The sequence below is a fragment of the Pseudoduganella sp. genome, assembly GCF_041914865.1.
In the GTDB taxonomy this organism is placed as follows: Bacteria; Pseudomonadota; Gammaproteobacteria; order Burkholderiales; family Burkholderiaceae_D; genus Rugamonas.
In genome coordinates, this window is the sequence record NZ_JAYSCO010000003.1 from 54778 (window position 1) to 111637 (window position 56860).

The 56860-nt window shown below is 64.9% G+C and carries 49 protein-coding genes and 1 tRNA gene (2 of these 50 running past the window's edge); 33 read left to right on the plus strand and 17 right to left on the minus strand.

Annotation, left to right across the window (positions count from 1 at the left end; genetic code table 11):
- The 15 genes from ACE3TQ_RS02230 to ACE3TQ_RS02300 form a co-directional block, all read left to right on the plus strand.
- Nucleotides 1–732, plus strand: the end of a protein-coding gene (locus ACE3TQ_RS02230; protein ID WP_374580287.1) for a type II and III secretion system protein family protein. 834 nt of this gene lie to the left of the window's left edge; only the last 732 of its 1566 coding nucleotides appear in the window; its start codon lies off the left edge, out of view; the stop codon is at nt 730–732.
- 9 nt (nt 733–741) lie between these two features.
- Nucleotides 742–1014, plus strand: a complete 273-nt coding sequence (locus ACE3TQ_RS02235; RefSeq protein WP_374580288.1) for a hypothetical protein — start codon at nt 742–744, stop codon at nt 1012–1014.
- Nucleotides 1015–1024: 10 nt separating this feature from the next.
- Nucleotides 1025–2689 (plus strand): pilus assembly protein TadG-related protein, encoded by a 1665-nt coding sequence (locus ACE3TQ_RS02240; protein WP_374580289.1) that lies wholly within the window; start codon nt 1025–1027, stop codon nt 2687–2689.
- A gap of 5 nt (nt 2690–2694) precedes the next feature.
- Nucleotides 2695–3156, plus strand: coding sequence for a TadE/TadG family type IV pilus assembly protein (locus ACE3TQ_RS02245; protein WP_374580290.1), 462 nt, complete (start codon nt 2695–2697; stop codon nt 3154–3156).
- A gap of 8 nt (nt 3157–3164) precedes the next feature.
- Nucleotides 3165–3677 carry a TadE/TadG family type IV pilus assembly protein gene (locus tag ACE3TQ_RS02250; RefSeq protein WP_374580291.1) on the plus strand — a complete coding sequence of 171 codons (513 nt, stop codon included), beginning with the start codon at nt 3165–3167 and terminating at the stop codon, nt 3675–3677.
- A gap of 8 nt (nt 3678–3685) precedes the next feature.
- Nucleotides 3686–4846, plus strand: coding sequence for a CpaE family protein (locus tag ACE3TQ_RS02255; RefSeq protein ID WP_374580292.1), 1161 nt, complete (start codon nt 3686–3688; stop codon nt 4844–4846).
- Nucleotides 4847–4878: 32 nt separating this feature from the next.
- Entirely contained in the window at nt 4879–6252 is a 1374-nt protein-coding gene (locus tag ACE3TQ_RS02260; protein ID WP_374580293.1) for a CpaF family protein, read from the plus strand.
- A 3-nt stretch (nt 6253–6255) separates the two neighbouring features.
- Nucleotides 6256–7233 carry a type II secretion system F family protein gene (locus tag ACE3TQ_RS02265; protein ID WP_374580294.1) on the plus strand — a complete coding sequence of 326 codons (978 nt, stop codon included), beginning with the start codon at nt 6256–6258 and terminating at the stop codon, nt 7231–7233.
- Between the two features lie 12 nt (nt 7234–7245).
- Nucleotides 7246–8199, plus strand: coding sequence for a type II secretion system F family protein (locus ACE3TQ_RS02270; RefSeq protein ID WP_374580296.1), 954 nt, complete (start codon nt 7246–7248; stop codon nt 8197–8199).
- Between the two features lie 13 nt (nt 8200–8212).
- Nucleotides 8213–9577, plus strand: coding sequence for a LytR C-terminal domain-containing protein (locus ACE3TQ_RS02275; protein WP_374580297.1), 1365 nt, complete (start codon nt 8213–8215; stop codon nt 9575–9577).
- Nucleotides 9578–9647: 70 nt separating this feature from the next.
- Entirely contained in the window at nt 9648–11639 is a 1992-nt protein-coding gene (locus tag ACE3TQ_RS02280) for a hypothetical protein (protein WP_374580298.1), read from the plus strand.
- Between the two features lie 205 nt (nt 11640–11844).
- Nucleotides 11845–13932: a hypothetical protein gene (locus ACE3TQ_RS02285; RefSeq protein ID WP_374580299.1), complete on the plus strand. Its 2088-nt coding sequence runs from the start codon at nt 11845–11847 to the stop codon at nt 13930–13932.
- A gap of 38 nt (nt 13933–13970) precedes the next feature.
- On the plus strand, nt 13971–15107 hold the full coding sequence (locus ACE3TQ_RS02290) for a PQQ-dependent sugar dehydrogenase (RefSeq protein ID WP_374580300.1): 1137 nt from the start codon (nt 13971–13973) through the stop codon (nt 15105–15107).
- Between the two features lie 92 nt (nt 15108–15199).
- The gene (locus ACE3TQ_RS02295; RefSeq protein WP_374580302.1) at nt 15200–15628 is read left to right on the plus strand and encodes a hypothetical protein; all 429 of its coding nucleotides are present in this window, start codon (nt 15200–15202) and stop codon (nt 15626–15628) included.
- Between the two features lie 996 nt (nt 15629–16624).
- The gene (locus ACE3TQ_RS02300) at nt 16625–17221 is read left to right on the plus strand and encodes a hypothetical protein (protein ID WP_374580303.1); all 597 of its coding nucleotides are present in this window, start codon (nt 16625–16627) and stop codon (nt 17219–17221) included.
- Nucleotides 17222–17425: 204 nt separating this feature from the next.
- Here ACE3TQ_RS02300 and ACE3TQ_RS02305 read toward each other — a convergent pair whose 3' ends face one another.
- The gene (locus tag ACE3TQ_RS02305) at nt 17426–18847 is read right to left on the minus strand and encodes a PLP-dependent aminotransferase family protein (protein ID WP_374580304.1); all 1422 of its coding nucleotides are present in this window, start codon (nt 18845–18847) and stop codon (nt 17426–17428) included.
- Nucleotides 18848–18952: 105 nt separating this feature from the next.
- On the opposite strand from ACE3TQ_RS02305, the gene ACE3TQ_RS02310 reads away from it, so the two are divergent.
- The 6 genes from ACE3TQ_RS02310 to ACE3TQ_RS02335 all read left to right on the plus strand — a co-directional run bounded on the left by ACE3TQ_RS02310 (nt 18953) and on the right by ACE3TQ_RS02335 (nt 24554).
- Entirely contained in the window at nt 18953–19930 is a 978-nt protein-coding gene (locus tag ACE3TQ_RS02310; protein ID WP_374580305.1) for a threonine dehydratase, read from the plus strand.
- Nucleotides 19931–20094: 164 nt separating this feature from the next.
- Entirely contained in the window at nt 20095–20952 is an 858-nt protein-coding gene (locus ACE3TQ_RS02315) for a DMT family transporter (protein ID WP_374580307.1), read from the plus strand.
- A gap of 67 nt (nt 20953–21019) precedes the next feature.
- Nucleotides 21020–21481 (plus strand): RidA family protein, encoded by a 462-nt coding sequence (locus tag ACE3TQ_RS02320; protein WP_374580308.1) that lies wholly within the window; start codon nt 21020–21022, stop codon nt 21479–21481.
- Nucleotides 21482–21497: 16 nt separating this feature from the next.
- Complete coding sequence (locus tag ACE3TQ_RS02325; protein ID WP_374580309.1) at nt 21498–22691, plus strand: PLP-dependent aminotransferase family protein; 1194 nt, start codon at nt 21498–21500, stop codon at nt 22689–22691.
- 106 nt (nt 22692–22797) lie between these two features.
- Nucleotides 22798–24090, plus strand: a complete 1293-nt coding sequence (locus ACE3TQ_RS02330) for an esterase/lipase family protein (RefSeq protein ID WP_374580310.1) — start codon at nt 22798–22800, stop codon at nt 24088–24090.
- A gap of 2 nt (nt 24091–24092) precedes the next feature.
- Complete coding sequence (locus tag ACE3TQ_RS02335) at nt 24093–24554, plus strand: hypothetical protein (RefSeq protein WP_374580311.1); 462 nt, start codon at nt 24093–24095, stop codon at nt 24552–24554.
- A 9-nt stretch (nt 24555–24563) separates the two neighbouring features.
- Here ACE3TQ_RS02335 and ACE3TQ_RS02340 read toward each other — a convergent pair whose 3' ends face one another.
- Together ACE3TQ_RS02340 and ACE3TQ_RS02345 are read right to left on the minus strand one after the other, a co-directional pair.
- Nucleotides 24564–25373, minus strand: coding sequence for a substrate-binding periplasmic protein (locus ACE3TQ_RS02340; RefSeq protein ID WP_374580312.1), 810 nt, complete (start codon nt 25371–25373; stop codon nt 24564–24566).
- Between the two features lie 57 nt (nt 25374–25430).
- A complete protein-coding gene (locus tag ACE3TQ_RS02345) occupies nt 25431–26234 on the minus strand; it encodes an SPFH domain-containing protein (RefSeq protein ID WP_374580313.1) in 804 nt (267 codons plus the stop codon).
- A gap of 269 nt (nt 26235–26503) precedes the next feature.
- Here ACE3TQ_RS02345 and ACE3TQ_RS02350 point away from each other — a divergent pair, with 269 nt between their 5' ends.
- Nucleotides 26504–27865, plus strand: coding sequence for a diguanylate cyclase domain-containing protein (locus tag ACE3TQ_RS02350; RefSeq protein ID WP_374580314.1), 1362 nt, complete (start codon nt 26504–26506; stop codon nt 27863–27865).
- Between the two features lie 196 nt (nt 27866–28061).
- Here the strand turns inward: ACE3TQ_RS02350 and ACE3TQ_RS02355 are convergent, their stop codons facing one another.
- On the minus strand, nt 28062–28514 hold the full coding sequence (locus tag ACE3TQ_RS02355) for a DUF3224 domain-containing protein (protein WP_374580315.1): 453 nt from the start codon (nt 28512–28514) through the stop codon (nt 28062–28064).
- A 30-nt stretch (nt 28515–28544) separates the two neighbouring features.
- On the opposite strand from ACE3TQ_RS02355, the gene ACE3TQ_RS02360 reads away from it, so the two are divergent.
- Nucleotides 28545–29408 (plus strand): DUF6597 domain-containing transcriptional factor, encoded by an 864-nt coding sequence (locus ACE3TQ_RS02360; RefSeq protein ID WP_374580316.1) that lies wholly within the window; start codon nt 28545–28547, stop codon nt 29406–29408.
- Here the strand turns inward: ACE3TQ_RS02360 and ACE3TQ_RS02365 are convergent.
- From ACE3TQ_RS02365 to ACE3TQ_RS02375, 3 genes are read right to left on the minus strand one after another with little or no spacing between them, the layout of a single operon-like run.
- Nucleotides 29341–29943 carry an RDD family protein gene (locus ACE3TQ_RS02365; RefSeq protein ID WP_374580317.1) on the minus strand — a complete coding sequence of 201 codons (603 nt, stop codon included), beginning with the start codon at nt 29941–29943 and terminating at the stop codon, nt 29341–29343. The genes ACE3TQ_RS02360 and ACE3TQ_RS02365 overlap by 68 nt on opposite strands.
- A 5-nt stretch (nt 29944–29948) precedes the next feature.
- The gene (gene thiL, locus ACE3TQ_RS02370) at nt 29949–30932 is read right to left on the minus strand and encodes a thiamine-phosphate kinase (protein WP_374580318.1); all 984 of its coding nucleotides are present in this window, start codon (nt 30930–30932) and stop codon (nt 29949–29951) included.
- Nucleotides 30933–30966: 34 nt separating this feature from the next.
- Nucleotides 30967–31137 (minus strand): hypothetical protein, encoded by a 171-nt coding sequence (locus ACE3TQ_RS02375; RefSeq protein WP_374580319.1) that lies wholly within the window; start codon nt 31135–31137, stop codon nt 30967–30969.
- A gap of 320 nt (nt 31138–31457) precedes the next feature.
- On the opposite strand from ACE3TQ_RS02375, the gene ACE3TQ_RS02380 reads away from it, so the two are divergent.
- The 6 genes from ACE3TQ_RS02380 (at nt 31458) to ACE3TQ_RS02405 (ending at nt 40189) form a co-directional block, all read left to right on the plus strand.
- A complete protein-coding gene (locus ACE3TQ_RS02380) occupies nt 31458–33773 on the plus strand; it encodes an NADP-dependent malic enzyme (RefSeq protein WP_374580320.1) in 2316 nt (771 codons plus the stop codon).
- A gap of 13 nt (nt 33774–33786) precedes the next feature.
- Nucleotides 33787–34239: a DUF2214 family protein gene (locus tag ACE3TQ_RS02385; RefSeq protein ID WP_374580321.1), complete on the plus strand. Its 453-nt coding sequence runs from the start codon at nt 33787–33789 to the stop codon at nt 34237–34239.
- Nucleotides 34240–34354: 115 nt separating this feature from the next.
- Nucleotides 34355–35398, plus strand: a complete 1044-nt coding sequence (gmd, locus tag ACE3TQ_RS02390; RefSeq protein WP_374580322.1) for a GDP-mannose 4,6-dehydratase — start codon at nt 34355–34357, stop codon at nt 35396–35398.
- Entirely contained in the window at nt 35398–36336 is a 939-nt protein-coding gene (locus ACE3TQ_RS02395) for an NAD-dependent epimerase/dehydratase family protein (protein WP_374580323.1), read from the plus strand. Before gmd ends, ACE3TQ_RS02395 begins: the two co-directional genes overlap by 1 nt.
- 24 nt (nt 36337–36360) lie before the next feature.
- Nucleotides 36361–37473, plus strand: coding sequence for a glycosyltransferase family 4 protein (locus tag ACE3TQ_RS02400; protein ID WP_374580324.1), 1113 nt, complete (start codon nt 36361–36363; stop codon nt 37471–37473).
- A 58-nt stretch (nt 37474–37531) separates the two neighbouring features.
- Entirely contained in the window at nt 37532–40189 is a 2658-nt protein-coding gene (locus tag ACE3TQ_RS02405; RefSeq protein WP_374580325.1) for an AAA family ATPase, read from the plus strand.
- A gap of 68 nt (nt 40190–40257) precedes the next feature.
- Here ACE3TQ_RS02405 and ACE3TQ_RS02410 read toward each other — a convergent pair.
- Nucleotides 40258–40342 (minus strand) — tRNA-Leu (locus ACE3TQ_RS02410).
- Nucleotides 40343–40772: 430 nt separating this feature from the next.
- Between ACE3TQ_RS02410 and ACE3TQ_RS02415 the strand changes: the two genes are divergently transcribed.
- A complete protein-coding gene (locus ACE3TQ_RS02415; RefSeq protein WP_374580327.1) occupies nt 40773–41156 on the plus strand; it encodes a hypothetical protein in 384 nt (127 codons plus the stop codon).
- A 48-nt stretch (nt 41157–41204) separates the two neighbouring features.
- Here the strand turns inward: ACE3TQ_RS02415 and ACE3TQ_RS02420 are convergent, their stop codons facing one another.
- Nucleotides 41205–43118: an AAA family ATPase gene (locus ACE3TQ_RS02420; RefSeq protein WP_374580329.1), complete on the minus strand. Its 1914-nt coding sequence runs from the start codon at nt 43116–43118 to the stop codon at nt 41205–41207.
- Nucleotides 43119–43399: 281 nt separating this feature from the next.
- On the opposite strand from ACE3TQ_RS02420, the gene ACE3TQ_RS02425 reads away from it, so the two are divergent.
- Nucleotides 43400–44017 (plus strand): hypothetical protein, encoded by a 618-nt coding sequence (locus tag ACE3TQ_RS02425; RefSeq protein WP_374580330.1) that lies wholly within the window; start codon nt 43400–43402, stop codon nt 44015–44017.
- 6 nt (nt 44018–44023) lie between these two features.
- Here ACE3TQ_RS02425 and ACE3TQ_RS02430 read toward each other — a convergent pair whose 3' ends face one another.
- A complete protein-coding gene (locus ACE3TQ_RS02430) occupies nt 44024–44701 on the minus strand; it encodes a substrate-binding periplasmic protein (protein ID WP_374580331.1) in 678 nt (225 codons plus the stop codon).
- A gap of 170 nt (nt 44702–44871) precedes the next feature.
- Nucleotides 44872–45816, minus strand: coding sequence for a MerR family transcriptional regulator (locus tag ACE3TQ_RS02435; protein ID WP_374580332.1), 945 nt, complete (start codon nt 45814–45816; stop codon nt 44872–44874).
- A 123-nt stretch (nt 45817–45939) separates the two neighbouring features.
- Between ACE3TQ_RS02435 and ACE3TQ_RS02440 the strand changes: the two genes are divergently transcribed.
- Entirely contained in the window at nt 45940–46740 is an 801-nt protein-coding gene (locus ACE3TQ_RS02440) for an EAL domain-containing protein (RefSeq protein WP_374580333.1), read from the plus strand.
- Nucleotides 46728–48371 carry a methyl-accepting chemotaxis protein gene (locus ACE3TQ_RS02445; protein ID WP_374580334.1) on the plus strand — a complete coding sequence of 548 codons (1644 nt, stop codon included), beginning with the start codon at nt 46728–46730 and terminating at the stop codon, nt 48369–48371. The genes ACE3TQ_RS02440 and ACE3TQ_RS02445 overlap by 13 nt, the downstream gene beginning before the upstream one ends.
- Before the next feature lie 45 nt (nt 48372–48416).
- On the opposite strand, the gene ACE3TQ_RS02450 is transcribed toward ACE3TQ_RS02445, so the two are convergent.
- From ACE3TQ_RS02450 to ACE3TQ_RS02475, 6 genes are all read right to left on the minus strand, one after another.
- Nucleotides 48417–50141 (minus strand): ArnT family glycosyltransferase, encoded by a 1725-nt coding sequence (locus ACE3TQ_RS02450; protein ID WP_374580335.1) that lies wholly within the window; start codon nt 50139–50141, stop codon nt 48417–48419.
- A 90-nt stretch (nt 50142–50231) separates the two neighbouring features.
- On the minus strand, nt 50232–50501 hold the full coding sequence (locus ACE3TQ_RS02455; RefSeq protein WP_374580336.1) for a type B 50S ribosomal protein L31: 270 nt from the start codon (nt 50499–50501) through the stop codon (nt 50232–50234).
- A gap of 207 nt (nt 50502–50708) precedes the next feature.
- Nucleotides 50709–51971 (minus strand): transcription termination factor Rho, encoded by a 1263-nt coding sequence (rho, locus tag ACE3TQ_RS02460; RefSeq protein ID WP_374580337.1) that lies wholly within the window; start codon nt 51969–51971, stop codon nt 50709–50711.
- Nucleotides 51972–52108: 137 nt separating this feature from the next.
- Nucleotides 52109–52435, minus strand: coding sequence for a thioredoxin TrxA (gene trxA / locus ACE3TQ_RS02465; protein ID WP_028101994.1), 327 nt, complete (start codon nt 52433–52435; stop codon nt 52109–52111).
- A gap of 207 nt (nt 52436–52642) precedes the next feature.
- The gene (locus ACE3TQ_RS02470) at nt 52643–53053 is read right to left on the minus strand and encodes a response regulator (RefSeq protein ID WP_374580338.1); all 411 of its coding nucleotides are present in this window, start codon (nt 53051–53053) and stop codon (nt 52643–52645) included.
- Nucleotides 53046–56860: the 3' portion of a PAS domain S-box protein gene (locus tag ACE3TQ_RS02475; protein ID WP_374580339.1), read on the minus strand. 865 nt of this gene lie beyond the right edge of the window; the window shows 3815 of its 4680 coding nt (coding positions 866–4680); its start codon lies beyond the right edge, outside the window; the stop codon is at nt 53046–53048. The genes ACE3TQ_RS02470 and ACE3TQ_RS02475 overlap by 8 nt, the downstream gene beginning before the upstream one ends.

A 56860-nucleotide genomic window follows, 5' to 3' on the forward strand; every position in this document is an offset into this window, starting at 1 on the left:
GGCCTGCTGGACGCCTTCAACCGGCGCAACGGCAACTTCCTCACCATCGACGCGCAAAAGCGCGACGGCCTGGTGAAGATGCTGGCCGAGCCGAACGTGATGGCCATCAGCGGCCAGGAAGCCTCGTTCCTGGCCGGCGGCCGCATCTACATCCCGGTCTCCTCGACCCCGGAAGGCGGCTTCACCCGCGTCACGCTGGAAGAGAAGGAGTTCGGCGTGGCCGTCAAGTTCACCCCGACCGTGCTGGCCGACGGCCGCATCAACCTGAAGGTGGCGCCGGAAGTGTCGGAGCTGAACAAAGAGGGCGTGGGCATTTCCGCCAGCGGCGTGAACGGCGTCGCCATCCTGCCCTCCTTCACCACCCGCCGCGCCTCCACCGTGGTGCAGCTGTACGACGGCCAGAGCTTCGCCATCGGTGGCCTGATCAAGAACAGCACCACCACCAATATCAAGGCGCTGCCGGTGCTGGGCGAGGTGCCGGTGCTGGGCGCCCTGTTCCGCTCCAACGACTTCCAGAACGACCGCTCGGAGCTGGTGTTCGTGATCACGCCGCGCCTGGTCAAGCCGCTGCCGCCCGACTTCGCCGAGCGCCTGCCGACCGCCCAGGTCACCGACCCAAGCCGCGTCTCGCGCATCATGAACGGCAAGCTGGAAGGCCCGCCGCCGCAAGAGAATAAACCGCAGAACCAGCCCGCCAAGCCAGCCGGCAGCGGCGGCTTTGACCTGAACTAGGAGCCCACCATGAACCCATCCTTCCTGCGCGCCGCTGGCACCGCCCTGCTGCCCCTGACGCTGGCCGCCTGCGCCGCCCCCGCGCCGCACGCCGACCAGGTGCTGGGCCGCTCGTTGACCGACATGAAAAATGCCCAGGTCATCAACCCCGGCGCCGACCGCAATATGGCCACCGCCAGCGGCATGCCCGCCGCCACCGCCAAGCTGGGCTACGACCAGTACCTGAAGTCGTTCAAGGCGCCCGAGAAGACCAGCGGCTTCACCATCGGTCTGGGTAAATAGGAGGCCAGCCATGTTCAAGCCCGTCCTGAATCGCATCGATCGCACGTATCGCAAGCAGCAACGCGGCGCCATCGCGGTGATGACGGGCTTGCTCATGCTGCTGGTGCTGGTCCCGGTGGCCGGCCTGGTGCTCGACCTGGGCCACCTGTACATCGTCAAATCCGAGCTGCAGAACCTGGCCGACGCCTCGGCGCTGGCGGCGGCCAAGGACCTGGACAACAGCACGGCCGGCGTCAACAAGGCGGTGGCCACCGGCAAGGCGCTGGCCCTGAAGAACCGCTACGACTTCGGCAGCACCATGACGCTGCAGGACGCCAACTTCCGCTTCGGCCCCACGCCCGACGGCCCCTGGTATTCGGTGGCCGACACGCAAACCAATCCGGCCGGGCGCAGTTTCGTCGAAGTCGACACGCGCAGCGGCGGCAGCGGCACCAGCATCAACACCTACCTGATGCGCGTGGCCGGCCGCAACACCACCGAGACCTACGGCTCCGCCGTCGCCGGCCGCTACACCAACACCGTGACGCCGATCGGCATCTGCGCCGTCGATCCGACCACCCGCAGCGCCAGCTACAACTACGGCACCTTCACCGAACTGGTGGAATACGGTTTCCGCCGCGGCGTTACTTACAACGTCTTCGAACTGGGTTCGCTGGGCGGCGCAACGTCCGACCCTTACCAGATCAACCCGATCAACTCGCCGCCCGGCGCCTGCAACGCCGGCAACAGCTCGGCCAACATCACGGCACCCTTCATGTGTGTCGGCAACAGCGCCGTGCTGCCAACCGGCGTCGGCCAGGTGTATACCAATACCGGCATGACATCCTCGCTCGACAAGGCCCTCAACTCGCGCTTCAACGACTACAGCGGCGGCTCGCAGTGCGACCCCTCGTCCGCGCCGCCCGATGTCAACGTCAAGGAATACCCGTGCAAGGCGGGCGGCACCGACTGCGTCAACAACAACAGCAACAACATCGCCACCACGCCGCCAATCAACTGGATGGAGACTGGCCTGAACAACCTGCCCAGCCAGATGGGGATATCCACCGTCACCAGCGGCACCTTGTCCACCCCGCGCTACGCCATGCCGGCGGAAGCTTCGGCTGCCAGTTCCGCCACCAAGATCTGGCCCACCGTATCGGCAGCGGCTGGCGTGGCACGACTGCCCAGCGGTTCGGCGCCATTCGCCAACTATGGCCCGCTGTGGTCCTACGGCCGTCCGGTACAAAGCAATGGCAGCACCCTCATTACCCCGGCCCAGGCCAACGGCACCATCGGGACCAATGTAGTGGGCACCGACAAGCTGATGTACGGCCAGGTCGGCGCCGGCGTGACGGACTACCTGACCGAAGCAAACTACCCGACCAGCGTCGGTACCGGCTTCAGCGCCAGCGACCCGCCCTCGCCCTACAACCAGACCGGCAACAGCAACTACTTCGTCGCCCCGACCGGCCGCACCGGCGTGGCCGACCGCCGCATCCTGAACATCGTGCTGATCGACTGCCGCACGCCGCCGGTTGGCAGCGGCGCCTGCGGCGTGATGAACGTGGTGGGCATCGGCAAATTCTTCATGCAGAAGAAGGCCGACTTCAGCGGCTCGCCGAAGAAGCTGTTCGTGGAATTCACCGGCCTGGTGGAGCCGGTGCCCTCGTCCGAAGTCAAACTGTACAAGTGAACGCCATGGTCCCACGTCCAACAAGCAGGCAGTCCGGCGTCGCGCTGATCGAGTTTGCGCTGGTGGCTGTCGTCCTGGTCGTGCTGCTGGCCGGGATCTTTGAACTCGGCCGCGCCTTCTGGTACTACGACGCGCTGAGCAAGGCCACGCGCGACGGCGCGCGCGCCATGAGCGTAGCCAAGGCCGCCACCATCAATTCGGTCGGCGTGCCCGCCGCCAAGACCCTGGTGGCCAACGCCGCCATCGCCGCCGGCATGAACACTTTCAATTCCAGCTACGTCACCGTGACCTGCCTGGACACCAGCTACAACGACACCACCTGCGCCGACGGCATGACCACGCTGGGCGGCGTGCGGGTGGAGATCACCGGCTACGCGGTCAGCATCGGCCAGACCGTGCCGCTGATCGGCAACGCCGTGCGTGTCATCAACCTGACCCCGCGCACCACCATGCGCCACATGCTGTGAGGCCAGCCATGAAACGCCCGACCATCCCGCCCACCCTGCCGCGCCAGCGCGGCGCCACCATTGTCGAATTCGCGCTGGTCAGCATGCTGTTCTTCACCCTGGTGCTCGGCATCGTTGAACTGGGCCGCATGATGTACCTGTATAACACCATGCAGGAAGTGACGCGCCGCGGCGCGCGCGAAGCGGTGATCCGCTGGGTCGACCAGAGCGCCGCCATCAAGAGCGCGGCCCTGTTCGGCGGCAGCAGCGTGCCCGCCGCGCCCGAAGTCGGCACCAGCAACATTACCATCAAGTACCTGAACGCCGCCGGCAATGAAGTCATCAACACGCCGCTCGATGCCGGCGACAATATGTCGGCCTGCAACGACGCGCTGCGCGTCAACGACTGCATCTACAGCGTCAGCGTCTCGCTGGACAACGTCACCTTCGTCCCCGTGGTCAGCCTGTTCGGCATGCTGAACATCGCCATGCCGTCCACCAAGGTTGTCATGTATGCCGAGAGCCTCGGCTTTACCAACTGAGCGCCATCATGAAGATCACCGCCATCTCCAGCAACGACAAGCAACTGTTCGAGATCGCCCGCATCCTGCGCGAGCGCAGCCAGGCCGACCAGGTCGACGTGCTGCCCGGCCTGCTGGACAAGCTGCCGCGCTTTGACGGCGGCGCGCCGGACCTGCTGCTGGTGGCGCAGCCGCTGCTGAGCGGCGAGGACCTGGACCGGCTGGAAACGCTCGGCGTGCAGCACCCCGACATGGCCATCATCCTGGCCTGCCAGCAGCAGACGCCCGACTTCCTGCTGCAGGCCATGCGCGCCGGCGTGCGCGAAGTGATGCCGATGCCGATCGAAAGCAGCGCCCTGCAGTCGGCCGTGCGCCGCATCGACGAGAAGCGCAGCTTCAGCACCCGCGCGCTGGGCAAGGTGCTGGCCTTCATCTCCTGCAAGGGCGGCAGCGGCGCCACCTTCCTGGCCGCCAACCTGGGCTACGCCCTGGCCGCCGCCGAGGGCAAGAAAGTGGCCCTGTTCGACTTCAACCTGCAGTTCGGCGACGCCTCGCTGTTCGTCTCCGACCAGCGCCCGGCCGCCAGCGTGGCCAGCGTGGCGCAGCAGATCCACCGCCTGGACGCCTCGCTGCTGTTCTCCAGCATGGTGCAGGTGACGCCCAACTTCCACGTGCTGGCCGCGCCGGACGACCCGACCCAGGCCAACGACGTGCACCCGGAGCATGTGGACGCCCTGCTGCGCCTGGCGCGCCAGCACTACGACTTCATCCTGCTCGACATCGGCCGCAGCCTGGACGCCGTCTCGGTGCGCGCGCTGGACCAGGCCGACATGATCTTCCCCATCCTGCAGGCCACGCTGCCCTACATCCGCGACGGCAAGCGCCTGCTGCAGGTATTCCGTTCGCTCGACTATCGCAAGGACAAAATCCACCTGATCGTCAACCGCCATTCGAACAACGGCGACATCCGCCTGCGCGACTGCGAGCAAGCCTACGGCATGGACATGTTCCGCACCATCCCCAACCACTATGAAGCAGCTGCCGCCTCGGTCAACCAGGGCGTGCCGATCCTGCAGCTGCAGCGCACCAGCCCGATTTCCAAGGCCTTGCAGGACCTGGCGCGTACCCTGGCCGGCGACAGCAGCACCGAGTCGCGCGGCTGGCTTTCCCGCATCCTGCAGCGCGCCTAGCCCCGCGCCGCCCTTAGCCCATGGAGCCGACCATGCAGATCCCAGCCCAAACCCTCCGCAACCGCCTGGGCGCCACGCCGCCCATCAACGGCAATGTCGCCAGCCTGCGCAACGCCGAAGCGATCGACAACCGCGCCTACCAGCAGCTGAAGCACCGCATCCACCAGACCCTGCTCGACCGGGTCGACCTGGAGAGCATGCAGCGCCTGACCCAGGACCAGATCCGCGACGAGTTGAAGATCCTGGTCGAGCGCCTGCTGGAAGAGAACATGGTGGTGATCAACGACAGCGAGCGCCGCACGCTGACGCGCGACATCCAGTACGAGGTGCTGGGCTTCGGGCCGCTGGAGCCGCTGCTGGCCGACCCCAATGTCTCCGACATCCTGGTCAACGGCGCCCGCCAGGTGTACGTCGAGCGCAAGGGCTGCCTGGAGCTGACCGCCGTCACCTTCAACGACGACGCGCACCTGATGAAGATCATCGACAAGATCGTCTCGCGCGTGGGCCGCCGCATCGACGAATCGAGCCCGATGGTGGACGCCCGCCTGCCGGACGGTTCGCGCGTCAACGCCATCATCCCGCCGCTGGCGATCGACGGCCCGGTGCTCTCGATCCGCCGCTTCTCGGCCGACCCGCTCGGCATGGCGGAGCTGATCAGCTTCAATTCGATGACCGAGGCCATGGCCACCATCCTGCAGGCGCTGGGCAAGAGCAAGGTCAACATCCTGATCTCGGGCGGCACCGGCTCCGGCAAGACCACCATGCTGAACGCCATTTCGGGCTACATCAGCCACAGCGAACGCATCGTCACTATCGAAGACGCGGCCGAACTGCAGCTGCAGCAGCCGCACATCGTGCGCCTGGAAACGCGCCCGCCGAATATCGAGGGCAAGGGCGAAGTCACGCAGCGCGCGCTGGTGCGCAACGCCCTGCGCATGCGCCCCGACCGCATCATCCTGGGCGAGGTGCGCGGCGCCGAAGCGCTGGACATGCTGCAGGCCATGAACACCGGCCATGAAGGCTCGATGGCAACCATCCACGCCAACACCCCGCGCGACGCCCTGACCCGGCTGGAAAACATGATCAGCATGGGCGCCGCCGGCCTGCCAGTGAAGGCCATGCGCCAGCAGATCTCCTCCGCCATCGGCGTGGTGGTGCAGGTGGCGCGCCTGACCGACGGCAAGCGCAAGCTGATGTCGATCCAGGAGATCACCGGCATGGAAGGCGAGATGATCACCATGCAGGAGATCTTCTGCTTCAAGCAGACCAGCGTCGGCCCCGACGGCTCGGTGCAGGGCTATTTCAGCGCCACCGGGGTGCGGCCGCGCTTCGGCGAGCGCCTGCGCACGTTCGGCGTGACGCTGGCCGACGACATGTTCGACCCTACCGTGCAAAAGAGGATGTAAGCCATGGACTACCTCTATTACGCTACCGGCATCCTGGTGTTCCTGGCCGTGGTGCTGCTGATCGAAGGCATGTACCTGACCTGGAATTCGGCCAAGGGCCCGGAAGCCGAACGCATCGCGCGCCGCCTGCGCATGATGTCGGCCGGCGGCCATGTCAGCGGCGAAAGCCAGTCCATGATCAAGAAGCGCCTGCTCAGCGAATCGCCGCTGTTCCAGCGCCTGCTGCTGCAGATGCCGCGCGTGAGCCAGGTCGACCGCCTGCTGGAGCAGTCCGGCGTGACCTGGACCGTGTCGGACCTGATCGTGCTGTCGCTGATCAGCCCCGTGCTGGTGGGCGGACTGACGCTCTACCTGCGCCTGCCGGTGCCGGCCGTGCTGGCCCTGATGGCATTCTCCATCAGCCTGCCCCTGCTGTGGGTGCTGAATGCCAAGAGCAAGCGCCTGGAGAAAGTGGACCACCAGCTGCCCGATGCGCTTGACCTGATCGGACGCGCGCTGCGCGCCGGCCACGCCTTCCCGACCGCCATGAAGATGGTGGGCGATGAAATGAACGACCCGATCGCGGCCGAGTTCCGCGCCACCTTCGACGAGGTCAATTTCGGCATCTCGATGCACGATGCGCTGATGAACCTGGCCACGCGCGTGCCCAGCACCGACTTGCGCTATTTCGTGATTGCGGTGCTGATCCAGCGCGAGACCGGCGGCAACCTGGCCGAGCTGCTGGACAACATCAGCCGCATCGTGCGCGAGCGCATGAAACTGCTGGGCCAGATCCGGGTCCTGTCGGCGGAAGGCAAGATGTCGGCCTGGGTCCTGGGCCTGCTGCCCTTCGCCGCCGCCTTCATGATCCAGGTCACCAATCCCGGCTTCCTGTCGGTGCTGTACACCGACCCGGCCGGCCGCAAGATGGTGGCCAGCGCCATCGTCATGATGATCCTGGGCGTGTTCGCCATGCGCAAGATCATCCGCATCCGCGTCTAAGGAGAGCGCGCCATGTCCATCATCCAAATCGCCTTCCTGGCCCTGGTCTTCCTGCTGGTGTTCGGCAGCGCCTACCTGGTCATGTCGCGCTTCAGCGCCGACCCGGTGCAGGGCCGCCTGCAGCAGGTCACCGAGCGGCCGGCCGCCACCCGCCGCCGCGAACGCATCAACCCCAACCTGCTGGCGCGCATCGCCGCCTGGCTGGCGCCTGTCGCCAAGCTGTCCGGCGCCGAAAACGAGGAATGGGAGAAATCCGCGCTGCGTACGCGCTTCATGAATGCCGGCCTGCGCCACTCCTCGATGGGGGTGCTGTACTTCGCCGCCAAGACCACGCTGGCCATCATGCTGCCGCTGGCCCTGTATGGCTCGCTGGTGCTGATGAACTCCCGCGTGACCGGCAACAACCTGATGTTCTACCTGCTGCTGTCTGCCGCCGCCGGCTACTACCTGCCCAACTACCTGCTGCGCTGGGCGATCAGCCGCCGCCAGCTGGAGATCTTCGAATCGTTCCCCGACGCGCTGGACCTGATGACCGTGTGCGTGGAAGCCGGCCTGGCCATGGACGCCGCGCTGCTGCGCGTGGCCGACGAAATCGGCATCAAGAGCCCGATCCTGGCCGATGAACTGAACCTGGTCACGCTGGAGCTGCGCGCCGGCCTGGCCAAGGAGCGCGCCCTGCGCAACCTGGCGCTGCGCACCGGGGTCGAGGATGTGGATGCGCTGGTGGCCATGCTGATCCAGGCCGAGCGCTTCGGCACCAGCATCGCCGACTCGCTGCGCGTGCAGTCCGACCAGCTGCGCACGCGCCGCCGCCAGCGCGCCGAGGAAGCGGCCGCCAAGATTTCGCTGAAACTGCTGTTCCCCCTGATTTTCTTCATCTTCCCATCGCTGCTGGTGGTGTTGATGGGGCCTGCCTTCATTTCCATCTATCGCGTGCTGCTGCCAACCATGGCCGGCAACGGCTAAGAAAGGACTCGCCATGATCAAGCTCAAGCCAATCGCCCTGGCCGTCGTGGGTTGCGGCCTTCTGCAAGGATGCAATGCGCCGAATGCGCAGCGCCCGCTGGCCGTGTCGCCGGTGGTGCGCGGCGACCTGCCGGGCAACCAGGCTGCCAGCTGGAACCGGCTGGCCCGCTTCCACCACGAGCGCGGTCAACTGGCCCTGGCACTCGGCGCCTACGCGCAATCGCTGGCCCTGGACGTGCACCAGCTCGAAGCACGCAACGCGGTGGCGGTGATCGAGGCGCAGCAAGGCAACCTGGAATCCGCCCGCCGCGCCTTGGTGGCCCTGGTCAACGACTATCCGGCCGAAGCGCAGCCGCACACCAACCTGGGCTACGTCCAGCACCTGATGGGCGACCATGCCGGCGCCGCGCAAACCCTGCGCCGCGCCATGGCGCTGGGCGCCGGCCCGAAAGCCTTCCAGAACCTGCAACTGGCCGAAGCATCCCTGCGCGGCAGCCCGCTGCCAGCCGCCGACCAGCCACAGCTCGCCGCCGCCCCGGCGCCCGCGCAGCCCCCCGCGCCAGCGCCCGCCCCCACCGCTGTTCCAAGCGCCGAGCCAAGCGCTGAGCCATCAGCTACCGCGCCGGCCATCGCCGCAGCCGCTCTACCAGCGCGCGCGCCAAGCGTGATCGCGCCCGCCCCGATGCCGGCGCCAGCCAAGGCGGCTGCACCCAACGTCATGGCGGCAGCACCCGCTGCCGCCCTTGCCCCGGCCGCGCAAACCGCCGCCCCGGCCGCCGTCGCGCCAGCAATGGCCACGGCCGCGCCGGCGGCGGATGCGCGGACCATTGCGGCGCCACTGACCGTCCTGCCCACCTCCGCCCGCGAAATCGGCAGCCACATGGAGCTGGTCAAAGTCGCCAGCAACATCTACGAACTGAAAACCCGCGTCGCCAGCGACCCGGTGCCGGCACCGGCAGCGAAAGTCCCGCCGTCCCCCGCGCTGGCCGCCGCCGCACCGAAGCCGGCCGAACAAGCCGTCCCGCAGGCCACCAAACTGGCCATGGCCCGCCTGGAAGTCGCCAACGGCAACGGCGTCACCGGCATGGCGCGGCGTTTCCGCCACCTGCTGGGCGCCATGGGCATCCCGGTCGACCGCCTGAGCAACGACAAGCCGTACAAGCAGGTGTCGACCACCATCCAGTACAGCCCTGGCTTCGAAAAGCAGGCCGCCAGCCTGCAGAAGGCGCTGCAAGGCAAAGCGCAACTGGCCAGCAGGCAGCTTACCGGTAGCGACGTGCGCCTGGTGCTGGGCAAGGACGCCAGCCAAAGCCTGGCCGCCGCCACCGAAGCCGCCGGCCTGTCGCTGGTCGCCGTGCACGACGACGACAGCAACTGATCCAAGCCATACCCGAGTCAAACTCTAAAAGGGGTCGCACATGTTGACGCAAATGAGGTTGAGCAGCGTAATGAACTTCCTGTTGGCCTGCCTGCTGGCGGGCTTGATGGCGGCCTGCGGAGGCGGCGGCAGCGTCAATGACGGCTGCGTCAACGTCGACCCGTCGCGCCCCGGCACCCTGCCTGGCTGCGGCACCAGCACCAACCCGGGAACCGGCACATCCACCAATGCAACGATCACCCTCAGCCTGGTCGACAGCGCCGGCGCACCGCTGCTCAACCTGATGCCCGACATGCCGGGCGTGGTGAAAGTGGTGCTGAAGGACGCCCGCTCCACCGCCGTGGCGGACGCCGTCGTCTCGTTCACCACCACCGACAACACCGCCGTCCTCTCCCCCTCCAGCGGCACCGCGCTGACCGACGCCAACGGCGCCGCCAGCATCAAGCTGGCGCCGGGCACCCAGGCCGGCGCCTTCACGCTGACCGCAAGCGCCACCGTGGCGGGCGTTGCCGTCAAGGCCACCAAGTCCTATACCGTCAGCTTCCCGGCCCTGACCCTGAGCGACATGGTCATTACGCCAGCAACGCTGTCGGCCGGCGGCAACGCCAGCGTGACGCTGTCCGTCAAGAGCGGCACCACCAACTACACCCAGCCGGTTTCGGTCGCCTTCACCTCGGCCTGCGTAGCGAGCGGCAAGGCCACGATCGGCTCCCCGGTCGTCACGCAGAATGGCACCGCCGTCGCCAGCTACACCGACAAGGGCTGCGGCACCACCGATACCGTGACGGCCACCGTGGTAGTGCCCAATGCCACACTGACCAAGTCCGGCACCATCAATGTGCTGCCCGCCATTGCCGGCTCGATCAAGTTCCTCAGCGTCGACACCACCAATATCGCCCTCAAAGGCACCGGCGGCCTCGGCCGCCCCGAACATGCCACGCTGACTTACCAGGTGTTCGACAAGAACGGCATCCCGGTGGCGGGCAAGCTGGTCACCTTCCAGTTCGCCGATAACGGCGGTACCACCACCACTGGCGGCCTCGCCCTCAACCCGGTATCGGCCACCACCGCCGCCGATGGCACGGTCACCACCTCCGTCGCCGGCGGCACGGTGCCTACCTCGATCCGCGTCGTCGCCACCGTCGATGGATCGTCGCCGGCGCTCACCACCGTATCCAGCCACCTCGTGGTATCGAGCGGGGTTCCGGACATTGCGCACCTCACGATGGGCATCACCATCGGCAACTGCGAAGGCTGGGACTACAACCAGGAATGCGGCGTCATCGAAGTGCTGGCGGGCGACCACTTCAGCAACCTGGTCCCCGACGGCACCGTCGTCAACTTCAGCACCGAAGGCGGCGTGATCGAAGACTCCTGCAAGACTGTCAAAGGCCGCTGCCAGGTCAGCCTGTTCGCCGCCAATCCACGCCCAGCGAACGGCCAGCTCACGGTACTGGCCTATATGACCGGCGAAGAATCGTTCACCGATTCGAACGGCAACAACGTCTACGACCCTGGCGAACCGTTCACCGACCTGCGCCCGGACGCCTTCCGCGACGACAATGAAGACGGGGTCTGGTCGCCGGGCGAACCCTGCATCTCCAGCGTGCCCAACTCCACTTGCAGCGCCAGCGGCGACGGCGTCTACAACGGCGTGCTGCGCGTGCCCCAGGTGAAAAGCGCACAGGTGCAGTACATCTCCAAGCAGTTCGTGGCCCAGTTCTCCACCAGCAAAGCCAACATCACCTTTGGACCGGGCGCCATCACCTGTTCCAACGGCGGCACCACCGACGTCCAGGTCACCGTCGCCGACCTGAATGGCAACTGGATGCCGTTCAACACCGTGATCTCGTTCAGCACCCTGTTCGGCACCGTATCGACCACCGTCATCCCGGCGTCGGCCAAGGTCCCCAACGTGGTGCTGGGAGTGGGCGACCCTGTCAACCTGAAGACCTACACCGCCACGATCGCCTGCCCAACCCCGGCGGGAACCGGGCAGTTCATCGTCAAGGTCACCACGCCGCTCGGCGAAGAAACCATCGCCAAAAAGCAGATTAACTAAGCCCTCCCCAGCCCGAGCTGCAGGTGGCACCGGATCTCCGGCGCCTGCAGCTCGGCGCCTCGCCCCGCCCCTCCCCTGCAGCCCCTTATAATTGTTGCCTTGTGATAAAGTTTGCAACGGCACCAAGCGTTTGTGCTGGCCCTCGACGTCAGCGTCTGGCTTGACGGCCGAATTTTGATACGACGAATACATTGAGGAAGATGGAATGAAACTGGACGAGCACGCGCCGCGACTCGGATCGCAGGATACGGGAATAGCTGCAGGAGCAGCACCGTCGGCCGACATCCCAACTGAAATCGTTCTCGGCATCCTCGACCGGTATCAGGTGACTCTCGATACTCAAAGTTTTCCGGCAGCCCTATATGCCGAGTCGCTGATCTATATGCTCTACTGGTTCCATCGCTTGCGTGACCCGATTCGCAAGAATGACATCGAAAACTACATTGCCAGCTATCTGAACATCGAACCGCGATCGGGGGTGATCGCTGCACTGCTATCCGATCAAGAACTCAAGATGCGAGCGAAGGTCCGAATTGAACAAGGCACCCTTGTTCGCAGGACCGTCGACGTACTTGTGATGCGCGAAAGGCCGAGCGGCAAGGAATTTCTGGTCCTGGACCGCGCCTTTTTCCCCGCAGGTATAGCACTGCCAGGCGGTTTGCTCCAGGAAGAGGACGAGCTTAACGAAGCCGGAATTCCAGGCGACATTTTTGCTGCGCTACGGATTACCGCATCCAAGGTGCTGCGAGCTGCCGCCATCCGGTATGGCATCTCGGAACGGAACGGACGGAAATACTACTTTTCCGCGACCGAGGCAGGCAAGGAAGCCCGAGTCTACATGGACAGGACCATATCGCACGGGTTCCGCGATCACCTCAGACACATTACCGCCCCGTCGGACCCGCGCCACATCGTCGATACCATCGGCTTCCTCGTCGAGATATCGGATACGGACGGGGTTCAGGGCCGATGGGTCGCAGAAAGCCTGGTCACCACCCCCGACACGAGAACAGGCACATTCGCTTTCAGACATCACAAGCAGATTGTCGCCGCGCTCCTCGCAAAGAACTTCACGAAGACCGAAGGCGTTTCTCATCATGAATGGATTCGTAAAACGGTAGCGAGTCCGTTGGACGTGTATCGCGATATCCGGGCGCGCTTCAGCCAGAATAATGACAAGCCGGACACGCCGGTCATAGAACTATTGCCGGTCGTCGACTATGTCCGCAGCCAGTTGAATTCCCCAATGGTCGAGGAAAGTTGCCGCAACAATCCTGCACTGGGAATCATGCGCGACCAAGTGCTGCACAAACTCCATCATGTCACGATCGAGAATGGACCGATGTGTCCGTACGCGCCAACCTTGCGCATACTGTTCGAAGCTGTCGGCTTCTTCGACGTGGTATGGCGTGCCAAAAAGAACTTGAGCACCCACTTTCAGAAGAATTACTGGTACCGCTACGAAAGCCTGATGAGCCGAATCCCAGAAGCCATCATCATTCCGACATTCGATAACATCTCTGCCACAGACCTCATGAAGGTCAGGGGCACCGCCATCTATTTCGTGGGAGTGTCGACCGAACCCGTGTACGTGGATGAGTTCTGGCAATCGCCGCTTGAGTTTCTCATCCATGACCTGAACCATGCATGGAAGATGCTCGATATGGATGACAGATTCTTGCAATCACATCCGGACATGAGCAGGGACAAACTCATGGAGGCGTCCAGTCGTTTCATCCGCGACTATCTGCCGACGATCGCAGTTCAAAAATCCGATACGGAGCTGAAGAAGGAAATCAAGAAACTCAAGAAAATCCTCCTGTTCGAAGTCGGCCACGAAGATGGGCGACCGCTACTGCCAGGCATCATCGCCGAGACGCTTTTGGAAGCTGAGGGATACGAATTTCCAGACAATGTGGTTCGCTACGACGCCGGCGAAAGCCAGGCGTATCTGGAGAGACGCATCATAGGTGGAATTACTGCGCTTTCCTATGTTCGCCACAAATTGCAACACGGTTTCTTCGACCAGACCGACTCGCAGAATATCCAGATCGTCAGCCCAAAATTCCGGACGGTAGAATGGATCGTGGCAGCGGCTGTTGAATTGCTGGGGGAGATGCATGCTGTGATTCCTCCTGAAGTTCAGGCAGAGGGCCTGACTGAGTACCTGATGCGGCAAGCCTGCTCAAGGGGCCCAACAATCCTTCATGCGCCTGAAAACCTCGATCCGGTGATTGAGAACTACGGCGATGGCACAATACTCGACAGCAGCACAGAAGTCGCAATGCCCTGACAACCTGGCATCAAGCCGCGAATGGAGATCTGGAAAACATGAACTTGAGCATGCTCGGCCTTAACACCACTATCTCGCTTACCCTCCTCGCGTTCGCCGCTGATCCGGCGGCGGCGAACGCGCCGGCCAGTGCATCCGCGACAGGCAACCTGCCTTTTGAGGTCAAACCGGTCGGCACATTCAAGAGCCCTTGGGCCATGGCATTCCTACCCAACGGCAACCTGCTGGTGACCCAAAAAGAGGGAGAGTTGATTCTGCTCGATCCCGCAACCGGTGCCAAGCGCACAGTGTCCGGCACACCTGCCGTCAGCAGCAAGGGCCAGGGCGCGCTGATGGACATCGTGCCAGCACCCAATTTCGCTGCCAGCAAGCTACTCTACTTCAGCTACTCCGAGGCGGGTCCCGGTGCTAGCAGCCGGGTCGTACTCGCCACCGCGATACTGGATCAGGCAAGCGGCTCGCTCAAGGAGACGAAGACGATTTTCCGTGGCCAGGATGCACCGACGGGCGGACACTATTCGGGCCGTATCGCCTTTTCGCCGGATGGAAAGTATCTCTTCTTCACCAGTGGCGACCGCCAGCTTCTCGATCCGGCGCAGGACCCCAAGTCGACGCTCGGCAAGGTGCTGCGCCTGAACCTCGACGGCACGCCGGCCGACGGCAATCCGCTCGCGGCCAAGGGCTTCCATGCAGCGGTCTGGTCGTATGGCCACCGCAACCTGTTGGGCATCGCGTTCGACAAGCAAGGGCGCTTGTGGGAAATGGAGATGGGGCCGCGCCATGGCGACGAGATCAACCTGATCAAGCCAGGCCTTAACTATGGCTGGCCGAAGGCGTCGAATGGCAGCCACTATGACGGCCGGGACATTCCCGACCATGCGCCAGGCGACGGTTTCGAGGCCCCGAAAGTGTTCTGGACTCCAGCCATTTCACCAGGCGGCCTCGCCTACTACGATGCGGACCTGTTCCCGAAGTGGAAGAACTCCCTCTTCATCACCGGTCTATCAGGCAAGTCGCTGGACCGCATCGCCCTCAACGGCGAGAATGCGACCAAGGCGGACCACTGGGACATGGGCGAACGAATCCGTGCCGTGCGCACCGGGCCGGATGGTGCGCTATGGGTACTGGAAGACGGCCCTGGCGGCCGGCTGCTCATGCTTACACCGAAGCGGTAGGCCAGAGGGGCGGATTGCTGCAATAGTCGAAGCTGGAGGCCGAGTACGGCCAACAGCAGCCATCGAATTTGCTCTTAAATGAAGAGGTATAGATGCACCGGGATATCCACGACTATCTGGCAACACTGAATTGGAGCGAAGGCGAGCCTCCCCCCGTTGTCGATTTTCACTTGTATTTTTCGGGGAACGGTCAAGAAGAGTGTATTGCTCCCAACCAGTGGGGAGATGGCAGACCTTGCATTTCCGAGCTTTACTCAAGGTTCAAAGAAATATCCGCCAAGCCAGGTGTTGAAAGAATACTGGTAGGGTTACACTCCGACTGGAATGACCCTGCTTATCTGGACGAATTTCCCCCTGCAGAGAACGTTCACATTCTGGCTTCTGCAACTCAGTCCGAAATCGAGGATTGGATAAATGGTATGTGTGCTGATGGGGTGGTCAAGGGATGGCCGTATGGGAAACCAAAAAATGCGCCGGAGCCATCTAAGGGGAACGCGGTGTTCTCGGTGTGTTGGGATTGAGATGCAACGCCAGAGTTTCGGCAAGCGGCCAGTAGCAGTCGGTCAATCAGTGTTTGAAAAGGGGTAGTCATGAGTTGGGACATAACGGTCCAACGATTCGGTAAGGAATACGCGTCCATCGCCGAAATTCCAGACAATGAGCAGTGTGTGCCCCTTGGAAGCAGCGAGGAAGTTTGTGCCGCGATAAACCGGTTTTTCCCAAATGTCGATTGGTCTGACAGTGCATAGGGCATCTTCGAATCTGACTACGGTTCTGTGGAATTCAACATGGGAACGGACGATCACAGCAATGGATTCATGATGCACGTGCGCGCCTCTAACCAAGTTGTTCCCTTAATTGTGGCCATGTGCATGTCGGAACGCTGGCAGGCTATTGATTGCAGCGAAGGGGTATTTCTGGAAAGGACCTCGGGTCCGGTCGTAGGACTTGAACGCTGGACGGCATATCGTAACCAAGTAGTAGGTGAGTGACGCATAGATGCCGATTTCGGCCAAGATAGGAAGGCCAGCAAAGGCACTCCGGCTTTATGAAGGGGCGAAAGTGACGTCATGTCAGATGTAGAGTCTTTCCAGTTTTTTGTGTCTCCCACTGTGGATGAGTGCATGGCTTCGCGCTTCCTCGAATAGTTGATGGGGATGCTGATTGAGTCAGTTGATATACCGACGGAGCGAGCAAGCGCAGTCGCTCAGGTTTCAAGCTATTCCGAGGGATTCGAGCAAGGATTTCTAATCTCCTGGCGACGCGATGGTGTCCGACAGATCGATCAAAACCAAATGGTCGGACAGCTATCGAGCCACCTGAAAATATCTGTGCTCGTGGAGCCATCAAGTGAATCCGTGGCGGTTGTACACTCCCAACGGACCGTAGGAAGTGAACGTCCGATACCTTTCCGATCGTATCGAAGTTGAAACAATAGAGTAAAAATTCGGCTGCCGGCCACGAACGGACCTTCATCAATGCCATTACGCTCACATACTTGAAAGGTTGAATAAGACATGCCTGTTACTCCTGATCCAAAATGGTTAGAAGCACTAAAGCTCCCCCTCCGAGTGATGATCGGTCTCACTCTCGGAGCTGCGGGGTTGTTATGGCTGGATAACCAAAAGATTATTGACCTAGCTGTCTTTGGCAGTTTCACCAAACCCGCCGCTGTTGTACTTTGCGTTTTCGCCGGTGCTCTCAGTATTTCTGGTGTCGGTGCATTCATTTACGATTTGTTCGGTGCAGCACGTAAAGCGAAGGCTCTAAAGATAAAGCGCGAACTGCGCAATATGGAAGATGCAGAACGAAAAGAAAGGAGTATGGCAGCCGCTGTAGAACGGTTAGATTACTTGTCCGCTGAAGAGCTTCATTTGTTAGCCGGCTGCTTGCGTCAAAGGAGCCAATCATTCACTACTTGGGTGCATAGCTCTAGTGCAGCAACCTTAAAGGCTAAGGGCTTAATAACTACGCCAGGCGGGACACACCACCAAGACCATTACCCTTTCGTAGTGGTGGATTTCGCTTGGAAAGAACTCCTAAAACGTGAAGCTGAATTCATTGAGCGAGATGATAAAAACATGCAGCAACATAGTAAGAGCGGACGTCATTGATGGCGCACGGGAAAAATACTCAAAAGAGTAGCTTTATTATCGATGAGACTTTCTTAGTTAGCTTATCCGTCTCGCCCACAAAGAGCGGCAAGCGTCGGCTTAGGGGCGATAGCGGCTGCTACCGTGCAACGCCCCCAAAGCCACATTAATTTCACCTCGCCTTGGCACGGTGCTTTACGCAACGCTCGTCGGGCAAGGAAGTCCTTATCCCAGTTCACGCTGAAGGAAGCGCCAGATTTCGGGGGCCTGCAGTGCGGCGATGTTTAATCGCATGTAGCTGGACGGCAGTTGGCTGGGCGAGAAGAGGCTGCCCGGCGCCAGCAGCAAGCCGTGTGCCATGGCCTTCTCGGTCAACACATTGGTATCGCGTCCCGCATCCACCCAAACGAACATGCCCGCCGGCGGTGCGCTGGCGATGCGCATGCCGGTTTTCTCCAGCTGCCTCACGGTGCGTGAGCGCAGGCTGTCGAGCCGGGCGCGCATGCGCTCGGTGTGTTTGCGGTAGCTGCCTTCCGACAGCACCTTGTGCACGACACGCTCACCGATATCGCTGGTGGTCAGCGTCTGCAGCATCTTGCGGTCGGCCAGGCGCAGGGCCATTTCTTCCGATGTGGCGATGAAGCCGACGCGCAGGTTGGCGGCCATGGTCTTGGAGAAGCCGCCCAGGTAGATCACCCGTTTCAACTGGTCGAGTGCCGCCATGCGCGTGGCGGGCTGCACGCTGCTGCCGGGGTGCAGGTCGCAGTAGATGTCGTCTTCCACGATGGTGATGCCGTGCTCCTCGGCGATGCGCAGGATCTGGAAGGCCTTGGCGGCGGACAGCGAGGTGGAGCTGGGGTTGTGCAGCACGGAGTTGATGACGTATAGCTTGGGCTTGTGGATGGCCGCCAGCTCGGCCAGTTGGGCGATATCCGGCCCGTCCGCCAGCCGCGGGATGCCGATCACGCGCGCGCCCAGTGCGGCGAAGGATCCGAACATGAGGAACCAGGCCGGGTCATCGACGAACACCGTATCGCCCGGGCGGGTGAACTCGCGCGCCACCATGTCCAGTGCCTGTGTCACGCCGGCAGTGGTGACAATCTGCTCCGGCGTGGCACCAATTTCCAATTCGGCTAGCTTGGTCTGCAAGTGCTGGCGCAGCGGCAGGTAGCCCTGCGGCACGCCGTAATTCAGCAGGATGCTGCTGTGCTGGCGGCTGATGGCGCGCAAGGCATTGCCGATCGCGACGCCGTCCAGCCAGTCGGCCGGCAGCACACCTGTACCGGGCATGTACTGGTGCGGGGCGGCGCGGAACATGTTCCGTACCAGCCACACCACGTCCAGCGAATGCGTGTTGTCGGGCGGCGCCGGGGTTGCGACGGGCTGTGGCGCCTGCAGCGGCGCGCGGTCACGGATGAAAAAGCCGGCGCCACGCCGCGATTCAAGGTAACCGCGCGCCACCAGCTTGTCGTAGGCGCCGACCACGGTGAAGGGCGACACGCCGTGGTTGCTGGCGAACTGGCGGATGGAGGGCATGCGCGTGCCGGCGCGCAGCACGCGGTCGTCGATGCGGGCGGCGACGCTGCGCACGATCTGGTCGCTGAGCGACTCGCCGCCTTCGCGGGATAACAGGATTGTATTGGTCATATCACCATCACAGTGCGTGAAATTACTCGCGCAAGTGTATTGGTACTGTACTGGTTACTTATTCTACGATACACCCATCCCCTACCAATTACCAGTGAGACCGCTATGAGCCTGCTGCCATCCCGTTCCGACCTCGACGCCGCTGCCACCATCGTCTACGGCGCCATGCCGCCGACGCCGCAGTTTTCCTGGCCGCTTCTGAACGAGGCGCTTGGCACGGAGGCGTGGGTCAAGCACGAGAACCACACGCCGACCGGTGCTTTCAAGGTGCGCGGCGGCCTGGTGTACCTGGATGGGCTGGCGCGGCGCGAGCCGGATGTTGGCGGCATCATTTCCGCCACGCGCGGCAACCACGGGCAGTCGCTGGCCTTCGCCGCGCGCCGCCATGGGGTGCAGGCGACCATCGTGGTCCCGCATGGCAATAGCGCGGAGAAGAATGCGGCTATGCGCGGGCTGGGCGCGCAGCTGATCGAATATGGCGATGATTTCCAGGCGAGCCGCGAGTACGCGCTGTCGCTGGCACGCAAGCAGGGCTTGCATATGGTTCCCTCCTGCCACCCTGACCTGGTGGCGGGCGTGGCGAGTTATTGGATGGAGCTGTTCCATGCGCAGCCTGGGCTGGATACTGTGTTCGTGCCGATCGGCCAAGGCTCGGGCTTCTGTGCGGCGGTGGCGGCGCGCGAGGCGCTGGGCTTGCGTACCCGCGTGATCGGGGTGGTGTCGTCGCATGCCACGGCGTATCTGGATTCGTTCCGCAGCGGGGAGCTGCAGGAGGCGCCGGTTACCACCGACCTGGCCGATGGGATGGCTTGCCGGACGCCGGATGCGGGGTCGCTCGAGGTGGTGCGGCGCTTTGCGGATGATGTGGTGTCAGTCAGCGATGAGGAGGTGGCGCGGGCCATTCGCCTTTATTACCGGGCCACGCATAACCTGGCGGAGGGCGCGGGGGCGGCGGCGCTGGCGGCGGCCATGCGGCTCAAGCATGATCCGCGCGTGGCCGGGCGCAAGGTGGGATTGCCGCTGACCGGGGCGAATGTGGATGCGGAGAAGATCATGCGCGTGTTGTCGGAGGTGCTGCCATGACGCCTTATTCACATGATGGGCCGGGGTGGCTGGGCGAGGGGGAACCCGGGAAAGCGGGGTACGACCCAAGGGTCGGACCCCGGCATGCGGCGGCCGCGGGCCAGGGTCAGACCCTTGGGTCTGACCCTGCCTTACCGGGTTTAGCACCAAACGAATCGCACGGTATGCTGCTCGGCTTCGTGGGCGTCGCCATTTTCAGCCTGACCCTGCCCTTCACCCGCCTGGCCGTGGCGGGGCTGGACCCGCTGTTCGTCGCCATGGGCCGCGCCGTCGCCGCCGCCCTGCTGGCCCTGTGCTGGCTGCGCTGGAAACGCGCGCCGCTGCCGACCCACGCCCAGCTGCGAACACTGCTGGCTGTCAGCATCGGCTGCGTGATCGGTTTCCCGCTGCTCACCTCCATCGCCATGCGTACCCTGCCCGCCTCGCACGGCGCGGTGCTGGTCGGCATACTGCCGCTGGCGACTGCCCTGTTCTCCGCCCTGCGCGGCCACGAACGTCCCTCGGCCGGCTTCTGGGCCATGGCCGCCCTGGGCAGCAGCCTGGTGGTCGGCTTCGCCCTGCGCCAGGGGAATGGCGGCCTGCATGGCGCCGACCTGGCCGTCTTCGCCGCCGTGCTGCTGGCCGCCATGGGCTATGCCGAAGGCGGACGCCTGTCGCAGACCATGGGCGGCGAGCAGGTGATCGGCTGGGCCCTGGTGCTATCGCTGCCGCTGGCAGCTCCCGCCACCGCCTGGCTGCTGTGGCGCGACTGGGCGCAGGTTGCTGCCGCACCAGCCAGCAGCTGGCTGGGCTTCAGCTATGTCTCGGTGTTTTCCATGTTCATCGGGTTCTTCTTCTGGTACCGCGGCATGGCGCTGGGCGGCGTGGCGCGGGTCGGCCAGGTGCAGTTGCTGCAGCCCGGAATGACGCTGCTGGGCGCCGCCGTGGTCCTGAACGAAACTTTGCAAATTGAGCATATTCTGTTCACTTTTGCCGTTATAGCCGTCGTCGGCGCAGGAAAACGCATGAAAGTGGGCCGTTGACCGTGACGAATTTGGCAAGGCGCAGAGTACAATACCGTATTCACAGAACCATTTTCTTGGAAATCACATGTCTGTCTACGAAAAACTGAAGTCGCTCGATATCACCCTGACCGCCCCGGCAGCGCCGGTCGCCGCCTACGTCATGCACGTACAGAGCGGCAACCAGGTCTTCCTGTCCGGCCACATCGCCAAGAAGGCCGATGGCAGCCCATGGGTAGGCCAGCTCGGCAAAAATATCTCGACCGAAGAAGGCAAGCAGGCAGCACGCTCCATCGCCATCGCCATGCTGGGCACCCTGCAGGAAGCCTGCGGCGGCGACCTGACCCGCGTCAAGCGCATCGTCAAGGTCATGAGCCTGGTGAATTCCACCCCCGATTACACCGAACAGCACCTGGTCACCAACGGCTGCTCCGAGCTGCTGGGCGAAGTGTTCGGCGACGCCGGCAAGCACGCGCGCTCCGCCTTTGGCGTGGCGCAGATTCCGCTGGGCGCCTGCGTGGAAATTGAAATGATCGCCGAAATCGCTTAAACACAGAGACATCACTATGAAAATCGAGAACCCAAACCCACTGCAGTGGAACTTCTCCGAGCGTGCCAAGGGCATGCAGGCTTCCTTCATCCGCGAGATCCTGAAGGTCACCCAGCAGCCGGAAATCACCTCCTTCGCCGGCGGCCTGCCATCGCCAGCCACCTTCCCGGTGGAGATCATGCAGAAGGCCTTCGACAAAGTGTTGTCGACCAATGGCAAAGTCGCCCTGCAATACGGCCCGACCGACGGCTACATGCCGCTGCGCCAGTGGATCGCTGATTCGCTGTCCGAGAACGGCGCCAAGATCCTGCCGGAGCAGGTGCTGATGGTCTCCGGCTCGCAGCAGGCGCTGGACCTGATCGGCAAGGTGCTGATCGACGAAGGCAGCAAGGTGCTGGTCGAGACCCCGTCCTACCTGGGCGCGCTGCAGGCGTTCTCGGTGTACCGCCCTGAGTTCCACTCCGTCGCCACCGACGAACACGGCCTGGTGCCGTCCTCGCTGGACGCCATCGCCGAAGGCGCGCGCCTGCTGTACGCGCTGCCGAACTTCCAGAACCCAACCGGCCGCTCGCTGTCCGTGGAGCGCCGCCAGGAGCTGGTGGAAACCTGCGCCCGCCTGAACCTGCCGCTGATCGAAGACGATCCATACGGTTCGCTGTCCTACACCGGCCAGCCAAGCCCGAAAATGGTCGCCATGAATCCGGAAGGCGTGATCTACATGGGCTCCTTCTCCAAGGTGCTGACCCCTGGCATCCGCCTGGGCTACGTGGTGGCCCCGCTGCCGATGGTGCGCCGCCTCGAGCTGGCCAAGCAAGCGGCCGACCTGCACACCGCCCAGCTGACCCAGATGGTGGTGCACGAAGTGGTGAAGGACGGCTTCCTGAACGAGCATATCCCGACCATCCGCAAGCTGTACGGCGACCAGTGCAAAGCCATGCTGGATGCGATGGACCAGCACTTCCCGAAAGAAGCCACCTGGACCCGTCCGGACGGCGGCATGTTCATCTGGGTTGACCTGCCAAAGCACATCAACGCCATGGAACTGCTGGACGAAGCGATCAAGAACAAGATCGCCTTCGTGCCGGGCGCGCCGTTCTACGCCAACGAACCAGCCACCAACACCCTGCGCCTGTCCTTCGTGACCGTGCCGCCGGAGCGCATCCGCGCCGGCATCGAAGTGCTGGGCAAGCTGATCAAAGCCCGCATGTAATAAAAGTCCCGTCCGGCCGCAGCGTGGCTCGGTGCGGCATGCGATTGGCTCCAAAAGCACGGTTGCCGCGCAACCGTGCGCCTCCTTCCCGTGATGAAATGCGTTCATGAAAACGCTCGCCACCATCGCCCTGGCCACCCTGCTGGCCGCATCCCCTGTGCATGCCGCGAACAACGATCCCGTTGTGCTGGTGCACGGCTTCCTTGGCTTCGGCACCGATTCGTTTGCCGCCACCGGCTTTAAATACTGGGGCGGCTTCAATGACGTGGCGGCGCATATGCGCAGCGGCGGGCGGCCGGTGTTCACCGCCGCCGTAGGACCGGTCAGTTCGAACTGGGACCGCGCCGTGGAGCTGTACTACCAGATCAAGGGGGGCTGTGCCGACTACGGCGCGCGCCATGCGGCCGAGCATGCGGCGGCGGGCCATATCCAGAAGCCGGCCGGCAAGTGCTGGGCTGCCGATCCGGCCAACAACCCGAACAACTATCCGCTTGCGCTGTACCCGCAGTGGGACGCGCAGCACCCGGTGCATTTCGTCTCGCACAGCCAGGGCGGCCAGACCATCCGCACCCTGGTGCAGTTGCTGGAGAACGGCCCGCCCAGCGGCGCCGGCAGCGAAGGCGACGGCGCCTTGTACGCCGGCGGCAAGACCGGCTGGGTCAAGAGCGCCAGCACCATCTCCTCGCCGCACAACGGCACCACGCTGCGCGACGTGGTGGTGGATTTCGTGCCCATGGTTTCCGAGCTGGCGGGCAGCATCGTCGGGCTGGCGGGCCTGGGCGGCTCCAGCGGCAACGGCTTCAAGTTCCGGCTGGAGCAGTACGGCCTGGCGCAAGCTCCCGGCGAGTCGATTGGCGACTACATGGGACGCACGCGCGGCGCGCCGTTCTGGCAGCTCTCCAACCGCGATGCGGCGCAGTGGGACCTGGGGCCGGACGGCGCCGCCCAACTGAATGCCTGGGTGAAGACCTCGCCCAACGTGTACTACTTCTCCATCGGTTCGCGCGCCACCGAGCAAGGCAGCTGGTGCTGCAACAACACGGACCGCGTCGTCGCGCCGTTCCAGAACAGCGCCTACCAGTACGCGCGCAACGACATGATCTTCTTCCTGAAGAATGCGGCCGGCGAATGGGTGGTGCCATCGATCCTGCAGCGCGGCATGGGCTCCTATCGCTCCGCGGAGTGGTACGCGAACGACGGCGTGGTCAACACCAACAGCATGCGCGCGCCGGCGGGCCAGGCGCAGCACCAGTTCAACGGCACGCCCGTGAAAGGCAGCTGGAACTACTTGGGCTACTACGATCACCATGACCATTTCGACGTGATCGGCTGGGATGTCCCGCCATCCGTGGTTTATCCAATCTACGACAGGCTGCTTGGCATATTCTCGGAGCTCTGACCATGCGCCTTGTGCTCGCAATCGCGGCACTGGCCGCGTTCCTGGTCGCCATGTTCGGCTCGGCGCAGGCGCCTGCGGCAATGCCCGCGCCTGCCGCCGCCGCGCCGGCGCCCGGCAGCAGCGCACGCACGCCGGCAGATGCAGCGCTTGCCGCGCATCCGGCGCCGTCCCGCGCCACGCCCGCACTGCCGGTCGCCGATGCGCTGCACGCCGTGGAATCTTCCGTGCGGGCGGCGCGCCAGCGCGGCGCGGGCGAGAACGAAATCCACCAGCTGCGGGCCAGCCGCCTGACCGCGGCGCAGCTGGAATCGCTGATTGCCATGGAAGCGGCTGAAGCAAGCTGGCAACGGCGCGTCACCGAGCTGCGCGACCGATGCGGCACGCGCGAGGCATGCGGCGCAAGCCTGGCGCCCGAGGAGCGGGCGCGCTGGCGCAGCTACGCGGAAGCGGCATTGCGGCAATAGCGCAGCCGTTCACGGCGCCAGCATTTTCACCGCCTCGTCGGGATCGACGTAACGTTCGATGAAGCGCTGCAGTGTGCCATCGGCGCGGATGGCCTTCAGCAACTCGCCCCAGCGCTTCGCCTCGTCGGCGCTGAAGCGCTTTTTGCTCAGCATGAGCGTGGCCGGACCGCGCGGACGCGTGGCGCTCCAGTCTTCGATGCGCACGGCGTCCGCCATGATCTCGTCCTTCAGGTAGCTGGCGTAAGCCATTTTCGGCGCCAGGATGGCCTGGAACCGCCCCGCCTTGAACATGGCATACAGACGGTCGCCGTCATCCACGTCTTCCACCCGCCCGATATTGCGCAGCTGGCCAACAAATTCCTCATACGCCGGCCCGGCCGCATAGCCGCGCCCAAAGCCCAGGCGCAGCTCCGGCGCGGCGATGAAGTCAGCCATCGAGCGCACGCCTGGCGCCACATCCTTGCGCAGGACAACCATGTTCTTCAGCCAGATGTAGGGCTCGGCCCAGGAAAAACCCAGGCGCTCGGGCGTGGGCGCGGCGGAAAACGTCATGTCGACGGCGCCGCTTTGCAGCGCGGGCCAGATAGCGCGCCGCTGCATCACTTTGAGGGAGAAAGCGCAGCCGCTGCGTTTGCGCAGTTCCTCGGCCAAATCCTTGTCGAGGCCCGCGCCGCTGGAGAAGAAGTGGCCGAACTCATACAGCCCCACCACAATGGGCCGCGCCGGGCAGGACGGCGCGGCATGCGCCGGCAGGCAGCTGCCCGCCGCCAGCAATGCCAGCGCGGCGCATGAACGCAGGCTACGCATCAAGTCCAGCATGTCGCCTCCCTACCGGTTTCGATCGCTGGAGCTGATTATGACATGCTTGCCTGTCTTTTACTTGCTGGTGATGTTGACCATGCCTTTGAAGTCGTACGGAATCACCACAGTCTGCACCTTGCCGGATGCAATGCCTTCGGCGATCTTCATCTGAGCCTGCGCCTGCATATAGGAGATCGCTCCGGCATTCGCGTTCAGTGCGGCGATACGCTCCGCCTCCTTCTTGGCGATCTGCACTTCCACCTCCTTGGTCTTCTCCTCGTTCTTGGCGCGCACCAGGTTGTCCGCGCTCTGCTTCACCGCATCACTCGGCACCATGCTGCCCACGCGCACCTGGGAAACGGTAATACCGTTTAGCTTTTCATCGTTCAGGGTGGCCACCATGGTGGCCTGGATCTCCTGCTCGATCTGGGTGCGGTTGTCGTTCATGTTCAACGCCTCGTACTTGCGCGCCACCTTGTACACCGCATTGCGCGCCGTCTGCGAGATATAGGCGTGCATCAGGTAGATGTCGCCGCTCGGGTCCTGGGTGTGGAAGGCGCGGCTCTTGTTGACGTACAGGTCCGACACGGCCGACGGCGTGATGTTGTAGATCACCGCCAGGTCGAAATCCTTCATGGTGGAGTTGTCGGCCGCGAGCGGACTCAGGTCGCGCACGTCAACGCTGACGTCCTTGATCGGGAAGGTCAGGATCGAACCCACCAGCACCTGGTTAAAGCTGCCGGCCACGCGCTCCTCGGCCTCGACGGTCTTGTCGAAGTTCACGCGCAGCCCCACTTCGCCGGTGTCGATCACCTTGCAGCCGGTCAGAGCGAAAGTGGACAGGAGGACGGGAACCAGCAGGAGCGATTGTTTTTTCATGATTGACTCAAAAAGTGAATGAAGCTTGATTCTATTGCTTTTCGAACACAAAAAAATCATATAAATGCCGGCCGGATTACCGTTGAACAAAAACCAACAAATGTGTTTTGATATACACCAATTGTCACAACTTCCCTTGGTTTTCCAGAAACTTTAGCTAACCAGCATCAACTCATCGTCTTTTTTCAGCAAAACCATCCTTGAATTTTCACAATTCCAGTTGGCAACACGGTATCATCATCGGCACATCCTACTCACCCCTAGTCAGCATGAATCAAGGCGGTACCAGCTTTAACCCACGGCGGGATGCCGTGATACTGATTGTTGATGATGCGCCGGACAACCTGTCTGTCCTGCGCAAGTTGATGGTCGAGCAGGGTTACCAGACCTACGTCGCGAACTCCGGCGAACGCGCGCTTGAAATCGCGCGCCGTGTGCACCCGCACCTGATCCTGCTGGACGTGATCATGCCTGGCATGGACGGCTTTGAAACCTGCCGCCAGCTCAAATCCCACCCCGCCACCGAAGACATCCCGGTGCTCTTCATGAGCGCCCGCAACGAGCAGGAAGACGTGGTGACCGGTTTCGAACTGGGCGCCGTGGACTACATCGGCAAGCCGCTGCGCATGGCCGAAGTGTGCGCCCGCGTGCGCACCCAGCTGCAGATCCGCTTCGCCACCGAAACGCAGCAAGAACAGGCCGAGCGCCTGCGCACTATCGTCAACAACATGGCCGAAGGCCTGCTGATCATCGAAGCCGACGGCCGCATCCAGTTCACCAACCCGGCCTGCGACCAGCACCTGGGCTATATGGCGCACGAGCTGGCCGGCAAATCGATTTCCGACCTGCTGAACCCACTGGTGGCCGACGAATACCTGGAGTACTTCGCACGCTACGCCGCCAACCCGGAGACGGCGCACAGCCACGGCACGCGCGAAGTGATCATCCGCCACCGCACCGGCAAATCGGTGTGCATGGACCTGACGCTGACCCCGATGTTCCTGCGCCAGCCGCTGTTCATCGGCCTGCTGCACGACATCACCCACCACAAGCTGTCGGAAGACGCGCTGCAGCGCGCCGCCATGATCGACCCGCTGACCAAGATTGCCAACCGGCGCCACTTCGACTCCTTCCTGGAGAAGGAATGGCAGCGCGCCATGCGCACCGGCGCCCCGCTCTCGCTGGTGGTGCTGGACGTGGACCACTTCAAGCTGTACAACGACACCCTCGGCCACGCCCAGGGCGACGTCTGCCTGCAGCAGGTAGCGCAAGCCATTGGCGGCCACGCCCTGCGCGTGACCGACCTGGCCGCGCGCTACGGCGGCGAAGAATTCGTGCTGCTGTTCGCCGAGACCGACGCCGACGCCGCCTTCCAGATGGCCGAATCGATCCGCACCCACGTGGAATCGCTGCGCATCCCGCACCCGCGCTCAGCGACTTCGCCGTACATCACCGTCAGTATCGGCGTCGCCACCCTGTGCCCGACGCCCACCGACAACATCGAATCCCTGTTCGTCGCCGCCGACCGCGCCATGTACGTCGCCAAAGAGCAAGGCCGCAACCAGGTCCGCGCCACCCGCCCCCCCACCACCGCCATCGAAGCCGCCCGCGCAATTCGGGGTCAGGTCTGACAATCGGACAAAAACGGGAAAAAATGGGGACGTACCCTATTTTTTCGCGCAGCGAAAAAAATGGGGTACGTCCCCATTTTTTCGCCACCATTTTTTTCCGCCCGCCAGAGCTGGCCCCAAAGACATTCGTAGGGAGTTGGTACTGAATGTTGAGACAGGCGGCATCTTAAGCCGCCAGTGTTACCGCCTCATGACATCATTGCGCGGGCAGGCTGTAGGTGAAGGTGTAGCGGTGCTGGCCGCCGCTGACGTCGATCTTCATCGTGCCTTGCAGGCCGGTGAGCGCGCCGGTGGCGGAGTCGGGCACCACGCTGACGGTCAGGCTTGGCGCGCCTTTGTCCATCAGGCCGGAATGCTGCAGGAAGAAGCTGCCGCTGCGCCCTTCCAGCGTGGCCTTCACTTCTTCCAGCGCGACGTAGCCGGCGGAACCTTTGACGGCGGTGCGCACGGCCAGCATTTCGCCGCGGCTGGTGCCGGCCAGCGCGCCATGGAATGTTTTCTCAATGCTTTGCCGGCCCCAGGCCTGGCCTTCCGGCGCTGGCTGCGGCGTGAGTTTGACGTCGAAGCTGCCTTCGATCTGCATGGGTTTGTCTCCTGCGTGCGCCGCGCAGGCGGCCAGCGCGAATAATAAAGGGATCAGTGTTTTCATGCCGGTCATTGTGCTAGATTCCCCATCCTTATGATTGGAAAAACGCGACAAATCGATGCTGCGCCGCGCGGCATCCTGGTGCCGGGCTTTGCCGCCGGTTCATTCTGCCACGAACGGCTGGCGCCCTGCGCGGCGTTGGCGCGGCTGGTGGAGCATTACTGGTTCGTGGGCTGGGATATGGCCGGGCATGCGCCGCAGCAGCAGGAGACCTTGCCGCATCCGAACGTGCACCTGGTGGTTGAGCACGATACGGATGGGGTGTACGGCGTGCACACTGCGCGCTATACCAAGGTGCTGGCGGAGCGGGGCTTTGCCTTCGGGATCAAGTTCCGGCCGGGCGGCTTCCGGCCTTTCCTGGGCCGCCCGGTGGCGCAAATCGCCGACCAGCGGGTGGCGCTGGACCAGCTGTTCGGCGCGCCGGGTGCGGACCTGGCGCGCGGGCTGCGGGCGCTGGCGCATGCAGACGGTGCGGCACAGGGCGAGGGGGCGGCGCTGGCGTGCGCGATGGCGGACCTGGCGCAGGTTTTCCTGCTGGCGCGGCTGCCGCCGCCGGACGCCGAGGCGGAGCGGGCGGCGCAGCTGGTGGCGGCCATCGCGGCCGATCCGGCCTTGCTGACGGTGGCGGCGCTGGCGCAGCAAGCCGGCATGAACCAGCGCGCCTTGCAGCGCCTGTTCCAGCAATATGTGGGCGTCGGCCCGAAATGGGTCATCAAGCGCTACCGCATGCACGAAGCGGTCGCGCAGCTGCAGGGCGGCGCGGCGCCCGAGCTGGCGCGCCTGGCGCTGGACCTGGGCTACTTCGACCAGGCCCATTTCATCAAGGAATTTACGGCGCTGGTGGGGAAGCCGCCAGGGGCGTACGCGCGCCAGGTGCATCCCGGCGCAGCACGATAGTCCCGGCCAGCATATCGCCCAGGCGCATGCGGCGCTCACCCAGGATGAACAGGGCGTCGATCAGGAAGAACGCATGTGTCAGGTTGCGGAAGAATGAGGCGCCCAGTGTCATGCGCCGCTCGCCGGGGATGCGCACCACGCGCAGCTTCAGCAGGTGCTTGCCGAGGCTGCCGCCGGGGATGGCGTCGCGCAGGAGCATATAGCCCCACCACAGGGCCAGGACGATGGGCTCTGCGGCGCCAGCGATCGGCTGCAGTAGCGCCGTGAGCAAGCCAAGGACGAGCGTGGCGGCGACGAAGTCCAGGCCGAAGGCCAGCAGGCGTATGCCCTGGCTGGCCATGCGCGCCTGCTGGTGTGCTTCTTCTTCCTGGCGCGCCGCTTCACTGGCCAGGACGCGCTCGATCGTCGCGTCGGATACGCCGCGCTCTTTCAGCACTTCCAGGACGATGGCCTGGGCGCCCTCCACCAGGCCAAGACGCAGTTTGTTCAACAGTTCCTCGGTTTCGAGGCCCTGGCATTTTTCACGGAAAGTCATCGGTATCAGTGGCTGAAGTGGTCGAAGCTGGCCAGTTCCAGCGCCAGCGCGGCGCCATCGGCGTCGGTCCAGCGCAGGCCTGGTGCGGGGTCAATGCGGCCGATGCGCGTCACCGGCGTGCCGCTGTCGGCGGCGGCGGCGGCGATCGCTTCGCGCGAGGCGGGCGGCGCGGTGAAGCAGATTTCGTAATCGTCGCCGCCGGCAGCGGTGAAGGCGCGGCGCAGCGCGCGCGGCTGGCTGGCCAGCACCGGCCCGGCCGGCAGCGCGTCGGCATTGAGCGTGGCGCCGACGCCGGACTTTTCCAGGATGTGGCCGAGGTCGCCCACCAGCCCGTCGGAGATATCGATGGCGGCATGCGCCAGGCCGCGCTCGGCCAGCAGCACGCCCAGCGCCACGCGCGGCGTCGGCGTATGCATGCGCGTTCCGGCTGCCGCCAGCGCCTCTGGCGCCAACCCGGCGCCCGGACCGAACACGGGCTCGTTGCGGTAGCCGGCCAGCGCCAGGCGCGCATCGCCCAGGGTGCCGGAGACCCACACGTCGTCGCCCGCCACGGCCGCGCTGCGGCGCAGGGCGCGGCCCGGCGCCACTTCGCCGAACACGGTGATGCAGATATTCAAAGGCCCCTTGGTGGTGTCGCCGCCGATCAGTTCGCAGCCATGCGCATCGGCCAGCGCGAACAGGCCGCGCGAAAAGCCTTCCAGCCAGCTGCGCTCGGCGGCCGGCAAGGCCAGGGCCAGGGTGAACGCCACCGGGCGGGCGCCCATGGCGGCCAGGTCGGATAGGTTGACGGCGAGGCTCTTGTGCCCCAGGCGCTGGGCGTCTTCGCCCGCGAAGAAATGCCGGCCTTCCACCAGCATGTCGGAAGAAATGGCAGTCTGCATCCCGGGAGCCGGGGTCAGCAGGGCGCAGTCGTCGCCGATGCCAAGGGTCGCACGGCCCGCGGCGGGGCGCACGAAATATTGTTTGATCAGGTCGAATTCGGAGAGCATCCCGCCATTCTAGCGGGGCAACCGGGCTTCGTCCTTATTCCTGCTTGTCGCGCAGGTAGACCCAGGTGCCGCCGGAGGCCAGCGCGGCCATGGCCAGCATGACCACATAGCTGGAGTCGGGTGGGGTGAAGAAGAGGGCGGCCACGCTCACGGGGAACAGGACGCCGGACATACGGGACCAGGAATGCCAGAGTGCATGGCGCATGGTATTTTCCTTCCGTAAAGTGCCAGTAAACTCAGTCTAGGAACAGAAATGCTATATGTAAAGTTGTTATCGACGAATATTCCAACTATTTGAGGTTTGGCGCAACAAGATTTTATGGTTTCGTGCCGCAAGTCAGCATTGTCATCGTGGCGACAGAGTGTAGAGGCGGAAAATTGCGTTGCTGTATGGCAATCACTGGCCGGCGCCGGCCGGGGAAACCGACGAAAATTCGGCATTCGTGAAAATACCTAGGTTTGCGTATTCTTTCCGTCTGCTAGAATCGATCACTTTCGGACAGTAAAGAGAAGGGGCAGTACAGCATGGATTCGGGATCCGACAAGAAAGAAGAAATTCGCCAACAGCTGCGCGCGGCAGCACTTGAATATCACGAGTGCCCCAAGCCCGGCAAAATCAGCGTCACCCCCACCAAGCAACTGACCAACCAGCGCGACCTGGCCCTGGCCTATTCGCCAGGGGTGGCCGCACCGTGCGAAGAGATCGTGATCGATCCCGCCAACTCCTATAAGTACACGGCGCGCGGCAACCTGGTGGCCGTCATCTCCAACGGCACCGCGGTGCTGGGCCTGGGCAATATCGGCGCGCTGGCCTCCAAGCCGGTGATGGAAGGCAAGGGCGTACTGTTCAAGAAGTTCGCCGGCGTCGACGTGTTCGACATCGAAATCAACGAGAACGACCCGGACAAGCTGGTCGACATCATCGCCTCGCTGGAGCCGACCTTCGGCGGCATCAACCTGGAAGACATCAAGGCGCCCGAGTGCTTCTACATCGAGCGCAAGCTGCGCGAGCGCATGAAGATCCCGGTCTTCCACGATGACCAGCACGGCACCGCCATCATCGTCGGCGCCGCCATCCTGAACGGCCTGAAATACATCGGCAAGGACATCAAGAACGTCAAGCTGGTGGTGTCCGGCGCGGGCGCGGCGGCGCTGGCCTGCCTCGACCTGATCGTGGACCTCGGCTTCCCGATCGAGAACATCCTGGTCACCGACCTGGCCGGCGTGGTCTACAAGGGCCGCACCGAGCTGATGGACCCGGACAAGGAGCGCTTCGCGCGCGATACCCCGCACCGCACCCTGAACGAGTGCATCGACGGCGCCGACATCTTCCTCGGCCTGTCGGCCGGCGGTGTGCTGAAACAGGATATGGTCAAGCGCATGGCGCCCAACCCGCTGATCCTGGCGCTGGCCAACCCGAATCCGGAGATCCTGCCGGAAGACGTGAAGGCGGTGCGCGGCGACGCCATCATCTGCACCGGCCGTTCGGACTACCCGAACCAGGTCAACAACGTGCTGTGCTTCCCCTACATCTTCCGTGGCGCGCTGGACTCGGGCGCCTCCACCATCACGCGCGAAATGGAAATCGCCGTGGTGCACGCGATTGCCGACCTGGCGCACGCCGAGCAGTCCGACATCGTGGCCACCACCTACGGCATCGCCAACCTGGCTTTCGGCCCGGAATACCTGATCCCGATGCCGTTCGACCCGCGCCTGCTGACCAAGATCGCGCCGGCCGTGGCCAAGGCGGCGGAAGAATCCGGCGTGGCGACGCGCCCGATCAAGGACCTGGAAGCCTACGCCGACAGCCTGCAGCAGTTCGTCTACCGTTCCGGCACCTTCATGAAACCGGTGTTCGCGGTGGCCAAGAAGACCCCGCCGGAAATGAAGCGCATCGTCTACGCCGAAGGCGAGGAAGAGCGCGTGCTGCGCGCGGTGCAGGTGATCGTGGACGAGAAGCTGGCGCGCCCGATCCTGGTCGGCCGCCCGGCCGTGCTGGACGCGCGCGTGCAGAAATTCGGCCTGCGCCTGAAGCAGGGCATCGACTACGACGTGATCAACCCGGACTTCGACGAGCGTTACCGCGAGTACTGGCAGGCCTACTACGAGCTGACCAGCCGCAAGGGCGTGACGCAGGAATACGCCAAGCTGGAAATGCGCCGCCGCCACTCGCTGATCGGCGCCATGATGATCAAGAAGGGCGACGCCGACGGCATGATCTGCGGCACCTTCGGCACCACCCAGCTGCACCTGCACTACATCGACCAGGTGCTGGGCAAGCGCCCGGGCGCCTGCGTGTACGCCGCCATGAACATCCTGGTGCTGCCTGAGCGCCAGCTGGCCATGGTCGACACCCACGTCAACGAAAACCCGAACGCCAACGAGATCGCCGCCATCACCATCATGGCGGCGGAAGAGATGAAGCGCTTCGGCCTGGTGCCGCGCGCGGCCCTGCTGTCGCATTCGAACTTCGGCTCCTCCAACAGCGAATCGGCGCAGAAGATGCGCGCCGCTCTGGAGCTGGTGCGCCAGCGCGCGCCGGACCTGGAAGTGGACGGCGAAATGCACGGCGACACCGCGCTCGACTCCAAGTTCCGCCACAAGCTGCTGCCGCACACCACCCTGAAGCAGGACGCCAACCTGCTGGTGATGCCGAACATCGACGCCGCCAACATCGCCTACAACCTGGTCAAGACCGCGGCCGGCAACGGCATCGCGATCGGCCCGATCCTGCTCGGCTGCGCGGCGCCGGTGCACATCCTGACCCCGTCGGCCACCGTGCGCCGCATCGTCAACATGACGGCGCTGTGCGTGGTGGATGCGGTGTCGGAACGCGCCTAAGGGAGGGCCGGCCATGGTCGACCTGTCGCTCGCTATCCTGCACCACCTGCTGGCCTTCGGCATTGCCGCCGCCATCACCGCCCAGCTGGTGCTGGTGCGGCCGGGCATGCAGCCGCCGGCCGTGCAGCTGGCCGCCAAGTACGATATCGCGCTCGGCATCATGGCCGCGGCGCTGCTGGCGGTCGGCTTCCTGCGCGTGTTTTTCGGCGCCAAGGGGTCCGATTTCTACCTGCATAACCACGTGTTCTGGACCAAGGTGGTGCTGTTTGCCGTGGTCGGCCTGCTGTCGATCAAGCCGACGCGCGCCTTCCTGCGCTGGCGCAAGGCGCAGTCCAGCGATCCCGGCTTCGCGCCGGAGGAAGTCGACATCCGCGCCATCCGCAAGACGCTGATGATCGAAATCCACGTCTTCGCCCTCCTGCCGTTCGCTGCCGCCGCCATGGCGCGCGGCTACGGCTACGTTTGACAATTTCCCAGTAACAAGATGTAACTGTTGTAAGGCCCTGCCGCCCCGTACCGGGCGGCAGGAGGCCCTCTGTTACAATACTTCGTTTGGAAAAAGATGCAGTTTGGATAAGATAATGCAAACCACGAAACGCGCCCTGATCACGGGCATCACCGGCCAGGATGGCGCCTATCTTGCACAGCTGCTGCTGGAAAAGGGCTACGCAGTCACCGGCACTTTCCGCCGTACCAGCTCGGTCAACTTCTGGCGTATCGAAGAACTGGGCATCCAGGACCACCCGAACCTGAAGCTGGTCGAATTCGACCTGACGGACCTGGGCTGCATCCTGCGCCTGCTCCAGCAGGGCAACTTCGACGAGGTGTACAACCTGGCGGCGCAATCGTTCGTGGGCGTGTCGTTCGAGCAGCCCGTCACCACCGGCGAAATCACCGGCATCGGCGTGACCAACCTGCTGGAAGCGATCCGCATCATCAATCCAAAGATCCGCTTCTACCAGGCCTCCACCTCCGAGATGTTCGGCAAGGTGCAGGCCATCCCGCAGCAGGAAGACACGCCGTTCTACCCGCGCAGCCCCTACGGCGTGGCCAAGCTGTACGCGCACTGGATGACCGTGAACTACCGCGAGTCGTACGGCATGTTCGCCGCCTCCGGCATCCTGTTCAACCATGAATCGCCGCTGCGCGGGCGCGAGTTCGTCACGCGCAAGATCACCGACTCGGTGGCCAAGATCAAGCTGGGCAAGCTGGACGTGCTGGAGCTGGGCAACCTGGACGCCAAGCGCGACTGGGGCTTCGCCAAGGAATACGTGGAAGGCATGTGGCGCATGCTGCAGGCCGACAAGCCGGACACCTATGTGCTGGCCACCAACCGCACCGAGACCGTGCGCGACTTCGTGGGCATGGCCTTCAAGGCGGTCGGCATCGCCATCGAATGGCAGGGCAGCGCCGAGAGCGAGACCGGGCATGACGCCGCGACCGGCAAGGTGCTGGTGCGCGTGTCGCCCAAGTTCTACCGTCCGGCCGAAGTGGACCTGTTGATCGGCAACCCGGCCAAGGCGCACAAGGAACTGGGCTGGCAGCCGTCCACCACGCTGGAAGAGCTGTGCCAGATGATGGTGGAAGCCGACCTGCGCCGCAACACCGCGGGCGTCTCGCTCTGATGGCCCACAGCCTGGCATTGCTGTCGCCGGCCCGCGAGGGCGCGGGCAAGCGCGCGCTGGTGACGGGCCTGCACGGCTTCACCGGCCATTACGTGCTGGCCGAGCTGGCAGCCGCCGGCTACGAGGTGGTCGGCACGGCCGCGCCGGGCCATGCGCATGCCATGCCGGGCGCGCGCACCATCGAGGTTGACCTGACCGACCGCCTGGCGCTGGCCGCCGTGGTGCGCGAAGTGCAGCCCGACGTGGTGGTGCACCTGGCCGCCATCGCCTTCGTCGCGCACAGCGATGTCGAGCAGATCTACAAAGTGAACGTGGTGGCCACGCGCCACCTGCTGGATGCCCTGGCGGCGCTGGACAAGAAGCCGTCCGCCGTGCTGCTGGCCTCCAGCGCCAACATCTACGGCAATTCCGAGCTCGAGGTGCTGCACGAGGACGTGGCGCCGGCGCCGGCCAACGATTACGCCGTGTCCAAGCTGGCCATGGAATACGCGGCGCGCCTGTGGATGGACAAGCTGCCCATCATCATGGTGCGCCCGTTCAACTACACCGGCGTTGGCCAGGCCGAGAACTTCCTGCTGCCGAAGATCGTGTCGCACTTCCGCCGCAAGGCCGCCGACATCGAGCTGGGCAACCTGCACGTGTGGCGCGATTTTTCCGACGTGCGCGTGGTGGCCGCGGCCTACCGCGCGCTGCTGGCCGCGGCGCCGGCCGGGCGCGTGTTCAACGTCAGCTCCGGCAAGGCTTACTCGCTGGGCGAGGCGCTGCGCATGATGGAAGAGATCGCGGGCTACCGCATCAACGTCCACGTCAACCCGGCCTTCGTGCGCGCCAATGAAGTGGTGCGCCTGACCGGCGACAACCGCCGCCTGGCCGGCGTGGTGGGCGCGATCGATCCGCTGCCGCTGGAACAGACCCTGCGTTGGATGTACGAAGCGTGATTTTATTGAAGCAGTAGGTCCACCATGCGCGTACTCCATTTCTACAAGACTTATTACCCGGACTCCTGGGGCGGCATCGAACAGGTGATCCGCCAGATGTGCGTGGGCACCGGGCGCCTGGGCGTGACCAACGAAGTGCTGACCCTGACCCGCAACGGCGGGCCGGAGACCATGCAGATCGAAGGGCACACCGTGCACCGCGTGCCACTCGATTTCGAGATCGCCTCCAACGCGTTCTCGTTCTCCGCCATCCGCAAGCTGGCGCGCCTGGCGCGCGAGGCGGACGTGATCCACTACCACTTCCCCTGGCCCTTCATGGACCTGGCGCACTTCATGGCGCGCGCCAAAAAGCCGAGCGTGGTGACCTACCACTCCGACATCGTGCGCCAGAAAACCCTGCTGCGCGTGTACACGCCGCTCAAGCGCCGCTTCCTGAACGACGTGGACGCCATCGTGGCCACCTCGCCCAATTACTTCGCCTCGTCGGAAGTGCTGGGCCGCTACCGCGACAAGGTGAGCGTGATCCCGTTCGGCCTGGACCGCACCACCTATATCGAACCGCGCCCGGAAATACTGGACAAATGGCGCGCGCGCACCAATGGCGAGCGCTTCTTCCTGTTTGTCGGCGTGCTGCGCTACTACAAGGGCCTGCACATCCTGCTCGACGCCGTCTCCCGCACCGACTACCCGGTGGTGATCGTGGGCGCCGGCCCGATCGAGCAGGAGCTCAAAGCGCACGCCGAGCGCCTCGGCCTGCACCATGTGCAGTTCGTCGGCGCGGTGGATGAGGAGGACAAGGTGGCCCTGCTCAAGCTGTGCTACGCCATGGCCTTCCCCTCGCACCTGCGCTCGGAAGCGTTCGGCATCTCCCTGCTGGAAGGCGCCATGTATGGCAAGCCGATGATCTCGAGCGAGATCGGCACCGGCACCACCTACATCAACATCGACAACGAAACCGGCCTGGTGGTGCCGCCGAGCGACCCGGCCGCGTTCGAGCAAGCCATGCGCACTTTGTGGGACAACCCGCAGCTGGCGGCCGACATGGGGCGCCGCGCCGAGGCGCGCTACTGGGAATTGTTCACGGCTGAGAAAATGGCCGAGAACTACGCCACGCTATACCGCACCCTGGTCGCTTGAAGCTTGCAATCGTCCGCCTCTTTGCTTAAATGGAGAGGTGTGACCGACGACAAGCCCGATGCTGATCGAACGCGAATCCCCTTTGCAGCGCCTGCGGGAGCTGGCCCGGAAAGCCGCCGCAGGGCAGGGCGCGGTCGCCCTGGTCAGCGGCGAGGCCGGCATAGGCAAATCGTGTTTACTGAAGGAGTTCACGGCCGGCTTAGGCGCAGGCTATCAAGTGCTGCAGGGCGGCTGTGAAGACTTGTACACACCGCGCGCGCTGGGACCGTTGCGCGATATGGCGCCGCAGCTGGGGCCCGAGCTGGCCGGCCTGCTCGAGGGCGCGGCCGGCAGTACGCGCCTGTTCCCCCAGCTGCTGGCCTGGCTGGCCGGCGCGCCCGCCACCACCGTGCTGGTGGTGGAAGACCTGCACTGGGCCGACCAGGCCACCCTCGACCTGTTGAAATACCTGGCGCGGCGCCTGGCCGGGCTGCGCGTGCTGCTGCTGGCCAGCGTGCGCAGCGACGAGCTGGTGGCCGGCCATGCTTTCTGGCGCTGGGTCGGCGACCTGCCGCCGGCCTGCACCGAGCGCCTGGCGCTGGCGCCGCTGTCGCCGCAGGGCGTGGCGCAACTCGCTACGGCGGCCGGACGCGATGCGGAAGAACTGTATCGCATCAGCGCCGGCAATCCTTTCTTTGTCACGGAACTGCTGGCCGGCACCGGCGCCGGCACGCGCCTGCCCATGTCCATCCGCGACGCGGTCTGGAGCCGCATGGCGCGCCTGCCGGAGGATGAGCGCAGCCTGCTGGAGCTGCTCAGCGTGAGCCCGGCCGCCTGCGAAGACTGGCTGCTGGCGGGCGTGCTGGGGCCGCAGGCGATGGCGGCCTGTGACAGCTGCCTGGCACGCGGCCTGCTGCAGCTGACGCCCAAGGGCCACTACCTGTTCCGCCACGAGCTGGCGCGGCTGGCGGTGGCCAGCCAGCTGGCGCCAGCGCGCCTGCGCCAGCTGCATGCGCGCCTGTGCGAGGTGCTGGAGACGCCGGCGCCGGCGCAGCGCCCGCCCGAGCTGGCGCGCCTGGTGCACCATGCGGCCGCCGCGCACGACGCGCTGCGCGTGCTGCGCCTGGCGCCGCGCGCCGCGCACGAGGCGGCGCAGCTGGGTGCGCACCGGCAGGCCGCCGGCCACCTGGCGACGGCGCTGCGCTTCGTGTCCGAGGCCACGCCGGCGCCGCAGGCGGCGCAGCTGTACGAGGACTGGTCGTACGAGGCGGGCCTGGTGCGCATCGACGACGAGGTGATCGCGGCGCGCCACCAGGCCATCGCCCTGTGGCGCGGCCTGGGGCGCGCCGACAAGGCCGGTTTCAACCTGCGCTGGCTGTCGCGCCTGCACTGGTACCGCGGCGAAGCGGAACTGGCCGCGCGCTACGGCATGGAGGCCATCGCCCTGCTGGAGCAGCTGCCGCACAGCAGCGAGCTGGCCATGGCCTACAGCCTGCGCTCGCAGCACGAAATGCTGCAGGACCATCCGGCGGCCGCCATCGCCTGGGGCGAACGCGCGCTGGCGCTGGCCGGCGAAGTGGGCGACATCGAAACGCGCGTGCATGCGCTGAATAATATCGGCACGGCGCGCCTGTTTTCCGGCCAGGCCGAGGGCCAGGACCTGCTGGAGGAAAGCCTGCGCCTGGCCCTGCAGCACGGCTACCATGAGCATGCGGCGCGCTGCTACACCAACCTGAGCGAATGCGCCGTGACGGCCAAGCGCTTCGCACTGGCCGAGCGCGTGCTGGCGCAGGGCATCGCCTTCGACAGCGAACATGACCTCGATGCCTGGACCCATTACTTGGTGGGCTGGCAGGCGCAGTTGCGCATGGCGCAAGGGCGGCTGGCGGAGGCGCAGCAGATTGCGCAGGGCGTGCTGGCGCTGCCGCACCTGACCCTGCTCATGCGCCTGCCGGCGCTGACGGTGCTGGGCCGCACGCGCGCGCGCCTGGGCCAGGCCGACGGCAGCGCCTACCTGGAGCAGGCTTTGCAGGGCGCGCTGGCCACCGGCGAGCCGCAGCGCATCGTGGAGGCCAGCCTGGGGCTGGCGGAGACGGCCTGGGTCGCGGGCGACCTGGCGGCGTGCCGCGCCACGCTGGCCGCGCTGGCGCAGCACGATGTGGCCGGCGTCAACCTGTGGGAGCGCGGCGAGCTGGCGCTGTGGCAGCAGCGCGCCGGGCTGCCGCTGCTGGCGGCGGCGCAAGGGGCAGCGCTGCCGCCGCCAATTGCCGCCGAACTGGCCGGCGATGGCCAGGCGGCCAGCGCGCTGTGGCTGGAACTGGGCCTGCCGTTCGAGGCCGGCCTGGCCTTGCTGCGCGTCGGCGGCCAGGAGGCCGGCGCCGCCGCCTTGCGCGCGGTGGCGCTGTTCGAACAGATCGGCGCACGCAGCGCCGCCGCCCGGGCGCGCGCCCTGGCCTGCAATTTGGGGCAGGGCGCCGGCCTGCCCAAGGCGCGGCGCGGTCCCTACCAGGCAGCGCGCAGCCACCCGGCCGGCCTGACGCGGCGCGAGGCGCAGATCCTCGACCTGCTATTGGCGGGGCAGAGCAATGCCGCGATCGCGCGCCAGCTGGTGCGCTCGCCGCGCACGGTGGAACACCATGTGTCGGCCCTGCTGGAAAAGCTGGGCGCCAGCAACCGCTGCGAGCTCATGCGCCGCATGCAGCAAAAAATAGGTAGGGAACAGCGGGAATCTGGGTAGGGTTACCGATGGCCACGGCAGGTGCCGAAGCGTATTATTGACGGTAAGCGCGGAAGACATCGTTAAGGTGGTGCCCGAGGCCGGAATCGAACCGGCACGCCTTGCGGCGGCGGATTTTGAGTCCGCTGCGTCTACCAATTTCACCACTCGGGCCACATAACGCGACGAGCATTATTACCGATTTGCCCCCCTGCGGCAACCCTGGCGCACGATTTATGCATTTGGCAAGCGCCAGGGTCGGGGGCAAAGCGACATACCAGCATGCCAGGCCCGCCCGCCAGCGGGGCTGGCGCCCCACAGCGCCCGGCCAATCCGGCGGCGGCGCGGGTACCAGGTTTGGACCGCCGGGACGGATGCACCCCATCCGCTCCGCCGCCCCGGGCTGCAATGCCGCCATCGATGGCAAGCCCTCCAGGCCCTCTCGCAGTTCGTCCGCGCTGCATGCGTTCTGTCCCCCGGAACGTGCTGCCCGTCGCCGCGGAACTGCACATCCGAACACTCTTTGCTAACTTGAATTGACCCCGCACACTTTCTGATTGCGGGGCAACAGGCAAACCAATCGGAGATGATGATGAAAAAGCTGATGATGTTGGGTGCCCTGGCCGCACTTCTGGTGGGTGGCAGCGCAGTCGCTGCCGGGCCGAATGATCCCTCGGTGCAGATCAAGGCGCCGGAGGTAAGCTACAAGCTGCATGCGGACGAGTTCAAGGACTTCGCCCATACCTATGTGCTGGCCGACAGCAAGGCGATCCGCTTCAGCCAGAGCGGCCGGCGCTATTGGGCCAGGCTGGCGGGCGAGAACAAGGTGGAGCTGTATCCGATGGCGGCCAACGTCTTCGTGACGGCGGCCGGTGCGCGCATCGAGTTCAGCGACCAGGGCGAACAGGTGGCGATCGATAACTACGAACGCCTGCCCATGTCGGTGGCGCTGGGCGCCACCAATGTACGCATGGTGGCCAGCCGCTGAGGAAGGGGCAGCGGCACTGGCGCGCCAATGCGGCGCGCCAGCAGGCGCTTATGCCGCCTGCTGCAGGGGCGCCGTGTCCAGGCGCTCTTCCAGCAGGGCGAAGATGGCGTCCTTCGACAGCACGTAGCGCTCCATCAGTTCATCCTTGATCGATTCCATCACACCCCGGTAGTCGCGCATGGCGGCCAGGGTGGTGCTGTACAACTCATCGGCCTTGGCTTCCACCTGCACCAGCGTGTGCTCGTCGCCCGAGTCGCCGCGCAGCTGGCTGTAATCGAGCTTGGAGCGCGAGTACATCGACAGGCGGTTGACCATCATGTCCAGCATGCGGGTGGCCTTCTCGATATCGTTCTGGCTGCCCACCGAAATGCCGCGCGCGCCGTAGAACAGTTCCTCGGCCGCCACGCCGCCGTACAGCTGCATCACGTCGCGTTCCATTTCTTCCAGCGTGCGCAGCGACATGTCGTCGCCCGCGCTCAGCACATAGCCCAGCGCATTCATCTTCGACACGGCCTCGGTGGAAATCTTCAGCAGGTGCGACTTCTCCTTCACCTGCGCCAGCGGCAGGCCGGCGCGCAGGTAGGGGTCGATCTGCATGAAGAAGTGGCCCAGCTCATGCAGCGCGATGCGCTCGCGCTGGCGCGTCTTCTCGGCGGTGGTGGCGCGGTCGGTCAGGCCGATGGTGGCGCGCTCGAAAGCGCGGAACATCAGGTCGGTGTTGATCACGCATTTTTCCTGGATCGAAATCATGGAGGCGCGGTCGACCACGGTTTCCAGCAGGGCCGGGCTGAGGTTGGCGGTGATGTCGGCCACCTGGTCCAGGTCCATATCGGCCCAGTCGACCAGGCCTTCCTGCTTGCGCTTGAGGAAGGAGTCGAGCAGGGCGCGGCGCTCGGCCTTGTTGGGCAGGCGGAAATTGATCTTGACCGAGAAGCGGCGCAGCATGGCCTCGTCCATCGCGGTCGAGTTGTCGTCGAAGTTGGAGGCGACGATCCAGATCACGCCCTGGCCTTGCTCGCTCTTCACGCCGTCCAGCAGGCCGAGCAGGGTGTTGGCGGTGTCGTCTTCCCACTTCTTCTCGCCACGGCCGCGCGGCATGAACAGCGCCTGTGCCTCGTCCAGGAAGATGATGCAGTTGCCGCGTGCGCAGGCTTTCTTGTAGAGCGCATTCAGCGCCTTCGAACCGCCGCCGACATAGCCCGATTCGAGCGCCGAGCCGGAGGCCTGGATCAGCGGATAGCCGAGGCGCTTGGCCAGGTAGCCGGCCAGCTTGGTCTTGCCGGTGCCGGCCGGGCCGGTCAGCATCACGTTGAACGGCTTGTCGATATTGTGCTGCTTGTAGACTTCGCGGTTGCGGATCATGTCTTCCAGGTGCAGCACTTCCTGTTTGATGTCTTCCATGCCGATCAGGTCGTCCATCGAGCCCTTCAGCTTGTCGGGCGTGATGACCGAAGCGTTCGGGCCCATGCCCGGGATGCCCCACTTCAGCACGAACAGCACCAGGCCCACCACGAAGATGTCGAACGCATGGCGTTTCAGGAAAGCTTGCACGGACGCCCACTGGCCGCCGTCGTCCAGCAGCACGCCCTTGTGCGCGGCCAGGTAATCGTCCTTGGCGATGGCGTAGGGGATGTTATTGCGCAGCAGGACTTCGCGTTCCAGGCTCTGGTGCGAGGTGGACGGCACCACCACCACGTGCAGCGTGGCGGCGTCCTTGAATTTATAGATATAGCGCGGCGAATCGGCCAGCGGACGGGCGATCAGCAGGTAGTCAAGCTTGTCGCGCTGCGCCACCAGGGCCGTGATTTCGCCGATATTCTGCGAGCGCACCACCGGCGCGGCATCCTGCGCCACCTCGCCGCGCAGCAGCGCGAAGGCCAGGGCGGCGGTGGCCAGCATCACCAGGGTGATGCGTACCATGGGATTCTTGAGGGCGAGTTGGAGCTTGTAGATATTAAACATAGGCCTGGAAAACGCTGAGGTTTCGGGTGGGCCTATGGCCGGTGGCGAATGCCTCGGCTGGCCCTGTTGTCGGAAATGCTGTACGGCAACATTCCGCATATGGGGACTATAGCGAGGTATTCCAGCCTTGTGTCAGCCATCCCCTAAAAAAACTTTAGTTGCGCAACAGTAATAAATGGCAAGTTGTTTGCGCGCTTGTTATGGGACTTGTCAGGTGGGCATGTTCGACAATTGGCCGTCGGCGGCCGCATAATTGCCATCAGGAAAATTTCGAGGTGCTTATGGAAATGGACAAACAGCCTGACCGGATGCGCGTGCGGCACTACCAGGCTGCCTCCGGCCGCGGCACCGGGGCGGAGCGCGTGGTGTGCGTCCTGCTCACGAGTCCGGACGATATCCTTGCAGCGCGCAACAACCATGTCCTCAACTGCCTGCAAGCGGCGGGCGTGAGCCGCTCGGTCGGGGTCTATTTTTACCGGTTCAAGAACAGCACCGGCCCCTTCATCAAGATCGGCGAGTGTACCCGGCAGGAGGGTATTTCCGTGCGTTTCCAGCGCGGGTGGCATGGCACTCCTCGCTATTCGGATTCCTACCTGGGGAAATACACGAAGGATGGCAGTCAGGTGGACAGTGAATTCCTGCGTGAGATCCAACGCATCAGTGCCGGGAATCCGGCCTATTTTGTCTTCTACGAGCACGCGACGCTGCACTCGCACCCCAAAATTGACGAGGTGTTCTCGTACCGGTTCCACAAGCGCTTCTTCAAGCGCGGCACCCTTAGCCCGGAAAGGATGAACGGAAATCCGCTGCTGGCGCGGCGCCTGGTGTGGCACAAAACCGCGTTCAGTGAAGTCGCCCGCGGCCGTTTCCCCGATGGCAGCGCGTACCCGCTGGCCTAGACCGGTTCACTTCGTGGCTTGCCACTGCTCGTATTTCTTCTCCAGCCGGGTGAAGCTGCCATCCTTGCGCATGCTGTCGAGCGCGCTGTTCATGCGCTCGACCATGGCATCGGGCACCGAAGGGTTGCAGGCCAGGTAGACCTTGACCCGGTGGAAGGTCAGCACCGGCACCAGCTGTCCCGGTGCGGCGAACTGGGCCAGGGCGCTGATGTCGTTGTTGCGCACCCCCACCGCCCACAGGTCGATGCGGTCGAGCAGCAGCTTCTTCGGGTTGGAGGCGTCGTTCTGGGCCGGGTCGACATCGAAGCCGCGCGCGCGCAGGAATTCGTCGCGCGCGTCGCCGTTATAGGTGCCGATGCGCAGGCTGCGGGCGTCTTCCAGCGTTTGCAGCTGGTACTTGCGGCCGGCGCGCCCCATCAGGATCCATTCGGCCTCATCGGTGGGGCCGACCCATTTGAACTGCTTTTCGCGCTCTGGGGTGCGCGAGGTGGAGTAGACGCAGGTGTAGGGATCGCGCTGGGCCATGGTGTAGGCGCGCTTCCAGGGCAGCACGTCGATCTTGTAGCTGTAGCCGGTGCGCGCCAGCATTTCGCGGATCTTCTCGCTTTCGCGGCCGATCACTTCGTCGCCCACCTTCATGCTGGCCGGCGGCGCGTGCTCGGCGGTGATGAGCAGCGGCGGCATGGCGGGCGGGGTCGCCAGCGCCGCTGTGCTAGTAACCAGCAATATTGCAAAATAGGTTAACGCTGTTGCCATGCCGACCTCGTTGTTCTTGCCGCTTACAGCATAGCAGCAACCATGGGGGCGGACAATCGGGCGCCAGCCGTGCCGCAGGCCGGGCGCGGAAGACCAGGTCAGTGCTGCTGCGCGGCACGCCAGGCCGCGACAGCGGGGCCGATCTGGCCCAGCTGGATGAGCGGCGCCACGCCGGGCAAGGCCAGCTTGAGCAACGCCGGGTGGCTGCCGCCGGCCCAGATTTGCACATGTTCCGGCAGGGCTTGGCGCACGGCGCGCAAGCTGCGCTGCACGTCGGCGCCGCGCATGGTCTGGCTGAAACTGAGCGCCAGCACGTCAACGGCCTGAGCCGCCGCCGCTTGCACCATGTCCGCGATCGGCGTCTGCAGCCCGAGCGAGCGGCAATCGCAGCCTTCCAGTGCCATCAAGGTATGCGCCATCAGCAGCCCCAGCCCGTGCGACTCCTGCGGCACGGTGGTCAACAGGATACGCGGCGGCCGGCGATCGGTTTGCAGGGTCAATTCGGCCAGCATCTGCCGCAGCAGCGTGCTCACGCATTCGGTGTACAGATGCTCTTCAAAGACGGCAATGGCGCCGCGCGCCCAGGCCCGCCCCACTTCGGCAGTCAAGTCGGGCAGCACGTCGCACACCAGCCGCGCAATGCCCAGCCGTTTGGCGCTTTGGTTGAGTAACTGCAGCAAGCCCGGCATGTTGTGCTGCGCCAACTCCCGCAGGCATTCGTTTTGCAACGGCAGCTCGGGGGTAGCCGGCGGCAGTGCGCGCGCCTGGCATTCGTCCAGCAGCGTCTTCAAGGCCTCCAGAGGCAGGCTGGCAATGGCGGCCGGGCGCAAACCGTTGCTCAGCAGCAGTTGCATCAGTTGCAGGCGCTGTACCTGGTCTGCCGGGTAAAGGCGCTCACCCTGCGCGTTGCGCAGGGGCTGCGGAAAGCCGTAGCGACGTTCCCAGATGCGCAGTGTGTCCTTGGACAAAGTGGTGGCGCGCTCGACGGCGGCAATGGGAAGTAGATCCTGGTCGGTCATCCTGCGTATGGAAAATAGTGTCAAATTGGTATGTTCGGATTATAGCCGACCTTCCATTTTTGTCCTAGACAAAAAAATTTCCAGTGGGCATAATCTATCCCTGTTTTTGTTTGTCTAGGACAAAATAAATGTACAAGAGGCATCTCCATGAATGAACAAGCCGCTGCCTGCCAGGCCTGCCGTGGCGGCCATGCCTTGCCATTCGATTTCACCATGGCCTTCCAGCCGATCGTCGATGTCGAGCGCCGCGTCGTCTTCGCGCATGAATCGTTGGTGCGCGGCCTCGATGGCGCCGGCGCGGCGCACGTCCTGGCCCAGGTCAATGCCGAGAACCGCTATGCCTTCGACCAGGCTTGCCGCACCAAAGCCGTCGAACTGGTCAGCGGGCTCGGTTTACAGGGCTTGCTTAGCATTAACTTTTTGCCGAATGCCGTGTACGAACCGGAGACTTGCATCCGCGCCACGCTGGCGGCGGCGCGGCGCTTCGGCGTCGCGACCGATCGCTTGCTGTTCGAGATCACGGAAAGTGAACAAGTGAGCGACCGGCAGCACTTGCGCAATATCGTGCGCGAGTACCGTCGCCAGGGCTTCAAGACGGCGATCGATGACTTCGGGGCGGGCTATGCCGGCTTGAACCTGCTGGCCGACTTCCAGCCTGACTTCATCAAGCTCGACATGGAACTGATCCGTGACTTGCATGAGGACCACGTGCGCCAGGTGCTCGTACGCTGCCTGGTGGAGGCCTGCCGCGCCCTGCAGATCGAAGTCATTGCCGAGGGCGTGGAGTCGGCCGGCGAGTTGCGTTACCTGCGCTCGCTCGGCGTCCAGCTGTTCCAGGGCTACTTGTTCAGCCGACCGGTGGTCGGCCAGGTGCCCGGCGTGCATTGGCCCGCTGCCAACCAAGCCGCTTCAATCAATCCCATCAAGGAGTCACCATGCGCAATCTGACCGTGCGCCGCAAGCTGTACCTCGCGTTCGCCGCGCTCACCCTGGTGGTGCTGGCGATGGCGCTGTCAGCCATTTACCTGTTGTCCGCCACCAGCGAGCGCTTCGACCAGTTCGTCAATGGCATCAATGCGCGTGCGCACACCATGGAGCGCCTGCGGGTGGCGGTGGACCAGCGCGCCATTGCGGCGCGCAACCTGGTGCTGGTCGAGGGGGCGCAGGACCTGGCGCTGGAGCAGCAAGCCGTCATGCGCGCGCACGCCAGCGTGGCGACGGAGCTGGCACGCCTGCAGCAGCTGGCGCAGGCCGCCGAGGTTCCCGCCCTGGTGCGCAGCAAAATCGCCGCCATTGCCGAAGTGGAACAACGCTATGCGCCGGTGGCGCTGAATATCGTCGAACTGGCACTGCAAGGACAGCGCGCGCAGGCGGTGCGGCGCATGAACGACGACTGCCGCCCTCTGTTGCGCGAGCTGGCGCGCGTCACCGACGACTATGCCGCACTGACCAATGGCAGGGCCCAGGCCATGGTGGCGGCGGCGCATGCGGCCTACGAGGCGCAGCGCCGCACCTTCATCGCCGGCTTGCTGCTGGCGGTGGCGCTGTCGCTGTTGGCGGGCGTGGCCATTCTGCGCAGCCTGGCGGCCGAACTGGGTGCGGAGCCGCACGTGTTGCGCGAACTGTTCAGCCGGCTGGCCGCCGGCGACCTGACGCAGGAGATCGCGCTGCCGCCGGGCGACCAGCACAGCGTGCTGGCCTTCGTGGCCCGCATGCAGGCCGGGCTGCGCGACATCGTCAGCGGGGTGCGCGCCAACGCGGAGGAGGTGTCGGCTGCCGCCAGCCAGATTTCCTCCGGCAACCAGGAACTGGCGGGCCGCACCGGCAGCCAGGCCAGCGCACTCGAGCAAACCGTGGCGGCGATGACGCGCTTTGGCAGCACCGTGCGGCACAATGCCGAGCAGGCGAAGGTGGCGCACGCCTTGGCGCTGCGCGCCAACCAGGCGGCCGGGCAGGGCGGCGTTGCCGTGCAGCATGCTGTGCACACCATGCAAGGCATCAACGAACGCTCGCGCCAGATTGCCGACATCATTGGCGTGATCGAAAGCATCGCGTTCCAGAGCAATATCCTGGCACTGAATGCCTCGGTGGAGGCGGCCCGCGCCGGCGAGCAGGGGCGCGGTTTCGCCGTGGTGGCGAGCGAGGTACGCAGCCTGTCACAGCGCAGTGCGGCCGCGGCCTTGGAAATCAAGGCCCTGATTACCGACAGCGTGGAGCGCATCGACCAGGGCGCCATGCAGGTGGAAGCGGCCGGCGCCGCCATGACGGAAATCGTGGGCGGCATCCAGCGCGTCTCCGACGTGTTGAGCGGCATCGCGGCCGCCAGCAGCGAGCAGGACACCGGTCTGGGCCAAGTGGCCGGGGCCGTGCAGCGCATCGACACGGCGACGCAGCAAAATGCCGGCATGGTGAGCCAGATCGCCGCCGCCGCGGCGGAGCTGCAGCACAAGGCGCACAATCTGGCGCAGGCAATGACGGCCTTCCGCCTTGCGCCGCACGCGCTGGCCGCGCCGTTGGCGGGCCGGGAGCGTGCCAGGGCGGCAGGCGGCCGCCTGGCGGCAGCCCTGGGCAGCCGCTAAAGCCCGCTGGCGCCAGGTGAACAGCGCCGGCCCGGCCGGGCTGGCTCAGCGCATGGGCGTGGCGCGGCGCTGGAACAGGCGGAAGCGCTCGCTGCGGTCGGAGGCGCGGTGGCCTTCCCACAGCAGCTGCCATTCGGGCCCGGGCTGTTGCTGGCGGGAACGGGATTTGATGCTATCTTGCAACAGCATGACCTTGCATTGGCCGCCGGCCACGCCGGTGAACGGCAGGCGGCCGAAATAGGCGAACGAGGCGCGCTGGGCCGGCGTGACATTGGTTTGTACGCAATCGGTGCCGGCCGGCAGCGCGGCGGCCGCCTGGCGCGCCACGGCGGCGTAGCTCTTGCTGTAATTGACGTTCGGCAGGAACAGGGTCATCAGCAGGATCCAGATCAGGATCAGGCCGCCCGACGACAGCACCACGGCGCGCCACAGCACGGCCGGGCGGCGCGAAATGCGCCAGTGCACCAGCATGAACCAGCCGGCGGTGGCGCACAGGCCCACCAGCAGGGCCGGCCAGCGCACTTCCGGCGTGAAGCCGGGGATCAGCTTGAGCACATTGTGGGCCGGCTTGGCCGGCCAGCCGGTCAGCTGGGCGTAGTAGAAGATCCACAGCACGGCGGCGCACAGGGTCAGCACCATGACGCTGAACCAGTCGATGGCGTTGATGGCGCCGCGCTGCATGGTGAGCAGGCCGAAGGCGGCCATGATGGCCAGCGGCGGCAGCAGCATCAGCAGGTGGCCCTGCTCGGGCAGCGGGTTGAGCAGCACCAGGATGGCGGCGGCGGTGACGAAGGTGATCGGCACCACGATGTGCAGCAGGTTGCTCTGGCGGCGCCAGGCCCACACGGCCCAGGCGGCAAACGGCCAGGCCGGCCAGAAGAACCAGACGCCGACGCGGAAGAAGTTGCGCAAGCCTTCGAAACCGCCTACTTTCAGCTGGGCCGCGTTCCAGGCCAGCCAGGCCGCCAGCGGTTCCTGGCCGTAGGGGCGCGCCAGCAGGGCCGGCACGGCCCACAGGGCGGTGACGCCGGCCGCCACCAGCAGCGCCAGGCCGAGGTCGCGCAGCGAGCGGCCGGCCGGCATGGCCAGGAAGCGGGTGCAGGCAAACAGGGCCAGCAGCAGGGCGGCCGGGACCACCCAGCCGCGCGTCAGGGTCAAGAGGCCGAGCGCCATGCCGGCCAGCGCCGCATTGCGCAGCGACGGCAGCTCCATATAGCGCACGCTGCGGTACAGGGTGAGCGCCAGCAGCGCCACCTGCAGCGGCTCGGCCGTGGTTTCATGGCTGTGGACCAGCAGGCCCAGGCAGCCGAGGTAGATCAGCACGGCGGCATCGGCCAGGGTGCGGCCAAAATCGTCCGGCTCGGGCTGGCCGCCGAAGGCCAGGCGCAGCGGCTGCGCTTCCGGCCGGCGGCCGAGGTTGAAGGTGGCGTACCACAGGGCGCTGACGCCCAGCAGGAAGATGCCGAGGGTGGCGACGCGGGCGGCAAACACATCGCCCAGGGCCCAGCCGAACAGCTTGATGCCCAGCGCGCCGAGCCAGAAGGCCAGCGGGCCTTCGTCGGTGACCGAGAGGCCGGCGATGTTCGGCCACAGCCAGTCCTGCCAGCTGCCGTGCGCCATGGTCCACATCACGCCGAAGCTGGCGGCATCGTCATTCTTCCACGGCTCGCGCCCGATCAGGCCGGGCAGGATGTACAGCAGGCCCAGGGCGAAAATGGCCCAGCGGGGCAGGGTGCGGGTGGCGGCGGCGGGAAGACGGACTGGCTTCATCGGTCAACTTTATTCTTGGGAAAGCAGGAGTATGACGGGCAAATAACAAAAAAGGCAGCCGCAGCTGCCTTTTTTTCGAAGCGGACGCGATTAAGCGTTGGCGACGGCGGTCTTGGAACCGACTTTGCCGAACTTCTGGCGGAATTTTTCCACGCGACCGGCGGTGTCGACGATCTTGTGCTGGCCGGTGAAGAATGGGTGGGATTCCGAGGACACCTCGATCTTGACCAGTGGGTACTCTTTACCTTCGTAGGTAGCGGTTTCCTTGGTCTGGATGGTGGAACGGGTGATGAACTTGAAGTCGCAGGACACGTCGTGGAACAGGACTTCGCGGTAATCTGGATGGGTATCAGCTTTCATGCTTTTCTCTCAATGTTGGTAGCCAAACAGCACTTCGGCGGTCCTAACTGCTTCGCGACCCGATTGCTCTTCACTTGCCAGGGTTTAAATGAACTCGCGATTATAGCAAAAAATGGGCCAAAAAAATGGGGACGTACCCCATTTATTGTTGGCCATCGCAAAAGTGGGGACGTACCGGAAAATGGGGTACGTCCCCATTTTTTTTGATTAGCCGCCGCGGCGCATCATCTCGAAGAACTCGCCGTTGTTCTTGGTGGCGCGCATCTTGTCGAGGATGAACTCCATCGCTTCGATCTCGTCCATCGAGTACAGCAGCTTGCGCAGGATCCAGATCTTCTGCAGCTGGTCGGCCTTGATCAGCAGCTCTTCGCGGCGGGTGCCGGACTTGTTCAGGTTGATGGCCGGGTAGACGCGCTTCTCGGCCAGGCGGCGCTCCAGGTGCACTTCCATATTGCCGGTGCCCTTGAATTCTTCGTAGATCACGTCGTCCATGCGCGAACCGGTTTCGATCAGCGCGGTGGCGATGATGGTCAGCGAGCCGCCTTCTTCCACGTTACGGGCGGCGCCGAAGAAGCGCTTTGGACGCTGCAGCGCGTTGGCGTCCACACCGCCGGTCAGCACCTTGCCGGAGGCAGGGATCACGGTGTTGTAGGCGCGCGCCAGGCGGGTGATGGAGTCCAGCAGGATCACCACGTCTTTCTTCATTTCGACCAGGCGCTTGGCTTTTTCCAGCACCATCTCGGCAACCTGCACGTGGCGGGTGGCCGGTTCGTCGAAGGTGGAGGCCACCACTTCGCCGCGCACGGAGCGCTGCATCTCGGTCACTTCCTCTGGACGTTCGTCGATCAGCAGCACGATCAGGGTCACGTCCGGGTGGTTGGTGGTGATGGCGTGCGCGATATGCTGCAGCATCACGGACTTGCCGGACTTGGGCGATGCCACCAGCAGGCCGCGCTGGCCTTTGCCGATCGGCGCCACCAGGTCGATGATACGGCCGGTGATGTTTTCGGTGCCGGTCATGTCGCGCTCGAGGCGCAGCGGCACGTTCGGGTGCAGCGGGGTCAGGTTCTCAAACAGGATGCGGTGCTTGGAGGCTTCCGGCGATTCGCCGTTGACCTTGTCCACCTTCACCAGGGCGAAATAGCGCTCGCCATCCTTCGGGGTACGCACTTCGCCTTCGATCGAGTCGCCGGTGTGCAGGTTGAAGCGGCGGATCTGCGATGGGCTGATGTAAATGTCGTCGGTCGACGCCATGTACGAGGCGTCGGGCGAGCGCAGGAAGCCGAAGCCGTCCGGCAGCACTTCCAGGGCGCCGTCGCCGAAGATCTGCTCGCCGGCCTTGGCGCGTTTTTTCAGGATCGCGAACATCAGTTCCTGCTTGCGCAGGCGGGCCGCGTTATCGATATCGAGGCTGATGGCCATTTCCAGCAAAGCTGAAACGTGCATAGCCTTAAGTTCAGAAAGGTGCATAGCTGTTTGAGTGTCCCGTGACGGGAAAGTAAGGGTAGGGGAGGGAACTACGTGGATCTATTAAATTAAGGGAAAGGTTTTTGGGCGCTTTCCCTGCCAATCAGGCGGGCTGCGGGCGCAGCACCGCCTATCTTACATCAAATATTGCTGTCGATGAAAGAGGTCAGTTGACCTTTTGCCATTGCGCCGACTTTTTGTGCGGCTGGCACGCCATTTTTGAACAGGATCAGGGTCGGGATGCCGCGGATGCCGAACTTGCCCGGCACCTGCTGGTTGCTGTCCACGTCCATCTTGGCGATGGTGATCTTGCCGTCGTATTCCTTGGCCACTTCTTCCAGGATCGGGGCGATGCTCTTGCAAGGGCCGCACCATTCAGCCCAGAAGTCCACCAGCACAGGGCGGTCGGCCTTCAGCACGTCGCTGTCGAAGGATGCGTCGGTAATGTGTTTGATCAGGTCGCTCATTATTTTTCCTCAATTGAATAGTCGCCCGGGATAACCCCTTGCTGTTATCGCCCATCTGGCGACGAACTGCACTAATTCAATACTGGGAAGTCAACAGGGAATCAGGGCGGGAATGGCCCAAATAATAACCGATTTTGAAAAAATGGGGACGTACCCCATTTTCGCGCGGCGAAAATGGGGTACGTCCCCATTTTTTTTGTCCGATTGTCAGACCTGACCCCGAATTTTGGCGAGCAGCTCGGCCAGGGCCGCCGGGCTGGCGGGCTTGGCCAGGGTGCCGAGCAGGCGCAGGCCGTGGGCGCGCGCCAGCGTGTCGGCGGCCTGGCGCACGCTGGCGTCCATGCCGGACAGCAGTACCACGGCGCCGCCAAAGTGGCTGTCGGCGGCTTTGTGCAGGAATTCAATGCCGTCCAGCTCGGGCATCGACAGGTCGCAGATCAGCAGGTCGGGGCGGTATTGCGGCAGGGCCAGCAGGGCCTGGCGGGCGTCGCTTTCGCTGCGCACATTGAGCTGGCCCAGGTCTTCCAGCATGTCGGCCAGCATGCTCAGCATGAAGGGGTCGTCATCCACCAGCAGGATGCGCAAGGGAGGGCTGGGCGGGTGGAGGGTGTCAGTCATCGTCGGCAAAAGTGGTGTTGGTCATGATGTGTTCGCTCACCTGGTGCAGCAGCTGCCACAGCTGGTCGAGCAGGCTGCGTGCGCTGGCGGCGTCGGCATTTTCCGGTAATTGTTCCAGCTGCTGGCACAGCTCGGCCATGCCGAGCGCGCCCACGGCGCGCGCGCTGCTCTTGATGCGGTGCCCCAGCTCGCGCACCTTCTGCAGCTCGCCGGCCCCCAGCGCCGCTTCCATTTCGTTGAAGCCGGCTTCGCTGGTCTGCAGGAACTTGAAGGCGAACTTGCGGATCTTGTGCGGGTGGTAGCCCAGCAGCTGGGCCAGCACCGACAGGTCGATGATGGCCGGGTCGCCGGCCAGCGTCGGGCGGAAGGCGGCGCGCCCGCTGGGGCGGGCGGCGCGCGCGGGATCGGCCGCGGCGGCATCGGCGGCGCTGCGTTCGGGCAGCCAGCTGGCAATGGTCTGGTACATCAGGGCCGGCTGGATCGGCTTGGCGATGAAGTCGTCCATGCCGGCCTGCAGGCAGCGTTCGCGGTCGTCCTTGGTGGCGGTGGCGGTCATGGCCAGCACGCGCGTGCTGGCCAGGGCCGGGTCGGCGCGGATGCGGCGCGTCGCTTCCAGGCCGTCCATCAGCGGCATCTGCACGTCCATCAGCACGCAGTCGAACTCGGCCTGCTGCAGCAGGTCGAGCGCTTCGGCGCCGTTGTTGGCCAGGCACACCGAGGAGCCGGCTTCCTCCAGCATTTCCAGGGCGATTTGCTGGTTGAAGGTGTTGTCCTCGACCAGTAAGATGCGCGCGTCCTTCAGCGCCTGCATGGCGGCGGCGCTGCGCGCGCTGTCGAGCAGGGCGGCGGCGGCGGCGTTGACTTCGTTGATCAGCTCGGGCACGCGGCGCGCCGACAGGCCCAGGCGGGCGGTGAACCAGAAAGTCGAGCCTTCGCCGGGCACGCTGTGCACGCCCACTTCGCCGCCCATCAGCTGCGCCAGCTGTTTGCAGATGGCCAGGCCCAGGCCGGTGCCGCCGTATTCGCGCGTGATGGCCGTGTCGGCCTGCTGGAAGGCCTGGAACAGCTTGCCTTGCTCTTCTTCCGTCAGGCCGATGCCGTGGTCGCGCACTTCAAAGCGCAGCAGGCAGACGCTGTCGTCGGCCAGCAGCTGGCGCACGCTGACGTCGATGCTGCCCTGCTCGGAGAACTTGATGGCGTTGTTGACGTAGTTGATCAAAATCTGGCCCAGGCGCAGCGGGTCGCCGCGCAGCACCGGCGGCAGCGCCGGGTCGAGCTCGAACGCCAGGCGCAGGCCGCGGCTGGCCGCCTTCGGCGCCACCACCGTGGTCAGGGTCTGGATCACATGGTCGAGCGAGAAGTCGACGTCGTCGATCTCCAGCTTGCCGGCCTCGATCTTGGAGATGTCGAGGATGTCGTCGATGATGCGCAGCAGGTGCTCGCCGGCGAAGCGGATCTTTTCCAGGTAGTCGCGCTGGCGCGGCTCCAGCTCGGTCTTCAGCGCCAGGTAGGCCATGCCGATCACGCCATTCATCGGGGTGCGGATCTCGTGGCTCATCTTGGCCAGGAACTGGCCTTTGGCGGCCGACGCTTCCTCCGCCTGCTGGCGCGCCTCCTCCAGCTGGGCGGTGCGCTGCGCCACGCGCTCTTCCAGGTGCTCGTTCAGTTCGCGCAGCGCGCGCTCGGTGGCCTTGCTGTCGGAAATGTCGATCGCCATGCAGATCAGGTAGGCCGGCGCGCCCTGGGCGTCGTACACCGGCTTCTTGAAGGTGCGCAGCTGGCGCGGGGCGCCCAGCGCCGGGTTCCAGATGGTTTCCTCGAAATCGATCAGGGTGCGCCCGGCGAAGGCCTGCAGGTCCTTGGCGCGGAAGGCCGCCACTTCCTCCGGCGCGTGGAAGGCGGTGTAGTCGCCGTTGTTCAATTCGTCGAAGGTGTAGCCGAACTGCTGCTCGCAGGCGCGGTTCATCAGGATCATGCGGCTGTCCTTGTCCTTGATGAACAGGCCGATCGGCATCATCTGGATGATTTCCTGCAGCCGCTGCTCGCCCTGGCGCAGCGCGTCTTCGCTCTTCTTGCGGTAGCTGATGTCGGTCAGGCTGGCCACCACCATGCTGCCCGGGCCGAGCTCGTCGCGCATCGGCTCCACGTTGACCGACAGCCAGCAGCGTTCTTCGGCCGCGCCGGCCGGCGCCGCCACGCCCATCACCACGTCGCGCACCGGCTGGCCGCTGGCCAGCGCCTGCGCCACCGGGTGTTCCTGTACGTCGAAGCGGCGGCCGTCCTCGTGCACGCCGTCCCACTGGCCGGCGCCGCGCGCGGCGGCGCGCCCCAGCATGCGGCTGGCGGCGGCATTGCTTTCGACGATATTGCCGGCGGCGTCGAACACCAGCAGGCCGTTGGTGACGGCGTTGAAGACCGAGGCCAGGCGCTGGTTGGAGTGGCGCAGCGCCAGTTCGGCCAGGCGGCGGTCGGTGATGTCGGTGACCATGGTCAGGGTGCCGGCGTAGCTGCCGTTGTCGGCGTTGACCTGGCTGGTGGCCAGCAGGGCCCACAGCGCCGAGCCGTCCTGGCGGTAGAAGCGGCCTTCGGCCGGTTCCGGCGGGCCGCCATGGGCGGCCGCCTGGCGCTGGCGCAGGGCGGCGCAGTCGGGGTCCATGAAGTCGGCCATCGGCCGCCCCAGCATGTGCTCGACCTCGTAGCCCAGCATGCGCGCCATGGTCGGGTTGACAAAGCTGGTGCGGTCGGCCGCGTCGCACATCCAGATGCCCTCGGCCGCGGTCTGCACGATCAGGCGGTAGCGCTCGGAGGACGCCTGCAGCGCTTCCTCGGCGCGCTGGCGCTGCGTCATGTCACGCAGCGACAGCACCACCAGGCCCTGGCCGTCCAGCTGGATCGGCGCCAGGTGCACCATGGCCGGGAAGTGGCTGCCGTCGAGGCGGCGCGCGGTGAGCACGCGGCCCGGCATTTGCGGGCGCGCGAACAGTTCGCGCGGGCGGCCCGGCGTGTCGCGCATGACGTCGGGGATCAGCTGTTCCATCGAGGTGCCGGCCAGCTGGCCGGCCTCGGCGGCAAAGACGGCGTCGGCGGCGCTGTTGGCCTGGCGCACGCGGCCGCTGCGGTCGGCCACCAGCAGCGCGCCCGGCAGGGCGGCCAGCATGGCGGCCAGGCGCGCCAGCTCGGCCGCGGTGCGGTCGGAAATATCGCCCAGGGTGCCGGACATGCGCAGCGGGCGCCCGGCGCTGTCGCGCGTCAGCACCATGCCGCGTGCCAGCACCCAGGTCCAGCTGCCGTCGTGGCATTGCATGCGGAATTCCATGGTGAACGGCGCGCGCCCGGCGGCCGGGTCGTCCAGCGCGCTGAGCTCGGCGGCGACGCGGGCGCGGTCGTCCGGGTGGACCAGCTCCAGCCACTGCTCGATAGTGGCCGGGCGCAAGGTGCCGGGCGCATAGCCGAGGATCTCGCCGTAGCGCTGCGACAGGTGCAGCGCCGGCACCTGCGGCTGCCAGTCCCAGTAGCCTTCGCCGGCGCCTTCCAGCGCGAAGCTGGCGATGCGCTCGGCGTCGTCGACGCGCACCTCGGCCCCTTTCAGCGCGCGCGAGACGCGCACCAGGCGCCACAGGGCGGCCCCGGCCAGCAGGGCCAGCGCCACGCCCAGGGCCAGCAGCCAGCCCGGCAGGCGGGCCGTGTCCTGGTACAGGAAGCCTTCCAGGCGGAACGTGGCGGGCAGCATGCCGGCGCTGGCATAGCTGTCGGCGATGGCTTTCCAGCGCTGCGGGTTGCTGTAGCCGAGTTCGATCAGGTTCTGCT

Excerpts from the sequence above, each read along its gene's own strand:
- ACE3TQ_RS02235 (WP_374580288.1), top strand. The coding sequence starts at position 742 with ATGAACCCATCCTTCCTGCGCGCCGCTGGCACCGCCCTGCTGCCCCTG.
- ACE3TQ_RS02240 (WP_374580289.1), top strand. The coding sequence starts at position 1,025 with ATGTTCAAGCCCGTCCTGAATCGCATCGATCGCACGTATCGCAAGCAG.
- ACE3TQ_RS02245 (WP_374580290.1), top strand. The coding sequence starts at position 2,695 with ATGGTCCCACGTCCAACAAGCAGGCAGTCCGGCGTCGCGCTGATCGAG.
- ACE3TQ_RS02250 (WP_374580291.1), top strand. The coding sequence starts at position 3,165 with ATGAAACGCCCGACCATCCCGCCCACCCTGCCGCGCCAGCGCGGCGCC.
- ACE3TQ_RS02255 (WP_374580292.1), top strand. The coding sequence starts at position 3,686 with ATGAAGATCACCGCCATCTCCAGCAACGACAAGCAACTGTTCGAGATC.
- ACE3TQ_RS02260 (WP_374580293.1), top strand. The coding sequence starts at position 4,879 with ATGCAGATCCCAGCCCAAACCCTCCGCAACCGCCTGGGCGCCACGCCG.
- ACE3TQ_RS02265 (WP_374580294.1), top strand. The coding sequence starts at position 6,256 with ATGGACTACCTCTATTACGCTACCGGCATCCTGGTGTTCCTGGCCGTG.
- ACE3TQ_RS02270 (WP_374580296.1), top strand. The coding sequence starts at position 7,246 with ATGTCCATCATCCAAATCGCCTTCCTGGCCCTGGTCTTCCTGCTGGTG.
- ACE3TQ_RS02275 (WP_374580297.1), top strand. The coding sequence starts at position 8,213 with ATGATCAAGCTCAAGCCAATCGCCCTGGCCGTCGTGGGTTGCGGCCTT.
- ACE3TQ_RS02280 (WP_374580298.1), top strand. The coding sequence starts at position 9,648 with ATGAACTTCCTGTTGGCCTGCCTGCTGGCGGGCTTGATGGCGGCCTGC.
- ACE3TQ_RS02285 (WP_374580299.1), top strand. The coding sequence starts at position 11,845 with ATGAAACTGGACGAGCACGCGCCGCGACTCGGATCGCAGGATACGGGA.
- ACE3TQ_RS02290 (WP_374580300.1), top strand. The coding sequence starts at position 13,971 with ATGAACTTGAGCATGCTCGGCCTTAACACCACTATCTCGCTTACCCTC.
- ACE3TQ_RS02295 (WP_374580302.1), top strand. The coding sequence starts at position 15,200 with ATGCACCGGGATATCCACGACTATCTGGCAACACTGAATTGGAGCGAA.
- ACE3TQ_RS02300 (WP_374580303.1), top strand. The coding sequence starts at position 16,625 with ATGCCTGTTACTCCTGATCCAAAATGGTTAGAAGCACTAAAGCTCCCC.
- ACE3TQ_RS02305 (WP_374580304.1), bottom strand. The coding sequence starts at position 18,847 with ATGACCAATACAATCCTGTTATCCCGCGAAGGCGGCGAGTCGCTCAGC.
- ACE3TQ_RS02310 (WP_374580305.1), top strand. The coding sequence starts at position 18,953 with ATGAGCCTGCTGCCATCCCGTTCCGACCTCGACGCCGCTGCCACCATC.
- ACE3TQ_RS02315 (WP_374580307.1), top strand. The coding sequence starts at position 20,095 with ATGCTGCTCGGCTTCGTGGGCGTCGCCATTTTCAGCCTGACCCTGCCC.
- ACE3TQ_RS02320 (WP_374580308.1), top strand. The coding sequence starts at position 21,020 with ATGTCTGTCTACGAAAAACTGAAGTCGCTCGATATCACCCTGACCGCC.
- ACE3TQ_RS02325 (WP_374580309.1), top strand. The coding sequence starts at position 21,498 with ATGAAAATCGAGAACCCAAACCCACTGCAGTGGAACTTCTCCGAGCGT.
- ACE3TQ_RS02330 (WP_374580310.1), top strand. The coding sequence starts at position 22,798 with ATGAAAACGCTCGCCACCATCGCCCTGGCCACCCTGCTGGCCGCATCC.
- ACE3TQ_RS02335 (WP_374580311.1), top strand. The coding sequence starts at position 24,093 with ATGCGCCTTGTGCTCGCAATCGCGGCACTGGCCGCGTTCCTGGTCGCC.
- ACE3TQ_RS02340 (WP_374580312.1), bottom strand. The coding sequence starts at position 25,373 with ATGCTGGACTTGATGCGTAGCCTGCGTTCATGCGCCGCGCTGGCATTG.
- ACE3TQ_RS02345 (WP_374580313.1), bottom strand. The coding sequence starts at position 26,234 with ATGAAAAAACAATCGCTCCTGCTGGTTCCCGTCCTCCTGTCCACTTTC.
- ACE3TQ_RS02350 (WP_374580314.1), top strand. The coding sequence starts at position 26,504 with ATGAATCAAGGCGGTACCAGCTTTAACCCACGGCGGGATGCCGTGATA.
- ACE3TQ_RS02355 (WP_374580315.1), bottom strand. The coding sequence starts at position 28,514 with ATGAAAACACTGATCCCTTTATTATTCGCGCTGGCCGCCTGCGCGGCG.
- ACE3TQ_RS02360 (WP_374580316.1), top strand. The coding sequence starts at position 28,545 with ATGATTGGAAAAACGCGACAAATCGATGCTGCGCCGCGCGGCATCCTG.
- ACE3TQ_RS02365 (WP_374580317.1), bottom strand. The coding sequence starts at position 29,943 with ATGACTTTCCGTGAAAAATGCCAGGGCCTCGAAACCGAGGAACTGTTG.
- thiL (WP_374580318.1), bottom strand. The coding sequence starts at position 30,932 with ATGCTCTCCGAATTCGACCTGATCAAACAATATTTCGTGCGCCCCGCC.
- ACE3TQ_RS02375 (WP_374580319.1), bottom strand. The coding sequence starts at position 31,137 with ATGCGCCATGCACTCTGGCATTCCTGGTCCCGTATGTCCGGCGTCCTG.
- ACE3TQ_RS02380 (WP_374580320.1), top strand. The coding sequence starts at position 31,458 with ATGGATTCGGGATCCGACAAGAAAGAAGAAATTCGCCAACAGCTGCGC.
- ACE3TQ_RS02385 (WP_374580321.1), top strand. The coding sequence starts at position 33,787 with ATGGTCGACCTGTCGCTCGCTATCCTGCACCACCTGCTGGCCTTCGGC.
- gmd (WP_374580322.1), top strand. The coding sequence starts at position 34,355 with ATGCAAACCACGAAACGCGCCCTGATCACGGGCATCACCGGCCAGGAT.
- ACE3TQ_RS02395 (WP_374580323.1), top strand. The coding sequence starts at position 35,398 with ATGGCCCACAGCCTGGCATTGCTGTCGCCGGCCCGCGAGGGCGCGGGC.
- ACE3TQ_RS02400 (WP_374580324.1), top strand. The coding sequence starts at position 36,361 with ATGCGCGTACTCCATTTCTACAAGACTTATTACCCGGACTCCTGGGGC.
- ACE3TQ_RS02405 (WP_374580325.1), top strand. The coding sequence starts at position 37,532 with ATGCTGATCGAACGCGAATCCCCTTTGCAGCGCCTGCGGGAGCTGGCC.
- ACE3TQ_RS02415 (WP_374580327.1), top strand. The coding sequence starts at position 40,773 with ATGATGTTGGGTGCCCTGGCCGCACTTCTGGTGGGTGGCAGCGCAGTC.
- ACE3TQ_RS02420 (WP_374580329.1), bottom strand. The coding sequence starts at position 43,118 with ATGTTTAATATCTACAAGCTCCAACTCGCCCTCAAGAATCCCATGGTA.
- ACE3TQ_RS02425 (WP_374580330.1), top strand. The coding sequence starts at position 43,400 with ATGGAAATGGACAAACAGCCTGACCGGATGCGCGTGCGGCACTACCAG.
- ACE3TQ_RS02430 (WP_374580331.1), bottom strand. The coding sequence starts at position 44,701 with ATGCCGCCGCTGCTCATCACCGCCGAGCACGCGCCGCCGGCCAGCATG.
- ACE3TQ_RS02440 (WP_374580333.1), top strand. The coding sequence starts at position 45,940 with ATGAATGAACAAGCCGCTGCCTGCCAGGCCTGCCGTGGCGGCCATGCC.
- ACE3TQ_RS02445 (WP_374580334.1), top strand. The coding sequence starts at position 46,728 with ATGCGCAATCTGACCGTGCGCCGCAAGCTGTACCTCGCGTTCGCCGCG.
- ACE3TQ_RS02450 (WP_374580335.1), bottom strand. The coding sequence starts at position 50,141 with ATGAAGCCAGTCCGTCTTCCCGCCGCCGCCACCCGCACCCTGCCCCGC.
- ACE3TQ_RS02455 (WP_374580336.1), bottom strand. The coding sequence starts at position 50,501 with ATGAAAGCTGATACCCATCCAGATTACCGCGAAGTCCTGTTCCACGAC.
- rho (WP_374580337.1), bottom strand. The coding sequence starts at position 51,971 with ATGCACCTTTCTGAACTTAAGGCTATGCACGTTTCAGCTTTGCTGGAA.
- trxA (WP_028101994.1), bottom strand. The coding sequence starts at position 52,435 with ATGAGCGACCTGATCAAACACATTACCGACGCATCCTTCGACAGCGAC.
- ACE3TQ_RS02470 (WP_374580338.1), bottom strand. The coding sequence starts at position 53,053 with ATGACTGACACCCTCCACCCGCCCAGCCCTCCCTTGCGCATCCTGCTG.